General features: G+C 40.3%; 78 protein-coding genes and 2 pseudogenes (2 of these 80 only partly in view). 71 read left to right on the top strand and 9 right to left on the bottom strand.

Going from position 1 to position 53,942, the window contains the following annotated elements:
* The 23 genes from J2Z20_RS07085 to J2Z20_RS06975 all read left to right on the top strand — a co-directional run.
* Positions 1–498, top strand: the 3' portion of a protein-coding gene (locus J2Z20_RS07085; protein ID WP_209847037.1) for an alpha/beta fold hydrolase. 300 nt of this gene lie to the left of the window's left edge; the window shows 498 of its 798 coding nt (coding positions 301–798); its start codon lies off the left edge, out of view; it ends in the stop codon at positions 496–498.
* Between the two features lie 124 nt (positions 499–622).
* On the top strand, positions 623–991 hold the full coding sequence (locus J2Z20_RS07080; protein WP_342454276.1) for an SdpI family protein: 369 nt from the start codon (positions 623–625) through the stop codon (positions 989–991).
* Positions 992–1,022: 31 nt separating this feature from the next.
* Positions 1,023–1,520 carry a GNAT family N-acetyltransferase gene (locus J2Z20_RS07075; RefSeq protein WP_209847416.1) on the top strand — a complete coding sequence of 166 codons (498 nt, stop codon included), beginning with the start codon at positions 1,023–1,025 and terminating at the stop codon, positions 1,518–1,520.
* Positions 1,521–1,555: 35 nt separating this feature from the next.
* Positions 1,556–2,623 (top strand): undecaprenyldiphospho-muramoylpentapeptide beta-N-acetylglucosaminyltransferase, encoded by a 1,068-nt coding sequence (locus J2Z20_RS07070; RefSeq protein WP_209847034.1) that lies wholly within the window; start codon positions 1,556–1,558, stop codon positions 2,621–2,623.
* 29 nt (positions 2,624–2,652) lie between these two features.
* Positions 2,653–3,165, top strand: a complete 513-nt coding sequence (locus J2Z20_RS07065; RefSeq protein ID WP_209847030.1) for a DNA topology modulation protein — start codon at positions 2,653–2,655, stop codon at positions 3,163–3,165.
* Positions 3,166–3,186: 21 nt separating this feature from the next.
* On the top strand, positions 3,187–3,681 hold the full coding sequence (locus tag J2Z20_RS07060; RefSeq protein WP_209847413.1) for a GNAT family N-acetyltransferase: 495 nt from the start codon (positions 3,187–3,189) through the stop codon (positions 3,679–3,681).
* 117 nt (positions 3,682–3,798) lie between these two features.
* The gene (locus J2Z20_RS07055; RefSeq protein WP_209847027.1) at positions 3,799–4,149 is read left to right on the top strand and encodes a VOC family protein; all 351 of its coding nucleotides are present in this window, start codon (positions 3,799–3,801) and stop codon (positions 4,147–4,149) included.
* An 85-nt stretch (positions 4,150–4,234) separates the two neighbouring features.
* On the top strand, positions 4,235–4,555 hold the full coding sequence (locus tag J2Z20_RS07050) for a hypothetical protein (protein WP_209847024.1): 321 nt from the start codon (positions 4,235–4,237) through the stop codon (positions 4,553–4,555).
* Between the two features lie 4 nt (positions 4,556–4,559).
* Positions 4,560–5,084 (top strand): RDD family protein, encoded by a 525-nt coding sequence (locus J2Z20_RS07045; protein WP_209847022.1) that lies wholly within the window; start codon positions 4,560–4,562, stop codon positions 5,082–5,084.
* Positions 5,085–5,135: 51 nt separating this feature from the next.
* Positions 5,136–5,603 (top strand): DinB family protein, encoded by a 468-nt coding sequence (locus tag J2Z20_RS07040; RefSeq protein ID WP_209847018.1) that lies wholly within the window; start codon positions 5,136–5,138, stop codon positions 5,601–5,603.
* 70 nt (positions 5,604–5,673) lie between these two features.
* Entirely contained in the window at positions 5,674–6,030 is a 357-nt protein-coding gene (locus J2Z20_RS07035; protein ID WP_209847014.1) for a hypothetical protein, read from the top strand.
* Between the two features lie 33 nt (positions 6,031–6,063).
* The gene (locus tag J2Z20_RS07030; RefSeq protein WP_209847011.1) at positions 6,064–6,876 is read left to right on the top strand and encodes a class I SAM-dependent methyltransferase; all 813 of its coding nucleotides are present in this window, start codon (positions 6,064–6,066) and stop codon (positions 6,874–6,876) included.
* Positions 6,877–7,136: 260 nt separating this feature from the next.
* Entirely contained in the window at positions 7,137–7,868 is a 732-nt protein-coding gene (locus J2Z20_RS07025) for a class I SAM-dependent DNA methyltransferase (protein WP_245251901.1), read from the top strand.
* 23 nt (positions 7,869–7,891) lie between these two features.
* A complete protein-coding gene (locus J2Z20_RS07020) occupies positions 7,892–8,797 on the top strand; it encodes an alpha/beta fold hydrolase (RefSeq protein ID WP_209847008.1) in 906 nt (301 codons plus the stop codon).
* 59 nt (positions 8,798–8,856) lie between these two features.
* The gene (locus tag J2Z20_RS17940) at positions 8,857–8,994 is read left to right on the top strand and encodes a hypothetical protein (RefSeq protein ID WP_245251899.1); all 138 of its coding nucleotides are present in this window, start codon (positions 8,857–8,859) and stop codon (positions 8,992–8,994) included.
* A gap of 27 nt (positions 8,995–9,021) precedes the next feature.
* Positions 9,022–9,516: a GNAT family N-acetyltransferase gene (locus J2Z20_RS07010; protein WP_209847005.1), complete on the top strand. Its 495-nt coding sequence runs from the start codon at positions 9,022–9,024 to the stop codon at positions 9,514–9,516.
* Entirely contained in the window at positions 9,503–10,069 is a 567-nt protein-coding gene (locus tag J2Z20_RS07005) for a histidine phosphatase family protein (protein WP_209847002.1), read from the top strand. The genes J2Z20_RS07010 and J2Z20_RS07005 overlap by 14 nt, the downstream gene beginning before the upstream one ends.
* A gap of 95 nt (positions 10,070–10,164) precedes the next feature.
* A complete protein-coding gene (locus tag J2Z20_RS07000) occupies positions 10,165–10,569 on the top strand; it encodes a DUF2500 domain-containing protein (RefSeq protein ID WP_209846999.1) in 405 nt (134 codons plus the stop codon).
* A 73-nt stretch (positions 10,570–10,642) separates the two neighbouring features.
* Complete coding sequence (locus tag J2Z20_RS06995) at positions 10,643–11,110, top strand: GNAT family N-acetyltransferase (RefSeq protein WP_342454274.1); 468 nt, start codon at positions 10,643–10,645, stop codon at positions 11,108–11,110.
* Positions 11,111–11,207: 97 nt separating this feature from the next.
* Complete coding sequence (gene cysK / locus J2Z20_RS06990) at positions 11,208–12,143, top strand: cysteine synthase A (RefSeq protein WP_209846996.1); 936 nt, start codon at positions 11,208–11,210, stop codon at positions 12,141–12,143.
* A gap of 85 nt (positions 12,144–12,228) precedes the next feature.
* The gene (locus tag J2Z20_RS06985; RefSeq protein WP_209846992.1) at positions 12,229–13,203 is read left to right on the top strand and encodes a quinone oxidoreductase family protein; all 975 of its coding nucleotides are present in this window, start codon (positions 12,229–12,231) and stop codon (positions 13,201–13,203) included.
* A gap of 42 nt (positions 13,204–13,245) precedes the next feature.
* Entirely contained in the window at positions 13,246–13,785 is a 540-nt protein-coding gene (locus J2Z20_RS06980) for a DUF4269 domain-containing protein (RefSeq protein ID WP_245251897.1), read from the top strand.
* A complete protein-coding gene (locus J2Z20_RS06975) occupies positions 13,785–14,258 on the top strand; it encodes a DUF4871 domain-containing protein (protein ID WP_209846986.1) in 474 nt (157 codons plus the stop codon). Before J2Z20_RS06980 ends, J2Z20_RS06975 begins: the two co-directional genes overlap by 1 nt.
* 166 nt (positions 14,259–14,424) lie before the next feature.
* Here J2Z20_RS06975 and J2Z20_RS06970 read toward each other — a convergent pair whose 3' ends face one another.
* Entirely contained in the window at positions 14,425–15,408 is a 984-nt protein-coding gene (locus J2Z20_RS06970; protein WP_209846983.1) for an iron-hydroxamate ABC transporter substrate-binding protein, read from the bottom strand.
* Positions 15,409–15,711: 303 nt separating this feature from the next.
* Positions 15,712–15,945 carry a YheC/YheD family protein gene (locus tag J2Z20_RS18235; RefSeq protein WP_342454273.1) on the bottom strand — a complete coding sequence of 78 codons (234 nt, stop codon included), beginning with the start codon at positions 15,943–15,945 and terminating at the stop codon, positions 15,712–15,714.
* Here J2Z20_RS18235 and J2Z20_RS06965 point away from each other — a divergent pair.
* The gene (locus J2Z20_RS06965; RefSeq protein WP_209846979.1) at positions 15,925–16,431 is read left to right on the top strand and encodes an IS3 family transposase; all 507 of its coding nucleotides are present in this window, start codon (positions 15,925–15,927) and stop codon (positions 16,429–16,431) included. The genes J2Z20_RS18235 and J2Z20_RS06965 overlap by 21 nt on opposite strands.
* A 95-nt stretch (positions 16,432–16,526) precedes the next feature.
* On the opposite strand, the gene J2Z20_RS06960 is transcribed toward J2Z20_RS06965, so the two are convergent.
* From J2Z20_RS06960 to J2Z20_RS06950, 3 genes are read right to left on the bottom strand one after another with little or no spacing between them, the layout of a single operon-like run.
* Entirely contained in the window at positions 16,527–17,195 is a 669-nt protein-coding gene (locus J2Z20_RS06960; RefSeq protein ID WP_209846977.1) for a TetR/AcrR family transcriptional regulator, read from the bottom strand.
* Between the two features lie 28 nt (positions 17,196–17,223).
* Positions 17,224–18,252, bottom strand: a complete 1,029-nt coding sequence (locus tag J2Z20_RS06955) for an ABC transporter permease (RefSeq protein ID WP_209846975.1) — start codon at positions 18,250–18,252, stop codon at positions 17,224–17,226.
* Entirely contained in the window at positions 18,249–18,977 is a 729-nt protein-coding gene (locus J2Z20_RS06950; protein WP_209846973.1) for an ABC transporter ATP-binding protein, read from the bottom strand. Before J2Z20_RS06950 ends, J2Z20_RS06955 begins: the two co-directional genes overlap by 4 nt.
* A 158-nt stretch (positions 18,978–19,135) precedes the next feature.
* On the opposite strand from J2Z20_RS06950, the gene J2Z20_RS06945 reads away from it, so the two are divergent.
* The 30 genes and pseudogenes from J2Z20_RS06945 to J2Z20_RS06810 all read left to right on the top strand — a co-directional run bounded on the left by J2Z20_RS06945 (position 19,136) and on the right by J2Z20_RS06810 (position 39,149).
* The gene (locus J2Z20_RS06945; RefSeq protein ID WP_209846970.1) at positions 19,136–19,681 is read left to right on the top strand and encodes a DJ-1/PfpI family protein; all 546 of its coding nucleotides are present in this window, start codon (positions 19,136–19,138) and stop codon (positions 19,679–19,681) included.
* Between the two features lie 27 nt (positions 19,682–19,708).
* Positions 19,709–20,491 (top strand): class I SAM-dependent methyltransferase, encoded by a 783-nt coding sequence (locus J2Z20_RS06940; RefSeq protein ID WP_209846968.1) that lies wholly within the window; start codon positions 19,709–19,711, stop codon positions 20,489–20,491.
* Positions 20,492–20,635: 144 nt separating this feature from the next.
* Positions 20,636–21,385, top strand: coding sequence for an MBL fold metallo-hydrolase (locus J2Z20_RS06935; protein WP_209846966.1), 750 nt, complete (start codon positions 20,636–20,638; stop codon positions 21,383–21,385).
* A gap of 85 nt (positions 21,386–21,470) precedes the next feature.
* The gene (locus tag J2Z20_RS06930) at positions 21,471–21,935 is read left to right on the top strand and encodes a hypothetical protein (protein WP_209846964.1); all 465 of its coding nucleotides are present in this window, start codon (positions 21,471–21,473) and stop codon (positions 21,933–21,935) included.
* A gap of 146 nt (positions 21,936–22,081) precedes the next feature.
* Positions 22,082–22,594 carry a GNAT family N-acetyltransferase gene (locus J2Z20_RS06925; protein WP_209846961.1) on the top strand — a complete coding sequence of 171 codons (513 nt, stop codon included), beginning with the start codon at positions 22,082–22,084 and terminating at the stop codon, positions 22,592–22,594.
* A gap of 68 nt (positions 22,595–22,662) precedes the next feature.
* The gene (locus J2Z20_RS06920; protein WP_209846958.1) at positions 22,663–22,953 is read left to right on the top strand and encodes a GNAT family N-acetyltransferase; all 291 of its coding nucleotides are present in this window, start codon (positions 22,663–22,665) and stop codon (positions 22,951–22,953) included.
* Between the two features lie 26 nt (positions 22,954–22,979).
* Complete coding sequence (locus tag J2Z20_RS06915) at positions 22,980–23,120, top strand: hypothetical protein (protein WP_209846955.1); 141 nt, start codon at positions 22,980–22,982, stop codon at positions 23,118–23,120.
* Positions 23,121–23,343: 223 nt separating this feature from the next.
* Positions 23,344–23,943, top strand: coding sequence for a hypothetical protein (locus J2Z20_RS06910; protein ID WP_209846941.1), 600 nt, complete (start codon positions 23,344–23,346; stop codon positions 23,941–23,943).
* 234 nt (positions 23,944–24,177) lie between these two features.
* Complete coding sequence (gene fosB, locus J2Z20_RS06905) at positions 24,178–24,585, top strand: metallothiol transferase FosB (protein ID WP_245252063.1); 408 nt, start codon at positions 24,178–24,180, stop codon at positions 24,583–24,585.
* Positions 24,586–24,697: 112 nt separating this feature from the next.
* Positions 24,698–24,781 carry a putative holin-like toxin gene (locus J2Z20_RS18335; protein WP_415640005.1) on the top strand — a complete coding sequence of 28 codons (84 nt, stop codon included), beginning with the start codon at positions 24,698–24,700 and terminating at the stop codon, positions 24,779–24,781.
* Positions 24,782–25,006: 225 nt separating this feature from the next.
* On the top strand, positions 25,007–25,495 hold the full coding sequence (locus J2Z20_RS06900; protein ID WP_209846935.1) for a GNAT family N-acetyltransferase: 489 nt from the start codon (positions 25,007–25,009) through the stop codon (positions 25,493–25,495).
* Complete coding sequence (locus J2Z20_RS06895) at positions 25,492–25,716, top strand: hypothetical protein (protein WP_209846932.1); 225 nt, start codon at positions 25,492–25,494, stop codon at positions 25,714–25,716. The genes J2Z20_RS06900 and J2Z20_RS06895 overlap by 4 nt, the downstream gene beginning before the upstream one ends.
* 35 nt (positions 25,717–25,751) lie before the next feature.
* The gene (locus J2Z20_RS06890; RefSeq protein WP_209846929.1) at positions 25,752–26,591 is read left to right on the top strand and encodes an aminoglycoside adenylyltransferase domain-containing protein; all 840 of its coding nucleotides are present in this window, start codon (positions 25,752–25,754) and stop codon (positions 26,589–26,591) included.
* Positions 26,588–27,337 carry a (S)-benzoin forming benzil reductase gene (locus J2Z20_RS06885; protein ID WP_209846926.1) on the top strand — a complete coding sequence of 250 codons (750 nt, stop codon included), beginning with the start codon at positions 26,588–26,590 and terminating at the stop codon, positions 27,335–27,337. Before J2Z20_RS06890 ends, J2Z20_RS06885 begins: the two co-directional genes overlap by 4 nt.
* 15 nt (positions 27,338–27,352) lie before the next feature.
* The gene (locus tag J2Z20_RS06880) at positions 27,353–27,874 is read left to right on the top strand and encodes a GNAT family N-acetyltransferase (protein WP_342454272.1); all 522 of its coding nucleotides are present in this window, start codon (positions 27,353–27,355) and stop codon (positions 27,872–27,874) included.
* 367 nt (positions 27,875–28,241) lie between these two features.
* Positions 28,242–29,147 (top strand): aminoglycoside phosphotransferase family protein, encoded by a 906-nt coding sequence (locus J2Z20_RS06875; RefSeq protein ID WP_209846923.1) that lies wholly within the window; start codon positions 28,242–28,244, stop codon positions 29,145–29,147.
* 182 nt (positions 29,148–29,329) lie between these two features.
* Positions 29,330–30,328, top strand: a complete 999-nt coding sequence (locus J2Z20_RS06870) for a LacI family DNA-binding transcriptional regulator (RefSeq protein WP_209846920.1) — start codon at positions 29,330–29,332, stop codon at positions 30,326–30,328.
* 1 nt (position 30,329) lies between these two features.
* Positions 30,330–30,455: a hypothetical protein gene (locus tag J2Z20_RS18120; RefSeq protein WP_280921741.1), complete on the top strand. Its 126-nt coding sequence runs from the start codon at positions 30,330–30,332 to the stop codon at positions 30,453–30,455.
* 14 nt (positions 30,456–30,469) lie between these two features.
* Positions 30,470–30,673: a PfkB family carbohydrate kinase gene (locus J2Z20_RS06865; protein ID WP_342454271.1), complete on the top strand. Its 204-nt coding sequence runs from the start codon at positions 30,470–30,472 to the stop codon at positions 30,671–30,673.
* A 3-nt stretch (positions 30,674–30,676) separates the two neighbouring features.
* Positions 30,677–31,072: a D-ribose pyranase gene (rbsD, locus tag J2Z20_RS06860; protein WP_209846917.1), complete on the top strand. Its 396-nt coding sequence runs from the start codon at positions 30,677–30,679 to the stop codon at positions 31,070–31,072.
* A 38-nt stretch (positions 31,073–31,110) separates the two neighbouring features.
* Positions 31,111–32,619, top strand: a complete 1,509-nt coding sequence (locus tag J2Z20_RS06855; RefSeq protein WP_209846915.1) for a sugar ABC transporter ATP-binding protein — start codon at positions 31,111–31,113, stop codon at positions 32,617–32,619.
* Positions 32,609–33,565: an ABC transporter permease gene (locus J2Z20_RS06850; protein WP_209846912.1), complete on the top strand. Its 957-nt coding sequence runs from the start codon at positions 32,609–32,611 to the stop codon at positions 33,563–33,565. Before J2Z20_RS06855 ends, J2Z20_RS06850 begins: the two co-directional genes overlap by 11 nt.
* A 32-nt stretch (positions 33,566–33,597) precedes the next feature.
* Entirely contained in the window at positions 33,598–34,527 is a 930-nt protein-coding gene (gene rbsB, locus J2Z20_RS06845) for a ribose ABC transporter substrate-binding protein RbsB (RefSeq protein ID WP_209846910.1), read from the top strand.
* Between the two features lie 142 nt (positions 34,528–34,669).
* Positions 34,670–35,293, top strand: coding sequence for a sporulation-specific diadenylate cyclase CdaS (gene cdaS / locus J2Z20_RS06840; protein WP_209846908.1), 624 nt, complete (start codon positions 34,670–34,672; stop codon positions 35,291–35,293).
* A gap of 209 nt (positions 35,294–35,502) precedes the next feature.
* The gene (locus tag J2Z20_RS06835) at positions 35,503–36,090 is read left to right on the top strand and encodes a hypothetical protein (RefSeq protein WP_209846906.1); all 588 of its coding nucleotides are present in this window, start codon (positions 35,503–35,505) and stop codon (positions 36,088–36,090) included.
* A gap of 30 nt (positions 36,091–36,120) precedes the next feature.
* Positions 36,121–36,306, top strand: a complete 186-nt coding sequence (locus J2Z20_RS06830) for a PhzF family phenazine biosynthesis protein (RefSeq protein ID WP_209846903.1) — start codon at positions 36,121–36,123, stop codon at positions 36,304–36,306.
* Between the two features lie 134 nt (positions 36,307–36,440).
* The gene (locus J2Z20_RS06825) at positions 36,441–37,433 is read left to right on the top strand and encodes an N-acetylglucosamine kinase (RefSeq protein WP_209846900.1); all 993 of its coding nucleotides are present in this window, start codon (positions 36,441–36,443) and stop codon (positions 37,431–37,433) included.
* Positions 37,434–37,481: 48 nt separating this feature from the next.
* Positions 37,482–38,219, top strand: coding sequence for a metallophosphoesterase family protein (locus J2Z20_RS06820; RefSeq protein ID WP_209846897.1), 738 nt, complete (start codon positions 37,482–37,484; stop codon positions 38,217–38,219).
* 24 nt (positions 38,220–38,243) lie between these two features.
* Positions 38,244–38,690 (top strand): annotated as a pseudogene (locus J2Z20_RS18230) (GNAT family N-acetyltransferase); the annotation flags it as partial.
* A 93-nt stretch (positions 38,691–38,783) separates the two neighbouring features.
* Positions 38,784–39,149: a YybH family protein gene (locus J2Z20_RS06810; RefSeq protein WP_209847400.1), complete on the top strand. Its 366-nt coding sequence runs from the start codon at positions 38,784–38,786 to the stop codon at positions 39,147–39,149.
* Positions 39,150–39,244: 95 nt separating this feature from the next.
* Here J2Z20_RS06810 and J2Z20_RS06805 read toward each other — a convergent pair whose 3' ends face one another.
* Positions 39,245–39,454: a hypothetical protein gene (locus tag J2Z20_RS06805; protein ID WP_209846894.1), complete on the bottom strand. Its 210-nt coding sequence runs from the start codon at positions 39,452–39,454 to the stop codon at positions 39,245–39,247.
* Between the two features lie 162 nt (positions 39,455–39,616).
* Here J2Z20_RS06805 and J2Z20_RS06800 point away from each other — a divergent pair, with 162 nt between their 5' ends.
* The 7 genes and pseudogenes from J2Z20_RS06800 to J2Z20_RS06770 all read left to right on the top strand — a co-directional run.
* On the top strand, positions 39,617–40,123 hold the full coding sequence (locus tag J2Z20_RS06800) for a DUF6141 family protein (RefSeq protein WP_209846891.1): 507 nt from the start codon (positions 39,617–39,619) through the stop codon (positions 40,121–40,123).
* Positions 40,124–40,409: 286 nt separating this feature from the next.
* Positions 40,410–40,772: a VOC family protein gene (locus J2Z20_RS06795; protein WP_209846888.1), complete on the top strand. Its 363-nt coding sequence runs from the start codon at positions 40,410–40,412 to the stop codon at positions 40,770–40,772.
* 218 nt (positions 40,773–40,990) lie between these two features.
* Positions 40,991–41,470 (top strand): GNAT family N-acetyltransferase, encoded by a 480-nt coding sequence (locus tag J2Z20_RS06790; protein ID WP_209846885.1) that lies wholly within the window; start codon positions 40,991–40,993, stop codon positions 41,468–41,470.
* 60 nt (positions 41,471–41,530) lie between these two features.
* Positions 41,531–42,376 (top strand): ChbG/HpnK family deacetylase, encoded by an 846-nt coding sequence (locus J2Z20_RS06785; RefSeq protein ID WP_209846884.1) that lies wholly within the window; start codon positions 41,531–41,533, stop codon positions 42,374–42,376.
* A gap of 316 nt (positions 42,377–42,692) precedes the next feature.
* Positions 42,693–42,932, top strand: a complete 240-nt coding sequence (locus J2Z20_RS06780; RefSeq protein ID WP_209846882.1) for a hypothetical protein — start codon at positions 42,693–42,695, stop codon at positions 42,930–42,932.
* 26 nt (positions 42,933–42,958) lie between these two features.
* Positions 42,959–43,474 (top strand): GNAT family N-acetyltransferase, encoded by a 516-nt coding sequence (locus J2Z20_RS06775; RefSeq protein WP_209846880.1) that lies wholly within the window; start codon positions 42,959–42,961, stop codon positions 43,472–43,474.
* A 359-nt stretch (positions 43,475–43,833) separates the two neighbouring features.
* Positions 43,834–44,043: pseudogene (locus J2Z20_RS06770) on the top strand (GNAT family N-acetyltransferase); the annotation flags it as partial.
* Positions 44,044–44,054: 11 nt separating this feature from the next.
* Here the strand turns inward: J2Z20_RS06770 and J2Z20_RS06765 are convergent.
* Positions 44,055–44,255 (bottom strand): hypothetical protein, encoded by a 201-nt coding sequence (locus tag J2Z20_RS06765; protein ID WP_209846878.1) that lies wholly within the window; start codon positions 44,253–44,255, stop codon positions 44,055–44,057.
* Positions 44,256–44,356: 101 nt separating this feature from the next.
* Between J2Z20_RS06765 and rpiA the strand changes: the two genes are divergently transcribed.
* The gene (gene rpiA / locus J2Z20_RS06760; RefSeq protein WP_209846876.1) at positions 44,357–45,031 is read left to right on the top strand and encodes a ribose-5-phosphate isomerase RpiA; all 675 of its coding nucleotides are present in this window, start codon (positions 44,357–44,359) and stop codon (positions 45,029–45,031) included.
* A 27-nt stretch (positions 45,032–45,058) separates the two neighbouring features.
* Positions 45,059–45,514, top strand: coding sequence for a VanZ family protein (locus tag J2Z20_RS06755; protein ID WP_209846873.1), 456 nt, complete (start codon positions 45,059–45,061; stop codon positions 45,512–45,514).
* 26 nt (positions 45,515–45,540) lie between these two features.
* Here J2Z20_RS06755 and J2Z20_RS06750 read toward each other — a convergent pair whose 3' ends face one another.
* Positions 45,541–45,840, bottom strand: a complete 300-nt coding sequence (locus J2Z20_RS06750; protein WP_209846870.1) for a hypothetical protein — start codon at positions 45,838–45,840, stop codon at positions 45,541–45,543.
* A gap of 142 nt (positions 45,841–45,982) precedes the next feature.
* On the opposite strand from J2Z20_RS06750, the gene J2Z20_RS06745 reads away from it, so the two are divergent.
* The 5 genes from J2Z20_RS06745 (at position 45,983) to J2Z20_RS06725 (ending at position 49,349) form a co-directional block, all read left to right on the top strand.
* The gene (locus J2Z20_RS06745; protein ID WP_209846867.1) at positions 45,983–46,555 is read left to right on the top strand and encodes a GNAT family N-acetyltransferase; all 573 of its coding nucleotides are present in this window, start codon (positions 45,983–45,985) and stop codon (positions 46,553–46,555) included.
* Between the two features lie 117 nt (positions 46,556–46,672).
* Positions 46,673–47,125, top strand: a complete 453-nt coding sequence (locus tag J2Z20_RS06740; protein ID WP_209846864.1) for a MarR family winged helix-turn-helix transcriptional regulator — start codon at positions 46,673–46,675, stop codon at positions 47,123–47,125.
* 61 nt (positions 47,126–47,186) lie between these two features.
* Positions 47,187–47,618, top strand: coding sequence for a GNAT family N-acetyltransferase (locus J2Z20_RS06735; protein WP_209846861.1), 432 nt, complete (start codon positions 47,187–47,189; stop codon positions 47,616–47,618).
* 141 nt (positions 47,619–47,759) lie between these two features.
* Positions 47,760–48,713: an XdhC family protein gene (locus J2Z20_RS06730; protein WP_245252062.1), complete on the top strand. Its 954-nt coding sequence runs from the start codon at positions 47,760–47,762 to the stop codon at positions 48,711–48,713.
* Between the two features lie 15 nt (positions 48,714–48,728).
* A complete protein-coding gene (locus J2Z20_RS06725) occupies positions 48,729–49,349 on the top strand; it encodes a nucleotidyltransferase family protein (RefSeq protein WP_209846854.1) in 621 nt (206 codons plus the stop codon).
* Positions 49,350–49,384: 35 nt separating this feature from the next.
* On the opposite strand, the gene J2Z20_RS17930 is transcribed toward J2Z20_RS06725, so the two are convergent.
* The gene (locus tag J2Z20_RS17930; RefSeq protein WP_245251893.1) at positions 49,385–49,495 is read right to left on the bottom strand and encodes a DUF6254 family protein; all 111 of its coding nucleotides are present in this window, start codon (positions 49,493–49,495) and stop codon (positions 49,385–49,387) included.
* 253 nt (positions 49,496–49,748) lie between these two features.
* Here J2Z20_RS17930 and J2Z20_RS06720 point away from each other — a divergent pair, with 253 nt between their 5' ends.
* The 3 genes from J2Z20_RS06720 to J2Z20_RS06710 all read left to right on the top strand — a co-directional run.
* Positions 49,749–50,057 (top strand): MmcQ/YjbR family DNA-binding protein, encoded by a 309-nt coding sequence (locus J2Z20_RS06720; RefSeq protein WP_209847397.1) that lies wholly within the window; start codon positions 49,749–49,751, stop codon positions 50,055–50,057.
* Between the two features lie 151 nt (positions 50,058–50,208).
* Positions 50,209–53,370 (top strand): MMPL family transporter, encoded by a 3,162-nt coding sequence (locus tag J2Z20_RS06715; RefSeq protein ID WP_209846851.1) that lies wholly within the window; start codon positions 50,209–50,211, stop codon positions 53,368–53,370.
* Between the two features lie 111 nt (positions 53,371–53,481).
* Positions 53,482–53,942, top strand: partial view of a GDSL-type esterase/lipase family protein gene (locus J2Z20_RS06710; protein WP_342454281.1) — the 5' portion only. Its footprint extends 163 nt past the window's final position; 461 of the gene's 624 nt are visible here — the first part of the coding sequence; the start codon lies at positions 53,482–53,484; its stop codon lies beyond the right edge, outside the window.

Here is a 53,942-nt window from a genome sequence, read left to right as displayed (position 1 = left end):
GCGCTTGATTTTCCGGAGTATGTAGACGCTATCGTCTTATCAAATTCATATTTGGAAGGTTACATCTCAAAAGAATTAAATACAAATCTAGAGAACATCTATAAAGAACTCAAATTGCTTCTAAAAGATAATAATCTAGAGAAGGCAAGAGAACTATGGTTAACATCGCCTTATTTCACTCATGCAATTAACCAAGAATCGCTTAGAGAAAAATTAATTGAAATGTTAAGTACATATACATTTTGGAATTTTGCCAATCATAACCCGATTATTAGTCCTAAAGTCAAAGCTAGAAACAGACTTGGTGAATTAAAAATAAAGTGCATGGTTTTGACAAGCGAATTTGATTTGCCTAATTTCATAGAAATGGCCAACATTCTATCAAGTGAAATAGAAGGGTGCCAGCTATTCAAAATTCCAAATATAGGACATATGTCAAATATGGAGAACCCACGCACCTTTAATAAATTATTGCACGATTTTGTGAGGAATCTATAGTGTAACGACACTTGAAGATCGTAATTCACTATATAACGAGTCAAAGGAGCAGTATTCGGTATTCATTTATTAATGGTGAAGATATCAGCTAGGCAATTTAGAAATCAACAGGGAGGAAATCACAGTGGAAAACAGTCAAATTGCAAATTTAATTTTGAGCTTTTTAATTGGTACGATCTTCTTTTTGTCAGGAATCATTCTTAAGAAAAAGTCGCCCAAAGAGATTAATGGATTCTATGGATATAGAACTATTAGGTCCATGAAAAATAAGCAATTGTGGGAAGCGGGAAACAAATACAGCGCACAATTAATGAGCATGTATGGGATCTTTCTTTTCATAATTGGAGTCATCATTAGCCTTCTGATCAAAGGAATTGTCACGACGTTTGTAATCATTGGGCTAATGATTTTTTTTATAGTTATCATGTTTGTGAAAGTTGAACAAAAGTTAAAATCGTTAGAACAAGAAAGCAGCAACTGTAACATTATCTAGTTGAAAGGATGTACAATAAGTGAAAAATAATATGGCTATATTAAAACTCAAATCTATGGAACCTGCAATGCTTAACGAATTATCTGAAATGCTGATTAACGTTGTGGAGGATGGAGCCTCTGTTGGTTTTTTGGCACCTTTAAGGATGAAAGAAGCAGTGGAATATTGGGAGCAAGTGATTTCACCAGGAGTTATGCTTTGGATCGCTGTAATGGAAGAAAAGATTGTTGGAACGATCCAACTTCATCTAGCGATGAAAGCAAATGGATCCCATAGAGCAGAAGTCGCTAAGTTAATGGTACATCCAAGCTATCGTAGAAACGGTATCGCACGCTTACTCATGCAGACAGTAGAGAGTGCAGCGAAGGCAGAGGGCAGATCTTTATTAATATTAGATACTAGATTAGGCGATCCATCTAATGAGCTGTACAAGTCACTTGGATACATAGAAGCGGGTCAAATACCTAATTACGCAAAGTCATCCAATGGACATTTAGATGCGACGGTTTTTTATTATAAACAGATTTAATTTCATTTCAATTATGAGAAAATAAGGTGAGCCAGATGTCAAAAAGGATTATTTTTACCGGCGGCGGATCAGCTGGACACGTAACAGTCAATATGGCTTTGATTCCTCAATTTCAGGATATGGGTTGGGATGTAAAATATATCGGATCTGAGAATGGAATTGAAGCTCAGTTAATTCAAAAATTATCCAATGTCGAATATATTCCTATTTCTACTGGGAAGCTTCGAAGATATTTTGATAAAGAAAACTTCAAAGACCCATTTCGGATCATAAAAGGTGTACATCAAGCCTATCAAATCATCAGAAGGGAAAAACCGAATGTTGTTTTCTCCAAGGGAGGCTTTGTTTCGGTCCCTGTAGTATTAGGCGCATGGCTTAACAGAGTCCCAGTTGTGATCCATGAGTCTGATATAAGTCCTGGACTCGCTAACAAGCTCTCCATTCCTTTTGCAGCTAAAGTATGTTTAACTTTTACAGAAACTAAAGAATACATAAACAGCAACAAATCTACTCATATTGGACCGATTATCCGTAAGGAGTTAAGACAAGGAAATGCAAACAAAGGCTATTCCTTGTGTGATTTCACGAAAAGTAAGCCAGTCATTCTTATTATGGGCGGAAGCTTAGGATCTAAGCGTATCAACGAAACCGTCAGAAAAAATTTAAATCATTTACTTAGTCATTATCAAATTGTACATATCTGCGGGAAAGGCCAGTTAGATGAATCTATCAAATTATATGGATATAAGCAATTTGAATATGTTCATGAGGAACTTCCAGATCTATTGGCTATGGCTGATTTTGTCATTTCACGGGCAGGTTCGAATTCGATTTTTGAATTTCTAGCTCTTCATAAACCGATGCTGTTAATTCCGCTTTCTCTAGGAGCGAGTAGGGGAGATCAAATATTAAATGCAAAATCTTTTAAGAAATCTGGCTATTGCGAAGTGTTATTTGAGGAACAGTTGAATGATGATTCCTTCATGACGGCAATTTCTACCCTTGTTGCCAATCGGCAAACCATCGTTGACACGATGATTCATAACGTTCAAGGAAAAGGCACTGAAGAGCTCGTGCATATAATAGAGAGTGTTTCAAAGTAAGGAAATTTGAGTGAGTCAGGAGACTGCACATGAACCGAATATTAGTTATCGGCTCAGCTGGAGCGGGAAAATCGACCTTATCCCAAAAGCTTAGTCAAATACTCGATCTTCCAGTCATTCATTTGGATAAATATTTTTGGCATCCGAATTGGATACCGACACCGGATGATGAATGGGACAAGACCGTTGAACAATTTTCTAAGCAAGAAAAGTGGATTATGGATGGAAATTATTCGAGAACGATAGATATTAGAATGAAGAGAGCAGATACAATCATCTTTTTAGATATGCCTATGCTGCTTTGTATTTATCGAGTAATTAAAAGAAGAATTAAATATAACAACAGAACGAGACCTGATATGAATGAAGGCTGCCCTGAGAAACTAGATTGGGAATTTCTTAAATGGGTATGGAATTATAAGAAGAGAAGCAGATCCAAGATTATGAATAAATTAGACCAGGCAAAGGATCAGAAGCGAGTGATCATCGTGAAGACAAGAAAACAGGTGAATGAATTACTTGGACAGATAAATAAAGCTTGAATCAGGGGAGATCTAATGATGATGATTAGAAATATTAAAGTTGATGATGCAGAACGATTTTTGAATTTAAGTAAACAACTCGACGAAGAGACGAAATTTATGCTTTACGAACCAGGAGAAAGAAAAACAACACTTGAAGCGCAGACAGAGAGAATTTCATCCATACTTAGCAGTAATAACTCAATGATTTTTGTGGCGGAAGCAGATGGCGAAATTGTCGGCTATCTGGGGGCGTTTGGATCTGATTTAAACAGAATTAAGCATTCAGTACATATCGTAGTTGGAATATTACAGAAGTATACGGGTCAAGGTATTGGATCAAAGTTATTTCAGGAGCTGGAAGATTGGGCTAGAAAACAACATATTCATCGATTAGAACTTACAGTGATGTCACATAATCAAGCTGCGTTCGCTCTTTACAAGAAGGTTGGATTTGAAGTTGAGGGCATAAAGAAACATTCACTTATCGTTGATGACGAATATGTAGACGAATATTATATGGCTAAACTACTATAAGTAATCTATTAAATATGATCAACCGATGTGAGCAAAAATTTCTGATTCGAATTGACATAAGAACATACATTCCGTATCATTGAAATTGATAATATTACCAATTATGGAGGTGTTTTTATGTCTCGGGTTGTTTTATTTGAAATTAACAGTCAGGATCCTGAAAAGGCAGCTCATTTCTATTCAACTGTTTTTGGCTGGGAGGTAGCTGAGCCCAATTGGGGTTATCATCCTGTAACAACCGGAACTGAAGATAAAGCAGGCATAAATGGGGGTATATCAAAGGGCCCGAGTGATTTTCCACAGGGTACTCGAATCCAAATCGAAGTGGATGATATTGAGGATTCCATCAAGAAGACCGCCCAAAACGGAGGACAAATTGTAAGGGATAAGATGGAGTTCGACGATTTTTATTTAGCATATTTAGTCGATCCTACAGGTATTGGGTTTGGATTAATTCAGTACAAATAGAGATATCAATGATAGCTTGTTCTTCATCCCTAGAATTATGAATGAAAGCGATATCAACTATTAATTTACGAAGGAGGAGATCACAATGGAAAATAAAGAACCAATCTCGGTATACAACGATATCGAAGAAGAAATGATTAAAGCTCATCACGTTGAGCGAGGTCAATTGTTTGGAAAGAAATGCTTGAAGTATGAAGGAAGAGCGTTTGCTGCTTTTTTTCAGGACGATATGGTATTTAAATTGAAGGGTCATGTCCATAAACAAGCATTAAAGCTGGAGGAGTCCAAGTTATGGGATCCATCAGGCAAAAATATACCGATGAAAGATTGGATTCAAGTAGGAAATAAGCATATGTCTGATTGGAGACAACTGGCTAATTATGCGATTCAGGCTTTAGGGGAATAGTGGTATGGTTGGGCCTGCAACCTTTACGGAGCGTCTGACAGCTTTTCTTATTGATTATTTGTTGATTTTATTGTATCTAATAATGCTATTTGTGTTCGGCTTTTTTCTATTTCCTTCTATTCAGCAATTGTTCACAGGTTCTCTGTATAGAGCACAATTTTTTGGTTTTTTATTTGTGACACTACCTGTATCTGTCTATTACATCATTATGGATTCAAACATCGTAAAGTGTTCTGTAGGCAAGAGATTAAGAAAGATTCGGGTTGTTAATCAGTTTGGCCAATCACCGAACCTGCTTCAATCGGCTGCTCGTACTTTTCTTAAATTTATTCCTTGGGAAATGTCTCATTTTCTAGTCTATCGACTTGTTTCCATTGGCGAGAATGTGGTTCCGATTCGTTATTATGTCATAGGCGGATACATATATTTATTAATATTTATTTACATTTTCACAGCGATATTTTCAAAAAGAAAAAGATCTTTGTACGACATGCTTTCTAATACATATGTCATTCGACGATTAGATTAAGTGATCATGTGTATTCGAAAAATAGATTGGATGATCAAGGAGGTAGTACATATGAAAGATCAAATCATTCGGACTTTCGATCATGTTCATTGGGCAAATGTCAGAATTTTAAGTGCACTGCAAGCGATTGAAGAACTACCAGAAAGAACAGTTCGTTTATTTGCGCACGTACTCTCTTCTGAGAAAGTGTGGTTAACACGTTTGAACGAAAGAGACAGTTCACATATCCCGTTGTGGCCAAGTTATTATATTGAAGATTGTGAGCAATTAGTTATTGAAAATAAGGAAGGTTATAAGCTATTTATTGATGGGCTAACGGAAACTGACTGGTTAAAATATATATCCTACCGCAACAGCAGCGGAACCGAGTTTAATACGACAATACTAGATATTTTGACACATGTATCTTTACATGGAAGCTATCATCGTGGACAAATTTCAACTTATCTTCGGCAAGATGGGTTTGAGCCTGTAAGTACAGATTATATTAACTTCGTTAGACAGATAGAGACACCTTGAGATGACCCAGTCGTAACCAAAAGGCTGGGTCGTTGTATATTTTAAAAGAGTTGTAAAGGATTGTGGTCGTATGGGCATGAAATCTATTGTCGTTGTTTTAGGCTTGATCGTGGCTTGTACCATCGCCATTGTAATTTTCGTAAATTTTACATCTTCTAGAAATATTGACAAAACAAGCTCAAACGCGACATGCAATATCCCGCAAACGTTAACGTGGGTAAATAAAGAATATGTACTAGAATCAAAAAATACAGATTTAGAACCAGGAATGAAATTCGGTTATTTAGAATGCAAAAATGGTCAGCTCGTCGTTGGCGATGATACATACAATGCTATAACCGTGTATAGTGTTGGCAATCCCAGTATTAATAAGGGAATTATTTTAATAGGAACTTGGGGTAGAGTTTTATATTTGCCGAAAGAATAACTGATAAGGTGAGCTGAAGGTGAGGTTCTGTATGTGGAGAAGGTTATAGAATACTACAATACGTTTGATGAATGGGGACGTCTTGATCGTGAGCCTATCGAATTTCTTGTAAATTGCCACTATATTAAAAGCAATCTTCCTGCTAAAGCTCAAATATTAGATAACGGAGCCGGCCCAGGAAAGTACGCCATTGAATTAGCTAAATTAGGTCATCATGTAACATTAACCGATTTGACGCCAAGACTCGTAGAAATAGCCAAGGAAAAAGCAATAGAACAACATCTAGAGAGGCAGTTTGACGGATTTTATTACTTGGATGCGAGGGATTTGAGCAAGTTTACAGACGAGCAGTTCGATGCTTCCTTGATGCTTGGGCCAATGTATCATCTGCAATCTGAAGAAGATCGTATACAGGCAGTTAAAGAATTAGGGAGGGTTACTAAGAAAGGCGGACTTGTCTTTGTCGCTTTCATGTCAAGAATACGGCATTTAACGACATCTCTAATGTTCCCGGAGCATTGGAAACCAAATCATACTATTGAAGGAATATCCGACTTTCTAGAATCAGGAATATTCAATCATAGTGATGATGGAAGATTCACTGGGGCATATTATTTCGACATTGAACACATTAAAACGTTTATGGAGTCGCATGGATTTGAAAGCGTTAAGCTTATTGGCTCAGAAAGTATCGCAGGTGCCATGAACCGAGAACAATGGGATTATTGGCGGCACAGGGGAGATGAGGAATTTCAAAGAGTGATGCAGATCATTATAGATGCTGCGGGAAGTCCTTATATATTAGGAACGTCATCTCACCTATTGTATATCGGAAGAAAACTTTAACAGCAGTTCTGAAAGGAAACTTAAATGGCGGATCCAATCATTATCGTTTTGTAAGGAGTACGCTGAGACGAAATATAAATGGTTGGAATTATACAGCGATGATCGTGAACATTATGTGCTAGAGAAGGAACCCATAATATGGGAAATCATGAGAAAGGCAAGTAAATGGAGTCAGCAGACAGGCTGGAAACCAGGAAAAACAGATTTATAACTGGTTCTAAATCTTTTCTTATATTCTCCCTTTAAAGAGGTGCGTTACGATGGATCGAGGATCCCAGTTTTACGATCAGGAACATGTCTTTAATAATTACATGGAAAGAAGAAAATGGAACGAGAATGCAAATGATACGATCGAAAAACCGATATTTATGGACCTCGTTGCTGATGTAACAGATTATCATATTTTGGATTTAGGATGTGGAACTGCATCATTTGGTAATGAATTATTAGATTCTGGTGCTCGCTCATATACCGGAATTGAAGGCTCTAGAAATATGGTTGAGTTATCGAAGGAAGTGATGAACCGTTCCAATGGCACAGTTATACATACGACTATGGAGGAATGGGAATATCCTAATGCTTGTTATAACATGGTCATTTCAAGGCTGGCCATCCATTACATCAATGATATTGGAGTTCTTTTTGAACAAGTGTATAGATCACTATTACCTGGGGGATCATTTATTTTCTCAGTAGAGCATCCAGTTCTGACATCTTCTTATGGGAATACCAAGACTGAAGGATGGAAACAAGATTGGGTTGTCGATCATTATTTCCACAATGGAGCGCGTAAGCAAGAATGGCTTGGGGGTACCGTCACGAAATACCATAGGACGATCGAAGATTATTTTACGGCTATGCAGCAGAGTAGGTTCATCATTGAAAGTTTGAAAGAGTCGAGACCGCGAGAAGAACATTTTCATAATGAGGAAACTTATAAACGGAGAATGAGAATTCCTCTGTTTTTATTTATGAAAGGTAAAAAGCTCTAGAGAACTTGAGAGGAATGATTTCCATGAGTGGATTCATATCGATACAAGATCACAAAATTTATTATGAAATAGTTGGAGAAGAGAATTTACCGGTTTATTTGTATTTGCATGGTGGTCCTGGGACAGGATCCTATGATTTTATGCTGCTTCAAGCCAAACGGTTGTCACCGTTTATGAGAATTATTGCAATCGATCAAAGTGGTGTACTTAGGTCTGACATAATAAATGACGAAGACCATTTTACATTTCAGCAATTAATTGACGATTGTGAGTTTATACGTGAGTATTTTGAGTTGAAAGAATGGGGGTTAATCGCTCATTCATTTGGCGGATATTTAGCAGCGCATTATCAATTGCAACATCCAGACAAGATTACACAGATTATTTTTGAGTGTCCAACATTTGATTTGGGAAGTTCCTCACGTTCACTTTTACTAGGTGCAGCTAACGAATATAAGAGGCTTGGCAAATATAGAGATGCTGATGAATGCTTAAGAGCAGCGGAAATTAAAGATTCGGCCGCATTATGGAGTGTATTTACGGACTTAACGAATAATTTGGGAGAGCATCGAGACAACTTATACGTTCACGGTGAGAATAAGCAATTTTTTAATGAAATCGTAAGGAATTCAGGAATACCAAATGAACAATGGGGAAGATCGGGTACTCACCAAAGAAAGCTATTCCAGGAAGGTAAAGTTTTTGAATCTGTTCTTGAACGTCTAGAGTCTATCCAATGTCCGATGTTCTTAATAAAAGGAAAATATGACTGGGTTGCGAGTGAAGACCAAATTTCAGTATTTTCGAATGGCCAAATGAATAGGAAAGTATCAATATTAAATCATAGCGGACATTTTCCAAGATTTGAAGAACCTGACTTGTACGCTGATGTTATCCGTGAATTTGTATGTCCTGCAGAACAGAATTAATATTACGAATAAATAAAATCACTAATTATTGAGAAAAGGGCAGGAGAGTAAAGTGGACCATGGATAATCCAGCTAGTGGGCTTGAAGGCCGAGATCGACCACATAATGAGGATTACGGTGGGAACATATATGGAATGGATCAATTTATTGGTGAAACAGAATATTGGAATAAAGGTATTGGAACAGACCTTATTTAATCACTCGTAACAATGGGGAGACCTGGCATGGATATATCCATTAGAAACGCGGTTTATGAAGATTTTGCGGCAGTTTTAGATTTGGTGAAGCAAATTCAGGAAATGCATGCCAATGCTAGGCCTGACATATATAAACATACAGATACGCCGATTGAAATAACTGCTTTTAAAGAGATGCTAAAAAGTGAAGATCATCTCATTTTTGTTGCGGAAAATGCTCACACTGGTAAGATTTGTGCTTATGCAATCCTAAGAATTGTATCGATCTTTAACAGTCCCATCCTGCAAGAAAGAAAAATGTTATTTATGAATGAAATTGCCGTTGATAAAGCTGTTCGAAGACAAGGAATTGGAAAGAGGCTTTTTCAATACATTATAGATATTGGAAAAGAATTGAAGGCAGACAGCATAGATTTGTCAGTAGCCAATTTTAATATAGAAGCGACAACGTTCTACACACAATTAGGTATGAACATCAGAAGTACAAGAATGGAGTATATTGTGAGGGATGACGAAAAATAAGAACTTTATTTACTTTATAAGACATGCTGAATCGCTTTATGTCGAAGGAGCCGAACGGTCTAGAGGATTAACGGATAATGGGAAGCTAGATGCCATAGTCGTTAAAGAACTGTTAATTAATGAAGGTATTGACTTGTTCTATTCAAGTCCTTACTCAAGAACAATTAACACAATAATGGTTCTAGCGAATGAACTGTCCAAGGAAATCATAATCGAAGAGGATTTGAGAGAAAGAGAAATAGGAGATTTCTCCAAATGTCATTTTAAAGAAGCAAAAAGAAAAGTGTACGAAGATTTTCGATTTTCATTTACTAACGGAGAATCTAGTGAACAGGCTCAGAGACGAGCAGTTAAAGTTGTAGAAAAAATACTAGAGGAGCACGATGATAAGCGAATAGTTATAGGTACTCACGGTGATATTATGTCATTGATGTTGAACTATTTTGATAAAAATTATGGGTTCAGTTTCTGGGAATCAACCTCTATGCCAGATATTTATCAATTGTATTTTGAAGGATTAGAGTTAAAGCGAGTTATCAGATTATGGAAATAATCTAAAGTTACTGTAACCCAATGGTGATTTGATTCGTTGATATACATATAGCCGAATGTTCTCGTGAACGCCAGAAAGGGATGAGATGAAATTTAATGAATAATTTTGATGCACCTAATGGTTTTTTGGATTTTTTAAGCGAAATCCCATTGTTTTTCAAGATATTCGGAGGACTCGTTTTCACTTTAGTCGTTGGTGGATTTTTATTTGTTATTATTAGAGGATTGAAAATATGGTTATCAAACAATGCTTCCGAAATAATCACTCAAAAATGTAAAGTTGTTGATAAAAGGACAGAAGTTTGGGGAGGATCTGGCGATTCTAGCGCCAATACAAATTACTATATTACTTTTGAGTTTGAGGATCACACGCGAAAGGAACTATATGTGAGTGCAAAGCATTTTGGTCTTATTGTAATTGGAGATCAAGGGGAACTTACATATCAAGGAACAAGATTTAAGGAATTCAGTAGATTAGCGGACTCTTTACGATTAAAGTAGTTCTCAATGAAGCAGATCATCGTAATGAGTGGCGGAAGGAACTTCTATCACAATGAAGGTGGATCTATAAACGATGATGAACATGACTAATCAATTTGAAGTGAGACAAGCAACGATAGATGATTTAGATGGGCTGGCTGAAATTTTTAATGATTACCGAGTATTTTATGGACAGACGCCTAATTTGGAACAAGCCCGATTGTTCCTTTTTGAACGGTTTGAACACCTGGAATCGATTGTGTTCATTGCGAAGGATCAGAATACGGATCGAATTGTTGGATTTACTCAGCTATATCCAGTCTTTTCGTCCATATCGATGCGAAGATCACTCATTCTAAATGATTTGTATGTAAACGAACAATATAGAAAACAAGGCATTGCAAGTATGTTGTTAGATGAGGCTCAGAGCTATGCGAAATCAATAAAAGCAAAAGGGTTAGAATTATCGACAGCCATCACTAATGAACAGGCCCAACGGCTTTATGAACGTTACGGGTACGTAAAGGATGAGGAGTTTTATCATTATTATCTAAACATTTAAAAGCATTTAACAGCAATATTGTATTTTATTTCCATGGGTGTTAGAGTATAATTGCCGACTGATCGAATCGGAATTCATTTATAGTGGGGGCAAATATATGACTAACATTGCAAAAAACCTTACAGAACTCATTGGTAACACACCCTTATTGGAACTATCCAACTTTAGTGAGAAAAACAATGTACATGCAAAAATAATTGCTAAATTAGAATACTTCAACCCTGCGGGCAGTGTCAAAGATCGAATCGGTTACGCGATGATTAAAGATGCGGAAGACAAAGGTCTTATTAATAAAGATACGGTTATTATTGAGCCGACTAGCGGTAATACGGGAGTTGGTTTGGCATTCGCAGCCGCTGCTCTTGGGTATAGACTGATCATCACTCTTCCTGAGAGCTTTAGTATTGAGCGAAGAAAATTACTTGTCGCTTTAGGAGCTGAACTCGTGCTTACACCGGCGACAGAAGGAATGTCTGGTGCAATCAAGAAAGCGGAGGAGATTGCACAGGCAACTCCAAATTCATTTATTCCGCAGCAATTTAAGAACCCTGCAAACCCTGAAATCCATAGAAAAACGACAGCTGAAGAAATTTGGCGCGACACTGACGGAGAAGTAGATATTTTCATTGCCGGTGTTGGAACTGGGGGAACCATTACGGGTGTAGGAGAAGTTTTAAAGCAGAGAAAAAGTTCTGTTCAGATCATTGCAGTTGAACCTTTTGATTCACCTGTACTTTCAGGCGGTACCAAAGGTGCTCATAAAATTCAAGGTATTGGAGCAGGTTTTGTGCCAGATAACTTTAATCGGGACATCGCCCACGAGATCGTTAAAGTGAAAAATGAAGAAGCTTTCGAAACAGCTCGGACGCTTGCCAAGAGCGAAGGGTTGCTTGTCGGAATTTCCTCAGGCGCAGCAGTATCTGCGGCAGTTCAGATCGCGAAGAGACCTGAAAATAGCGGCAAAACAATCGTCGTATTGCTTCCGGATACTGGAGAGAGATATCTATCGACGGATTTGTTTGCAGAAGAATAACCCGGATAGTTGAATGAGGCAGCTACGAAATAGCTGTCTTTATTTTTGAACAATTATGAGACTACATAATAAAGGAGATCACAATATGAGAGCTATTGTCGTAACTCGATTTGGCGGTCCTGAAGTGCTAGAACTTAGAGAAATGGAGATGCCAGTTGTAGGACCAAATCAGATATTAATAAAAGTGGCTGCTACAAGTGTTAATTTCGCTGATATTAAAGCGCGGTATGGGAATAAAGGACAAAAACAACCGCCTTTTATACCTGGTTTGGACGTATCTGGGACGATTGTTCAGGTAGGGTCTGATGTTAGGGAGTTTGAAGCTGGTCAGCGAGTGATCGCTTTTCCTTCAGACGGTTCCTATGCACAATATGTGGTTGCAGATTCGATTCTTACCTATAGATTGCCGGATCAGATTGATTTGGAAATGGCGGCAGCGATTCCGATCGTATCGTTTACATCTTATAAATTGTTAACTGACATAGGAAGGCTCATACCCGGGGAGAGTGTGCTCATTCATGCGGCTGCTGGCGGAGTTGGAACTACAGCTATACAGCTCGCGAAAATATTGGGCGCATCTCAAATAATCGGGACCGTCAGTAATGATGAAAAGGCTGAAACAGCTCTTCGAGCGGGCGCAGATCACGTCATTAACACTGCAAAAGATGATTTTGTTACACGTGTTCTCGAATTTACAGATGGACGCGGCGTAAATGTTATATTAGACTCCATCGCAGGTCAAGTCACGGAGCAGAGTCTGCAATGCTTGGCATTATACGGCAGGCTAGTCCATTTCGGAAATTCCAGTGGACAAGTCGGGAACATCCAGACTAAAGATTTACATTCAAGCTGTCGTTCTGTCCTCGGATTCAGTCTAGGAACAACTAGATTACACCATCCACAACTTCTTCGTGATACGGCTGATAAGGTGCTTGAATATATAGAAAATGGGTCATTAAACATAGTGATTGGCAATAAGTTTTCATTAGAAGATGCGAGTTCTGCACATGAGTTAGTTGAGAACAGAAGGAGTAAAGGGAAAGTTCTATTGATTCCTTAAAATAAATTCATGATGAAATCACCATTTATAGGTTTGGAATACTTGTCACGGGGAACTCAAAGGCAAAAGGATGCTTATCTTGCACTGCAAGAAATTCAAATCTTTAATCTTCTACAAGAGTATGCTCCTATTCTTGCAGGAACTGTACCGATTGATATTGACCTGCCTAAGAGCGACTTGGATATTATTTGCGAAGTATATTATTTTGAACGATTCAAGAGAGTTGTCACGGAGTATTTTGGATCGATGGAAGGCTTCAAATGCTCGGTGAAGACCGTAAATCATATTGATCGAATTGTATTGAACTTTACGTATAAAGATTGGCCGATTGAAATATTCGGTCAACCCATCAATACATTGCAGCAGAACGGCTACAAACATATGGTCATTGAAGACCGAATGTTATCGATCATTGGTGAAGAAGGTAAAGAGCAAATTCGAAGACTGAAACAATCAGGGTTAAAAACAGAGCCTGCATTTGGACAGTTATTAGGTATTATAGGTGATCCATACGAGAAACTATTAGAAATGGTTGAATGGGAGGAAACTAGATTAATAGAATTTATAAGGGGGAACATTTAATGAAAAAATATTTTTTGTTAATGGTAATTTTGCTATTTATTCTCCTTTGTAGTGGATGTGGTAAGACAGATAGACAAGATACTCAAGCTAGTCCTACTTTTAAAGCAGGATCTTTCACTTTATACGGCATTGATGGGAAAATAGGCATTTTAGCTCCAAGTGGATTTAAAGCTAATGTAGGAAATAAGTATATGTGGCACTTTTGGGGGAGTACAGAGCAATTATCTCGTTCCCCATTCAGGGTTGAAGGTATAGAGCTTTCAACAAATAAAAAATATCCTGTGTTATTATCAGATGCAGGCACTTCAAATGAAAAAGATGTATGGGAATACAATGCCAAACTTGGTGGACCGAATAATGGCGCAGATGCGCATCTGCCAACGAGCATGAAGATCAAATCGGCTGGATTATGGAGGCTCGATGCATACCTTGGCGGAGAACTATTCGGGAGCATTATTGTCGATGCGAAGTAAATTAACATTTGCAGGCTTGTTCTCTGGTTTGAACGATGAAGTGGATCAACTATGTCTCTGGTCTAACGTTATTAGCATTTGGAGTATATATCTTTTCGCGAGTCATGTAAAAGGGAACAGATCCATAGATGATCCGTTCCCTTTCTATAATTTATTTGTCTATAATTTATTTAACTAGCGCTTTTAGCACATCGTCGATCGTTTTCTCGCTGGCAATAAGACCATTGTTAGTCCAATAACCAGAATCTTCTACTTCGTATACATGACCTTGTTTCACAGCAGGAATGCCTTTCCAGATTGGGCTGTCGAGGAATTCTTTTCCTTCGCCTAGACCCGATTTTTTGACAAGGAAAATATGATCTGCATCTAGCTCTGACAGCTTCTCAAGCGTGATTGGATCCCATGTTGCTGAAGATTTGGGAAGACTTGCTACAAGCTTAGGTGCTTTTATACCCAAATCTCCGTACAATACTTTTCCACTGAAGCGATCTTCTTCGTATAAGTACAATTGTTTGTTGATGACCCAAATGATGGCCGCGGTTTGGTCGCCGATTGCTTGATGAACTTTCTGTTTAGCATCAGCTACTTTTTTGTCGTAGTCTTCCAGCGCTTTCTTGGCTACATCCGTTTTACCCGTCAAATCAGCGATTTTAAGAAGCTGAGCGCGCCAATCTTTGCTAAGTTCATCTCCTAGAACATAAGTAGGTGCAATTTTTGAATATTTATCATAAAGACCGTTCTGCACTTGTGCAGGAGAACCGACAATGATTAGATCTGGGTTGAAGCTTGCTACCGCTTCTGGAGGCAGGTCCCAGCTAATTTTAGGAACATCTTTCAGCTCGGGCTGCAGGTAATCCTGAACAGTATCTCCAATAGACCATTGTGCCGCGGGTTTGATGCCTAGAACGGTTAAATAATCTTCCAAATAGGATGCGATAATACGCTGCGGATTTGCCGGAATTGTCACATCATGGCCCATACTATCCTTAACGGTACGCTCCGCCCCTGTTGTTGTAGATGGAGCTGTCTGCGAATTGCTGTCTGCAGAGGAGCTGCTAGAATTTTCACCTTTGCCGCTGCATGCAGATAAGACTGCTGCCAACACAAAAATACTAATAAATACGATGAGACTCTTTCTTACGTTAAACATGTTTTTCCTCCCTGAACTCATTTGACATTTCATATGATAATAATTCTCATTCTCATTGTCAACAAGATTTTATTCATATTTTTAATAGGCGCGCAGGGACCCGCCATTTACGGTGCATTCAGCACCCATCACAAAGGACGACTGCTCAGAAGCAAGCAAAATCGCCGGGCTTGTCCCACAGCGCCGTTCTAGTGGGGTCTGGAGAAAACGAGAGAAGATGCCTACGGGCATGACACTTTCGGCTGAGTGCTCAATGCTCATTTTTGCCAAAGATATAATAGCTTATCATGCCCGTTCTTGATTTCAGCGTCTTTTTTGTGCAGCTAAATAAATTGCATAACGAATCAAGTTCCTTGCCACATCGATTTCATAGTAAAAAGAAGGCGGGACCCCGGGACGCCAATTCACTTCATACAGTTGAATCTGTCGATTGCTATCGAGGCCGACGTCAATCCCAAGTTCATCAAAAGATTTGCCATAGATTTTATCAAGATGCTGAGCTAAGGATAGTGCAAATTGCTCAAGATATCTTTTCATGCGAAAGCGCCGAATGAGAAATGGGTAACCGATGTAACGGAATTCAAATACGGTAGTGGTCAGAAGGCTTATTTAAGCGCCATTCTGGATCTTCATGATAACACGATTATCTCTTATATTTTAGGGCATTCCAACAACAATAGTCTTGTATTCCAAACGGTGAAATTGGCCTTGCAAGCGGCACAAGGAAGCAAGCCCATGCTTCATAGTGATCGAGGTTTTCAGTATACCTCTTTAAGGTTCAAAAAGTTGTTTGCCAGCAAAGTGAACCAGAGCATGTCCCGAGTTGGCAGGTATATTGATAATGGTCCAATGGAAGCCTTCTGGGGAACCCTTAAATGCGAGAGGTATTATTTGCATACATACAGTACTTTTGAGGAACTCAAAAAAGACATTGATGACTACATCAGTTTTTACAATAACGAGCGATTACAGGCAAAACTAAACGGCCTCAGTCCCATGGAATTCAGGATCAAGGCCGCTTAACCGATTTTTATTTTTTGTACTGTCTACTTGACGGGGTGCAGTTCACTATAGGAAGGAGGCAGTCTTTGTAATGCTATTTTGTATTATAGTATGGACTATTCGTATCGCGGTGACAGACCGTGCATAATGAAATCAATCGTTAATTCTGTTTCCAGTTCTTCGTCCCAATCGAGTTCCGGGAACAAAATAAATCGTGCCAAAAAGAAACCGATGATCGTCGATACTGACAATCGAATGACGGATAGAGGAGGGATTGAAATGATCGTGCCTTCCTTCTGATACCGCTCAACGACTTTGGTGATACGCTCTAATACTTGCTTGCCAATCGATTGTTTGAAATTTTCTCTTAGATCTGGTTGGAACGGAATTTCTTGTATTAATATCTTTAATATTTGTAAATTATTTCTTGCGAATTCCATCCGATTTTTAATGACCGCTCGTAAAAAATCCTCATACTTCGGATAAGGCGCTTCGAGCACTTTATTAAAATCTTTCAACACGAACGGAGCAATCAACTTAGAAACGGTTGGTGCGACGATGGATATTAATAGATCTTTTTTTGTCTTATAGTGGCGGAAAATCGTACCCTCAGCGACACCGGCTTTCTGGGCAATTTCACTTGTAGAAGAAGCCGCATAACCTTTTTCGGAAAAAATTTCGACTGCTGCTTTAAGAATCTTTATTTGTTTTTCCGTCATTTTCGCTTCTTCTTTGTCGTTAACATTTAGAAGCTCGGTTAACCACTGCTCCATCATTTCCGACATGGCTGCACCTCCTGTACAAGCTACTTTACTATATTTTTCTATGCTTTCGCAACGCAAACACATTAGCGATTATAATGGCGACAGAAATGCCGATCAGCACATATACGTTGAAGGCGATGTCGGACCAGCCTTTTCCTCGGATCATAACATCTCTCAGTGCATCCGCACCATAGCTGAGCGGCGCAATCTTCCCAAGCCAGCGTAGCCAGTCTGCTACGTTATCCAGGCTGAATAGACCGGAGAAGAATACTTGCGGCACGACAACAAGCGGAATGAACTGGAACATTTGAAGTTCGTTGTTAGCAAAGGAAGACAGGAATGTCCCAAGCGTCAATGCAGTCATCGAGAGTAAGAGTGTAATGAGCAGAACGTACCAGAACGAGCCGGCCATCATAATACCTAATATATGAATGGCGAACCAGGCGATTAGGCTGGCTTGGAACATGGTGAAAATGCCGTAACCGAGCACATACCCGATGACGATTTCCCAGCGGCGCAGCGGGGAAGCGAGTAATCGCTCTAATGTACCGCCAGTACGTTCTCTAAGGAAGCTTACTCCTGAAATGAGAAAAACAAAGAAGAAGGAGAAGAAGCCAATTAACACAGGACCGAAATTATCGAATGAAGCCATATTTTCTGAACCATGCAGGTAAGTGATGTTCAGTGCTGGCGCCTGACCTGCCGCAGGATTTTGCTGCTGCATTACCTTTTGCAATAGAAGGAGAATCATTTTGTTTTTAGAGGGATCGCTGCCTTCTAGTTTCACCTGCGGGGCACCATTGTCAAATCGGATAATCGCATCAATCTTCTCATCCCAAAGTGCTTGCTCGGCCGCATTAGCATCATAGACAGTAACAATTGCACCTTGATCCTTTAACTTCTGATTTAGTTCTGTTGGAACATTCACGGTACCTATCTTCGGTTCATAAGTACTGCCATTAAACACAAGCGACATCATCCATAATATAATCATCGGGGCGACGATCATAAGCGCTAGCGTTCGTTTGTCATGGAAAAACTGCTTCAATATACGTATAACTAAGGCACGGACTCTCATGCTTGAACACCTCCGAAATGCAAGAATGCTTGCTCAATCGTCTCCGATCCCGTTTCTTGCTTCAACGCCTCAGGTGTTCCGGTAGCAATGAGTTTACCGCCGCGAATCATGCCAAGTCGATGGCACTTGTCGGCTTCGTCCATAACGTGGGTCGTTACTAATATCGCTGTACCGCTTTGGCTGAGCTGTTCGAATTCTTTCCAGATCGACTGGCGTAATACGGGATCAATACCAACCGTAGGCTCATCAAGAATGAGAATTTCCGGCTCGTGAAGCAGAGCAATAGCTAAAGACAGCCTCCGTTTCATCCCGCCAGAGTAAGTCGATACTTGCTTTTTCAAAAAAGAACTAAGTCCTACAATGTCCATAACTGCTTCGATTCTTTGCCGCATTTTACTTCCGCGAAGGCCATATAGAGATGCGAAGAATTGTAAATTTTCTTGAGCGGTAAGCTCCATGTACAGAGCATCCGATTGGGCCATGTAGCCGATTTTACTGAACATACCTAGCTTTGGCATTTTTTGATCGAGCACATACACTTGACCCGAGGTTGCGGTATCAATGCCGGCAATCATTTTGACCAACGTTGTTTTCCCCGCACCTGATGGACCGAGCAACCCGAATATTTCAGACCGCTGTACACTCATCGTAATTTCTTTCAATACTTCGGTGTTTCCAAAGCGCCGCCCGACATTTTCGAGACGAACACACTGTTCCATAGCCATAGGATTCACTCCCTGATATTAATTAGTGAGTACTCACTCACTAATATACACACATTACCGTTTTCTGTAAAGTGAGTAATCACTCATTTTAAATAAATATTCGAACCATCAACTATTTATGGTACAATATGGAATAAACGTTTGGAGGAAGAATAGAAATGGGCGTAACTGGAGTCATACTATACCCTTTATTTAGTGAATATGAATTAACAGTGGCACTGTCCATATTAAAGCAGGGAGGTAAGCCCATTACAACGATAGGCATCACGTCAGATCCGATTAAAGGCGAGTCAGATTTGACTTGTGTAACGGATACGACGATTTATGATGCAGACATCTCTGCACTAGATAGCATTGTATTTCCCGGTTGTATGGATATATCAACTCTATTTGGCAATGAGGATCTGATTCATTTTATTCAGAAATGCGCGCAAAAAGAAGATTTTTTGTTCGCGGCTATATCAAGCTCCCCTTACCTATTAGCGAAGTCTGGTTTACTAGAAAATAAAAAGTATACTATAGGTATGTTACCTGAACACCGAACGGAGTTAGGGTTGTTTAATGAAGATAATTACAGCAATGATCTAGTTGTGAAGGACGGGCATATCATCACTGCTCGGGGAAGAGGGTTTATTGATTTTGGAATCCAACTAGGTAAAGCGCTGAAACTAGACTTTGACCCAAGATGGTATGTTTCTGAATAAAAGAAATAGAAGAAGCGGAGGTTCGATATGAACCCACTTTATGATCAAATTGGACTGAATTATGATATTACCCGTAAAGCTGATCCGGAAATTGCCAGAAGATTATATGAGCATTTACAAGTATTCGATGTGCGGCCTATTGTAGATATCGCATGCGGGACAGGCAATTATACGATAGCTTTACAACGACTTGGGCTTAACGTCACCGGTGTAGACATTTCACTAGAGATGCTTAAGTCAGCACAGGGTAAATCCAATTCTATCGACTGGGTTCAATCGAATGTGGAGAATCTTCCGTTTGAGAATGATTATTTTAGCGGTGCAACTTGTATTTTAGCAATTCATCATTTTAGAGACTTGAAGAGCAGTTTCGAGGAAATTTATCGAGTCATTAAACGTGGGAGTCGGTTAGTTATTTTTACGGCTACAGCTGAACAGATGAATCACTATTGGCTAAATGTATACTTTCCTAATATGATGCGAAATTCTATTCAGCAAATGCCAACCGAAGATCAGATTAAAATTTCACTGCAAGATGCAGGGTTTACACTGCTTGGATTTGAGACGTTTCTGGTCGAACCGAATCTAGAGGACTTTTTCTTATATAGCGGTAAGTTTCGTCCTGAGATGTATTTGAATGAGAAGGTGCGCAGCGGAATATCGTCATTTACTTCATTAGCTGACCCAGCCGAAATCAATACTGGATTGCACCAACTTACACAAGATCTACAAACAGGTGAAATTATGAGAAAAATAAAAGATTATCCGAGTATCAAAGGCGATTATATGTACGTTATCGTAGAGAAGTAGAGGCTCTAGTCCGCACACATAATTTTAATATTGACAAACACTAAAATATATGATATAATAAATATTTTTATTGACTTTGTTGAACGATGTTATTAATATATGCAATGCAGTATCAATAACATTTAATTAATGGAGGAATGAACAATGCGAGTAACGAACGGAGTAGAAATGCTTGAGATTTCATCTGAAACGATGGGGAGAGTCAGTTTTATTCACCCCACGTTAATTTGGGATAACGAAATGGCGATCTTGATCGATACGGGCTATTCCCGTCAACTACCCAAATTTCGTGAAGCGTTCGAGAATGCGAATGTTCCATTTGGAAAGCTAAGTAAAATCATTATTACTCACCAAGATTTAGATCATATTGGAAGTTTATCTGATATCGTAAGTGAATCGTCTCGAGAAATAGAGGTACTGGCGAATGAAGTAGAGAAACCATACATCGAGGGTGACAAAAGAATACTTAGATTAACGCCAGAAGCAGTTGCCAAAGCAGAAGCCTCCATTCCGTCTGATGTGCCTGCAGAGTGGCGCAAAGCATTCTTAAGTGTACTTGAAAATCCACCAAAAGGTAGAGTGGACCGAATAATTACAGACGGGGAAGAGTTGCCGTATGGCGGCGGAATTGTTGTCATCAACACTCCAGGTCATACCCCAGGTCATATTAGTCTCTACCACAAACCAAGCAAGACGCTTATTGCTGGAGACGCTATGGTTGTACGAGATAATGAGCTTCAGGGGCCAGATCCGCAGTTTGCTCTAGATAAGGAATTGGCAATCGAATCGTTGAAAAAGTTCACACAGTATGATATCGAAGCAGTCATTTGCTATCATGGCGGTCTGTATAAAGGCGACGCTAACCGGCGTATTGCAGAAATAATAAACGGATAACAGCGAGTTAATATGTTATGTTTTTGATGAAATTGTTCTAATCTTGTGAGGCTTGCTATTGTTTCTTATTGTGGAGGTGAGCGGGTTGAGGCTGATGCCTTGTATACTTCTGTTTATAATAGTTATTTCATTCGGAACGGCTTGCACTGGAATTATGCATAAAGAACTTCCTGACAGTCCGATTAAACCTACCATATCAGTAGGTGATTCTCGTATATCCTATCATATGGGTGCATATTGCTGGACGGGTACGAATTCAAATAGTGGCATTTGCTCAGATCCTCCACATACAGAAACTTTTAATAAAATAATAGAAGGCGATGCCTCGGAAGCTCGTCCAAAGCAAATATTAAACATCAATTTTCCGATTATACCCGACAATTACACCTTATATTTAGAGAATAAAGATGGTACCAGAGAGCAAGTGCAATACAATATTCTGAAGGGCCGTTATAGCTTGCCAAAAGAAAACGGGTACTACCTTTACGTACTGTCAGCCAAATGGGGAGAAAATGACGTTACCTATTACTTTGGCGTAAATGTACGTTAAGGAAGCAGAAGACTCGTTAATCGAAACTAACCACGAAAGGGTTAATATGATGTCTTTACAAATTCGAGAAGCGATCCATAGTGACACTGTGTGAAGGGTATTCACGTTATTCTTTGCCGATATCTATGTGGAAGAGGAGTAGGAGTATGCAAGATACGATCATGAAATCGTCAAGATTACGGTTTAGACCCGCTGCTGAACAAGATTTGGACTTTATTATTGATGCTGAAAATGATGCTGAAAATAGAAATTTCATAAGCCAATGGCCAAGAGAGCAGCATTATAGCAAGATGAATGAGAAGGATTCTTTACATCTAGTGATTGAAGAAATCAGCAGCGGGGAGTCTATTGGTTACATAATCATAAATGGGCTAGATTCACCAAGCAGAAGTATAGAATTAAAAAGGCTCGTCATTACGAAGAAAGAATCAGGCTATGGAAGAGAGGCATTAAAACAGATTAATCAGTGGGCATTTACGGAGCAGAAGGCGCATCGTCTCTGGCTCGATGTACTAAGTAACAATCCAAGAGCAAAGTATTTATATGAATCAGAAGGCTTTGTAGTAGAAGGTACTCAGCGAGAGTGCGTCCTGAAGAATGGCGAGTATTTATCGTTGATGATGATGTCGATACTTGAGAATGAATATAAAGGACTATGAAGCTCATAAGGAGTTTTGCAAATGGTGGTCAGACAATATGATCGAAGGATCTTCATCAGTCAGTTCGTTTGTATTGCTCCGTCTTCAATAGTGAGCCGTGGAACGATCAATGGGATTACGAGTTAGCGAAAGATTTTATTATGGATATCGTTAATACGCCCGGGTTTAAAGGTTATGTTACTGAAGATGACAGTCAAATCGTTGGCCTTGTCCTTGGTCATAGAAAACGTTGGTGGCGGGGAGACATTTATTATTTGAATGAAATGTGCGTCAGCTTGAACCGTCAAGGTGAAGGGATCGGCACGGCTATGATGAAGTTTGTGAAAGAAGATGTGCAGACAAAAAATATAATAACCTAATAAATCAGGGTCAGGAGATGAAGTTTGTGAAAGAAGATGTGCAGACCCAAGGGATGAGAAATATAAGTTTAGTGACAGAACGAAATTTCATGGCCTATGAATTTTACAAAACACTCGGTTTTAAAGAGGCGAAGAATACAAGATTGATGTACATGTTTTTAAAATAGCAGGAAGTGTCCCTTTATTAGGGGCATTTTTTGTTTTTCAATACATTATTTGTAACTTCAAACTTCCTTTCACGTTATACATATATAAAAGATCAATTCGGGGAAGCAAAGCTCTCGTTTTTTCTATTCAGTCGTGCAGCTGTGCTGTTCGTTGAATTTTTCCTGCTAATGATGTTCATTGATTTATTTCGTTGAGATGCCGAGCGATAAGTGGGAGGTGCATATGAAAAAGTTAATAATTCTTTTGTTTACTTTTCTTGTGATAACGGGTTGTGAGGATACGAAAAGCAAAGAATTAACGGTTATTGAAGAGGGAGTCCAAGATCCAAAGGGTATTCATATTGAACCATTAGATTTGAAGGGTGAAGAATATGCCATTGTAAAAGCTACTGGCGTATTAAATTCAATGATTTTTACGATTGATCATGATGATGCCGCTAAACAATCCGTGAAGTTATGGATAGACCATTATAAGGATGGGGAATTCAAGGGAACAATGACCGAGCTTGAATCGATGGTATCACCCGAAGCTCAAACTTCAAAAATATACTTAAGCATTATGGATATTGATTCCAAACAAGAAATATGGACACTAGCGTTAAGAGAAGGTGGAAATGTTACCAGCAGTAAAATGTTACAAAATAGGGGTGATATGATGATTACAGTGACTCGTACTCTACAATCCATAACGATTCAAAATGGTGAGGCTGCAAGTATAGGTGTTTTTGTACGAGGTAAGAATTCCACGATTTCCAGTGATGATTTTGAAGGAATGATTAAGCAAAATGATGAAGTTTTTGTGCTGAACTGTGGTTTTAAATAAGAAAGGGGATAGTGGATTGAACAGGTCATGGTATAGGTAAAAAATTATAGATTGAGTGCGAACAATGGGCCAAGAGCATAGGGGCGATTGCCATCGCAGTAAATAGTGGAAACCGTGAAGAACGAAGAGACGCGCATCAATTTTACATGAGATCAGGGTATGAACATCGATCTTTAGGGTTTGCGAAAACATTAGTGTGAAAGAGAAGAGGGGCTTCGTGTGCAAATTCAAGGTATGAATCATATATGTTTTTCTGTTTCTGATTTAGAGCGATCGATATCGTTCTATGAACAAGTGTTTGGAGCAAGGCTTCTTGTCAAAGGCAGAAAGCTGGCTTATTTCGATTTGGCGGGCATGTGGATTGCACTTAATGTGGAAGAAGATATTCCTAGAAATGAAATTCAGTATTCGTACACCCATATTGCATTTTCGGTCAGTGATGAAGAATTTGATCTTTTCAAAGAAAATCTGATGAGGCTCAGGGTTCACATTTTACCAGGAAGGGAGCGGGATTTGCGGGATAAGAAATCGATCTATTTTACCGACCCAGATGGGCATAAATTCGAATTTCATACCGGGAACTTACAAGACCGAGTGGATTATTACCGAAGTGAGAAAGATCATATGATTTTCTTGGATTAAAGCGAAGTGCGAAAATATGTTCGCTAAAAACAGTAAATATATGGTATGATATGAACGCAATAGAATAGGCTCTCAAGGGTGGTTGGCCCATCTCCTGAATGGAGGTGATGCCATGACAGTGTATGAGGCACTAAGTCTGATGATAGCTTTCGGAATTTTAGTGATTGCGTTACTGTCCTTCCATAAAAAAAAGTAGACCCCCTTGAGCTTTGAAGAGCAGGGAGGTCTACTTCTTGTCCTTTAAATAGCCGATCGCCCTTGAAGGCAATCTGTTGCAAGACTGTAGATGTAAGCGCATCTGCGGTCTTTTATCAGTTTATTCGAAATAAATGATGATATACGCTGTTTCTACAAAAACTTTACCACAATTAATAACAAATTGGAAGTTATAACCTGGCTTTGGTAGAATCGAGGAAATGACATGAAACGAATCCGAGAATTACAAGAAGCAGAAGAGAAGCCGCTTGATCTTTGGCTACTCGCTGATCCTGAATTGCAAGTGGTTCAAAGCTATATGGACCGCAGTTTATGTTATGTATTAGAGCTGGACGGTTCCGCTGTGGGACAGTATTTGCTTTTGCCGACTAGACCGATGACGGTGGAGCTTGTGAACGTTGCTGTTGCAGAGTCCATGCATGGAAGAGGGTATGGCAAAGAGCTTGTACAGCATGCAGTCGAAACTGCCAAACGATTAGGTTATCACACGATTGAAGTGGGGACAGGGAATTCAAGTATTGGTCAACTGGCTCTTTATCAAAAATGCGGGTTTCGAATATGCGGGGTAGATCAAGACTTTTTCATTAGACATTATTCAGAGCCTATATATGAGAATGGTATACAATGCCGGGATATGATCCGATTACAACAAGATCTGACTTCATATACATGTGAAAAGGGTGAACGGAAATGATTGAGATACGCGAACTGAACGCAAATGACGTAACGGAAGCAGAATGTGCTGATTTATATGAAATGATCTTGGAAATAGGACGAGGGCAGAACGGCTTTGTAAATAGTTTATACGCTGATGAGTTCATCTGTTTTCAAGTAGAGCGTAACGTGCATGTATCCAAAGGTATTGATCTTCCGTCTGGACAAGCGATGGGCATTGCAAGTATTGGGTTGCGCTAGACCAACATAACAGTATATGAAGGATGGAGAGAGCGATGGAAGTCAATTTGCATCCCCGAATTAATCATATAATTGATACCTATTTGTCTAAGGTTAATCAAGTGAAGCCAGGGCTCATTAAAGGTTTCTATTTGTACGGCTCTATCGCATTAGGGGATTATTCACTAGAGCTTAGTGATATTGATTTCATTACGGTTACCGATGAAAGGTTACATGAAGAAGATTTGGTCATCCTAGAAGGCATCCATCAAGAGATTGAGCGTACGCATAAGAAACCCAATATGAATGGAATTTATTTGACTTGGAGTGAGTTGGGGAAATTGTCTGATTCGATCCAACCATTCCCGTATTATATGGACGGTGTTATGCACCGAGCAGGTTATTTTGAACTCAATTTAGTGACTTGGTATGAGTTAAAGCATCATGGAATCCGATTTGTTGGGCCTGAAATTGAACAATTAGATCTGAATGTAGATATGGAATTGTTCTATGCCAATATGCATGAGAACTTAAATGCGTACTGGGCGGGTTGGATCGATAGAGCATCTAGAGTGTTGTCACCGTATTCGTACTCCGCCTATTTTCGTAGGCAAGATATGGAATGGGGAGTTCTTGGGATTACTAGATTGTTCTATACTTTTCGGGAGAGGAAGATTACGAGTAAACGGCTGGCAGGTGAATATGCATTAACAGTTGTCCCTGAGCGCTGGCACAAAATTATTCAAGAATCGATAAATGTAAGAAGAGGTGTGAGGCGATCGCTATACGTTTCCCGTATGAAGCGCAAGTCAGATGCTTTAGGATATATGCGATATATATTAGAACAATGCAATCAAACGATACATAAGCAGCAAGAGGAGGACACAAGAAAATGAATTATTATATAGTTACTGGAACATCACAGGGTCTTGGTGAGGCGATTGCTAGACAACTGTTATCGAAGGGGAATCACGTCTTCTGTATTTCGCGAAGTGAGAATAAAGATTTAATGGAAGCGGCGCAAGGAGAAGGGGTGGAACTTGAATATTACAATTTTGATCTATCTAACGTAGATCGTATTGATGCACTGATGAATAATATTTTTGGCAAAATTAGCAAGGAATATATCGAATCAATTGCACTCATTAACAATGCAGGTGTTGTTACGCCGATGAAACCGATCGAGCTATGCAATAGCGAGGAAATAATTCAGAACATTCAGGTCAATCTAACCGCTCCAATGCTGCTTACTTCGGCTTTTGTGTCTCATCTGGATCATGTGAAAGCGGATAAGAGAGTGATTAATATTTCATCTGGAGCCGGCAAGAAGCCGTATTTTGGCTGGAGTAACTATTGCAGTGCCAAAGCGGGTATCGATATGTTTACTAGAACAGTTGCTCTAGAACAGGAACACAAGGAATATCCGGTCAAAATCATTTCTTTCGCGCCAGGAGTCGTCGATACAGCGATGCAAGGCAAGATCCGTAAGTCATCAAAAGACAACTTCAAAGATTTAGATCGTTTCATCAAGATGAAGGATGATGGCGCTTTATACACTCCACAATATGTGGCTGAATATGTACTGCAGCTGCTAACACAAGATCTGGTCGGAGGGGAAATACTCGATATTAGAAATATGTAGCGGGGTGAATGGTGTATGGAAATGCAAATACGAACCGAACAGCCTAAGGATTATGCTGCAGTATACGAAATAAATAGAGCAGCATTCGGAAATCGGGATGACGAGGCAGAGTTAGTTGAGAGAATTAGATTATCAGAAGGGTTTATTCCAGAGTTGTCTATTATTGCGGAGGTGGATGGGGAAATTGTAGGTCATCTGCTTCTTAGTAAGGCAACCGTTGTCGGGGAGACAATGGAGAAAGAGGTTATCGTTCTAGCACCGATTGCAGTAAAGCCGGAATATCAGAAACAAGGGGTTGGCAGCAAGCTGATCGCTGAGGGCTTGTCAAGATGCAAAGCGCTGGGCTACGGTCTTGTACTGCTCATTGGTCACCCAAGCTATTATCCTAAGTTTGGATTTAAGCCTGCCAGAGCATATGGTCTCGAATTGAAGAAATTCCAAGTGCCTGATGATGTGTTTATGGTGTGTGAGTTAATAGAGGGAACGCTAAGTCATACGGAGGGTGAACTTTTTTATCCAAAAGCATTTTTTGTATGAAAAAAAAGATGAGGTAATCGCATATGAATCACTTATTACTGCTTGCTCAGCAAAAAGCAGAGGAATCACCCTGAAATTCAGCTCAGAAAAATACAGTATTACAGCAAACGAAGGAACTTCTCAGGTTGTGCGAACTAAACAGCCTTTAAAGTTGTTAATTAGAGTAGTTGATTAATTTAGTACGGTGACAACTTTTAAAAAGGGATGATCATTTTGATACGTTTTGACTTTATTGGTATTTTTATGGTTTTACTTCATTTTTCCCTTATGTTCTTAGGTGTTTTTGGTTTAGTTGTACTTATTAAACTGATGCTGCGAGGCATCAAAGCTCTTGATATCTACATAGACAAGAACTCGCATACACATCATGAATAACTTAATGAAAGACATCCCTCGGCTCAATGGAAGCAGAATCACCCCTATTGAGAAGGGCTACTCAACTGACAAAAAATATCTTGTTGAGTATAGTGATGGCCGAAAAGAGCTGCTAAAACTGTTTGACATTAGTGAGCTAGATGCGAAGAAGCAAGAGTACTCTATATTGGAGCAGATGATTGGGCTTGATGTTAAATGCTCACTACCCATTGATATTGGCGAATTGGAGTCATCTCCATTAGGCTATATGCTGCTTAGCTATGTGGATGGGCAAGACGCATTAGAGGTACTTCCTGCATACTCGGAATCGGTGCAATATATGATTGGACTGGAAGCGGGTCAGCAACTGCGGAAAATACACCAATTAGAAGCTCCTCAGGAAATACCCTCTTGGTATGAGCGAAAAATAGCGAAGCATCGACGTTATGTCGATAGATATTATCAATGTGGAATACGCGTAATTCATGATAATAAGCTGCTTTCTTTCATTGACAGGCATGCTGACCTTATGAAAGATCGGCCGAATTTATTCCAGCATGACGATTTTCATGTAGGTAACCTGATTGTTAAAGATGAAGTGCTATCCGGAGTTATTGATTTTAATCGCTATGATTGGGGAGACCCGATACATGAATTCCTTAAAGTCGGCATGTTCAGCAGCGAGGTAAGCGTCCCTTTCGCGAATGGACAAATTGCAGGGTATTTCAATGGGGAAGAGCCGGGCGAGGAGTTTTGGGTGCTGTATTCCTTGTACATGGCTATGAGTGTATTATCATCTGTCGTGTGGATTCAGAAGGTCAGTCCGGATGAGCTGGATTTCATGCTTGATCGATTAAACCGAGTGATTCAAGATCATAATGATTTTGATTCGGTTAGACCGAAGTGGTTTGGTAATTAATTATTACATAACTTACAAAGTTGCTTTCTCCTAGAGGGATAGCGGCTTTTTTTGATTATGGAAATCTTATCATAAAATCATCTTGTGAACTGGAAAATTTTGCGATATATTCAGTGTGGAACCGGTACCATAACTGGGTTTTACTCATAGTAAGCACACACGTGCACGAAGGGATTAATTTCATGGCGACGATTCGCGATGTGGCTAAGTTGGCTGGCGTATCCGTATCTACGATTTCACGTTATTTGAACAAAAGCGGGTATGTGAACTCGGAAACAGAACAGAACATTAAAGCTGCAATTGACAAATTAAAGTACGAACCGAGTGTAGTCGCTAGAGGGCTCGCCGGTAAGCAAACTAATACGATAGCACTTATTCTTCCTGATATTTCGAACTTGTTCTTTTCGGATTTGGCAAGAGCGGTTGAGGATGTCGCATCCACATATGGCTATACCGTTATTTTTTGTAATACGGATGACCAAGGGGGGAAGGAAAGAAATTATATTGAAGTGCTGAAGAAGAAATACATAGATGGCTTTATTTTTGCTTCGAATACACTCACTCATGAAGATACAGAAGCATTGCACAAGCGAAGTATTCCTTATGTATGCTTAGACCGGGGACCAAGCGATGAGCTGTCTAGTGTTGTTCGATCCAAAAACTTGGAAGGCGCTAAGATGGCAGTGCTGCATTTGTTAGAAATGGGGTATACCAAAATTGCACATATTCATGGACCTCAACATTCAATTACGGCAAAAGATAGATTGGCCGGCTATGAAGAGTCTGTGCGAGGATTTGCATGGTATTCACCAACGCTAATGGAAGCAGGCGACTTCCGAATGGCTAGCGGGATGAAAGCTGCTGAAGAACTGCTTAGACGCCATCCTGATATTGATGCTATCTTTGCCGGCAATGACCTGATGGCGATTGGAGCACTGAAGGTGCTGCACCGAATGGGAATTAAGGTAGGCGAACAAGTCGGTGTTTGCGGGTTCGACGGCATACAAACGACAGAAATAACAGAACCCGAATTAACGACGATCGCTCAGCCTATCTATGACATGGGGGCACTAATCACCAGAATTCTTATTAAAAAGATTGAAGGTTCATTAGTTGAAGATCAGATTTATGAACTGGACGTTTCATTAATGGCTAGAGCATCTACATACAGAAGGAGATAATATGAAAAATCCGTACAAACAATTCAGGAAAACGGTTGTTTTCAACCCGGCCCCAGCGCAGAAATTGCCTGATGAGATTTGTGGATATATCGACTATATTACGCCAAACCGTACAGAACTAAGCTGATACCTGGATATAAGGTGCCTGTAGTAGATACGACTGGAGCGGGTGATTGTTATAATGCGGCTTTAGCCTTTTCGATTGCAAGCAGCGAAGAACTAGAGGAGTCGGCCCTATTTGCAGCCCAAGTATCCGCACTTGCAGTAACCAAATTTGGTGCACAGACCGGGATGCCTACAATGGAGGAAGTCATCAGTTTCAGGGCAGCACTCAGGGGGAATTGAAGCATGAAAAAAATTGGGATCATTAACAGTGAATTGCCCAGGCTCATCAGTGAGCTTGGACACACAGATACGATTGTAATCGCAGACAGCGGCTTGCCGATTCCAAGCGATGTGAAGCGCATTGATCCTGCCTTAAACAAGGGCGTGCCTGGGTTTATCGAAACACTTGAAACGAATTTGGAAGAGATGCAAGTAGAGCAGTTTATCGTTGCTGAAGAAATGAAGGAGGTCAGCGTAGAACTCTTCCGTGAGACGAAGCAAACTTTGCAAGGAGTGCCTATTAGAATTATGAATCATGAACAGTTCAAACAATTAACGCATCAAGCAAAGGCGATTATTCGTACAGGGGAATTCACTCCGTATGCCAATATCATTTTACAGGCGGGGGTCACTTTTTAGTAAGTTAAAATGAATGCGCTTTCGAAAGAGGGTAGAACATGACAGCACAACTGTTAGAGATGAGAGACATTAGCAAGAGTTTCTCCGCCGTCAAAGTCTTGGATCAAGTGCAATTCGATTTAGAAGCCGGTGAAGTGCACGCACTCATGGGTGAGAATGGTGCTGGCAAATCTACATTGATGAAAATATTAAATGGTGTTTATACGAAGGACAGCGGCACCGTCACGGTAAAAGGTAAAGTCCAGGACATGAACTCACCATCAGAAGCTCAGAACTTAAAAATTGCAATGATCCATCAAGAGCTTAACTTGATTCCGCATCTGACGGTGATGGAGAACATTTTTCTAGGACGCGAGTTTACGTATGGCTCAACTGGACTCATTCACTGGAAGAAGATGAAGCAAGAGGCGGATCGTTATTTATCTCAGCTCGGTCTTCAAATTGACCCAACGACATTAACGAGTGAACTGTCCGTCGGACAGCAGCAAATGGTTGAGATTGCTAAGGCTCTCTCGATGAATACGGAAATACTCGTGCTTGATGAGCCAACGGCAGCTTTAACAAATCGAGAAATAGATGCGCTATTTGATGTAATCGCTTCCCTGAAGGTGAAGGGAGTCGGCATGATCTATATTTCCCACCGAATGGAAGAGATATTCCGCATTTGTGATCGGGTTACTGTAATGCGAGATGGCAAATATGTAGGGACCAAGCGTGTCAGTGAGACGAGTATGGATGAAATCGTAAAAATGATGGTCGGCCGTGAAATTACAGATCGTTTTCCGAAAATCGATATTGAGTTTGGAGCCGAAAAATTAAAAGTAGAAGGCCTCACACTGAAAGGCAAGCTGCACAACATCTTCTTCTCTATCCGTGCTGGTGAAATCGTTGCTTTAGCTGGACTCATGGGAGCCGGAAGAACTGAACTCGCCAAAGTGTTGTTCGGGGTTACGCCCGCTGATCAAGGTGTCATTACTGTAAGCAGCAAACAAGTCAACATTCGAAAACCTATTGAAGCCATTCAGGCAGGTATTGCTCTCGTTACAGAAGACCGTAAAGATGAAGGACTACTGCTTCCAATGTCGGTTTCGCATAACATCGCGCTGCCAAATTTGCTGGCCGTTTCGAAGTTTGGATTTATGAGTAAAGCTCGGAATGAAGAATTGACTGACAAAATGATGAAGCAGCTGCATATTAAAGCATTGAGTGCGAACCAATCTGTGGGGTCCTTAAGCGGAGGCAATCAACAAAAAGTAGTCATAGGAAAATGGCTTGCCACAAATCCAGAACTGCTTATCTTGGATGAACCAACTAGGGGCGTTGACATCGGGGCGAAAAAAGAAATTTATGACTTGATGAACCAACTCGCGAGACAAGGTGTAGCTATTTTGATGATATCGTCAGAGCTTCCAGAAGTCATGGGAATGAGTGACCGCATCCTTGTTATGCACGAGGGACGGATCACAGGACATTTTACAAGAGAAGAAGCCACTCAAGAGAAAATCATGTTTGCTGCAACCGGGGGAGGGAATCGTGATGCAAGCTGAAGTCAAAGCGAACCATAAAATGAAATTCGTCAAATTTCAAAGCCTTGGCACCTTAGTCGGGTTGCTGCTATTATTCATTGTTCTGTCATTTGCCTCAGATAACTTCCTCACAGTGAATAACTTACTTAATGTGTTTCGCCAAATTTCAATTAATGCTTTCATCGCATTTGGGATGACTTTTGTGATTCTGACGGGGGGAATTGACCTTTCAGTTGGATCAATTCTCGCGTTATCGAGTGCGGTTACTGCAGGTCTAATGGCAGGTGGAATGGATACTTGGCTGTCCGTTCTTATTGGGCTGATCACTGGCGGGCTGATGGGTGCTTTGAATGGTGTGCTCATAGCAAAAGGAAGATTAGCTCCGTTTATCGTTACACTTGGTACGATGACCGTATTTCGCGGATTAACCCTGGTGTATACCGACGGTAAACCGATTACAGGTCTAAATGACAATTTTGCTATTTTCGGAAAAGGGTATTTCCTGCAAATACCGATGCCAATCATTTGGATGGTCGTTGCATTTGCAGTGTTATACATTATTTTGAAACATACTACTTTCGGCAGACGCGTATACGCGATCGGCAGTAATGAGGAGGCGACGTGGCTCTCAGGAATTAGTACGACAAAGGTTAAAATTTTCGTGTACTCGATCAGTGGTTTACTCGCCGCGATGAGCGGCATGATTCTAACCTCTCGTTTGGATTCTGCTCAGCCGACTGCAGGGACAGCTTATGAGATGGACGCGATTGCGTCCGTTGTGCTTGGCGGTACGAGTTTATCCGGAGGCAGAGGTTGGATTGTGGGTACGCTGATTGGGGCAATCATCATCGGAGTGCTTAACAACGGGCTTAATCTATTAAATGTTTCTTCGTTCTATCAACAGGTGGTAAAGGGGATTGTCATATTAATTGCAGTGTTGCTGGACCGTTCTAAAAAGAGTAATTAACGATTTTAAATCTATATTAAGGAGGATTTTATATGAAAAAATGGTCTATCGTTTCGGTGTTGCTTGCGTTATTCCTAATCCTTTCGGCATGTTCGACTGAAAAGGATTCCGGTACAGCTAAAAGCGCCGGTTCTTCAGGTGGCAAGATTAAAATCGGTCTAGCGATCTCAACACAAAATAATCCATTCTTTGTTACCTTGAAAGAAGGTGCACAGGCAGCTGCAGATAAAGCTGGCGCTGAGCTCATCGTACTTGATGCACAAGATGATACGGCTAAACAAATTAGCAATGTTGAAGATTTGATTGAGCAAAAAGTTAATGTCATCCTAATTAACCCAACGGATAGTGATGCGGTTGTGACAGCTGTTGAATCTGCGAATAAAGCGAATATTCCGGTCATTACCGTTGACCGTGCTGCAAATGGCGGTAAAGTTGTGTCTCATATTGCTTCCGATAATGTTAAAGGCGGGCAAATGGCGGGTGACTACATTCTCGAGCTTCTAGGCGGCAAAGGAAACATAACCGAGCTTCAAGGTATCGCAGGAACGTCTGCTGCACGCGATCGTGGAGATGGCTTTCACAAAGCTGTAGATAATAAAGACGGAGTTAAAGTTGTAGCATCTCAGCCTGCTGACTTTGACCGAGCGAAAGGTTTGACGGTTATGGAGAACATTTTGCAAAGTAACTCCGATATTCAGGCTGTCTTTGCGCACAATGACGAAATGGCTTTAGGTGCATTACAAGCGCTTGATTCCTTTGGTAAAAAAGATGTTATTGTGGTGGGCTTTGATGCGACTGATGATGCTGTCAAAGCGGTTAACGAAGGTAAACTAGCAGGTACAATCGCACAAAAACCTAAATTGATCGGTGAAAAAGCAGTAGAAACAGCTATTAAAGTGGCTAATGGTGAAACGGTAGAAAGCAGCATTCCAGTTGAATTGGAACTTATAAAGAAACAATAAATCATACTGGATAAAATAAGCGACTAGGTTTCCGGTAAAATATCGGAATGACTTAGTCGCTTTGTTGTAACTGCATATCTTTTACACAATGAGGAGAAAGTAATATGGGAAATGATTCATGCCGCAGGGAGGTGCAATCGTTATGAAGATTGAAGACATTGGACTATCTTCGTCTATGAAAACTCAATTGAAGGTGTACCTCCAAAGAATTTCCAGTGAGATCGGGAATATACTTGATACGATTGATGAAAAAGAATGCTGTATACTTTCCGAATTTGAGCAAGTCCATAAAATATTCTCGGATCTGCAGATGACTGCGGCTTCATATTATTTAAACTCGTACCTCTCACCGTACAGTGATTGCTATCAAGATTTATCCACTGCCGTTCAGCATTTTTCGGAACGGAAACACGGGGCGATCATCGCCGTTCAGCGTGAAAATTCACTTCGTCCATATATGCATTCAGGCATTCCTGTAGGCGCCAAAGTAACTTATTCCCTTCTTGAGTCTATTTTTTATCCGGGAGGACCGCTCCATGACGGAGCTGTACTTATAGAAAGAAATGAGATCGTATCGGCAGGCAACGTCCTTCCTTTATCTCAGTCAAGCACACTGAGCAGGAAACTGGGCACAAGACATCGTGCAGCCTTAGGTCTATCCGAAGTCAGTGACGCGCTGATTCTTGTTGTGTCTGAAGAAACGGGTAAAGTTTCTTTTGCCATTGACGGCAATCTGTACCCCATTCGTCCAGGAGGATACGAATAATTCTCTTTGAACGATCAACTTGTTTTATGGTATAACTAATTATACACCCAGAATTTACCTCACTGTTCATTTGGCTTCTGTTTATCGCCACGCTCTCAATTATTCATTACATTCGCAAATCCCAATTCCACACATCAATTACTCCATTCATACAAGTTGGCTCTCATTCTAGAGGCTTGATCGCCTCAAGCTTACAAAGGGGAAGTTAGATGAAAGGGACAATGCTAGTATTGAAATCTACCATAATTATTGCGCTTATATTTATTTTATTGTTTGGGCATTCAACTTACACGTCTGCTTGTTCATGTGCCGTATCACCTTCTGTCTCAGGCGAGTTTCAGATGCAAACAGCTGTTTTTTCAGGAAAAGTGGTATCCATAGCCCTGCCCAACACGGTGATGAAATCCACTGCGGATCCTATTCAAGTGAATTTTGAAGTTTTCGAAGTGTGGAAAGGCGATGTCGGGCGGAAAATTTCCATCACGACTGCTCGGGACAGCGCTAGCTGTGGATTCGATTTCGTAGAAGGACAGCAATATCTCGTCTATGCTGGCGGTGAACCAAATCATCCGCAAGTTTTACTTTGCGGTAGAACGATCGAGCTTTCTGCGGCTGAAGAGGATTTACATATACTAGGCAAAGGTATGGCACCATCCGAAAATGGTTCTGCTGTGTCTGATACTATAGAATCCTCTCCCTTGCATCATATACTTACAATTGTCCTTAACTCCATTTTGGGATTAGGTATATTGGGGTTAGCGCTCTATGTTGCTTTAAAAGTTAGAAAATATCATTAGTCGAAAACTATACTTAGGAGTGAATGAACGATGAAGAAAGTTGAAGTTCTCCATTATGATGCTTTCTCGTCGATTCCAAATCAGGGCAATCGAGCGGGTGTTGTTTTAAAGGGTAATGAGCTCAGTTTGGGAGATATGCAGGAGATTGCTGCGAAAGTAGGGTTTAATGAGCGTTTCCCAAGTCTATTAGCGGAAAATACGAAATCGTCTAAGTAAATTTGCTGAAATGAAGCCAATAAATGAGCGTTATCGATTCGAGGTTGAATATAGCCAGTAGTTGTTTCAAAAATGATGAGGCAGGGTCTAATGACACCTGCCTTGAATACTTCTAGAGAGATTGAGGTGACATCATGATTAAGCAGTCTCCGGTCATTATGGGAATCGACGGCGGCGGAAGCCACACTCGGGCCATGATTGTTGATGGAGCAGGTCAAGTTCTTGCTTATGCAGAAGCTGGCGGCGCAAATCCTTATCGAAATATGGATGCCAAAGCGAATTTGCAGCAAGTGGTTGATACAACGCTAGATATAGCGGGGTTAAAGCGGGAAGACCTTGCACATTTCGTTGCAGGAATAGCGGGCATTGATAAAGAAGATGATTACAAATGGGCGCGTGATTTTGTTCAATTAGAAGGGCTTGCATGTACACCCAAGGTAGTGACCGATGCGTTAATTGCACAAATAGGTGCATTTCATGGCGAACCAGGCATTATTGCAATCTCTGGAACAGGCTCCATCATATTTGGTGTAAATGAGGCAGGAGAGCAGCTTTCAAACTACGATTTTATTCATTATGCGGCGTCAGGCGCCCGTTCTCTTGCATATAAGACAGTACACCGAATTATTGCAGGGCAATATTCAGAAACAGATTTGCCGCTCGTTCAAAGTATTTTACAATATTGGGAAGTCGATGATATTCAACAACTAGCTAGATTAGGGGCTTCCGGTTTTATAGAAGACCCACATGAGCGTAACCGAAAATTTGGATCGATGGCTCCCTTAATTACAAGTGCAGCGGACAATCAAATTCCTCTAGCGGAACAAGTCTGTCATTCAGCGCTGGACGAAATAACGACTGGCATTATGATGCTAGGCGCCTGTTACGAGAGAACAAATATTGAGATTGCTCTTATTGGAAGTGTCTTACGGAGTCCGTATATGCTTCAAATGATGGAGAAAAATCTTAGCAGCACTCATTTTACGGAAGGGAAGAAATATTTTCTTACACATCCCCTCTGCTCGCCAGTAGCTGGTGCCGTATTGCTAGGTTATAAGGAATTAGGATTGGAAGTCGGAGACACGGTTCTTCAAAAATTGTTAAGCCATCCTCATGCAAAATTTTAATGATATACAGACGAAAACTTATTACTTGAACATACAGGAGGAATTACGATGGACCGTATCGCAATTATTTCGGATATTCATGGAAATATTCCGGCTTTACAATCAGTGCTTGCCGATATCGAGTCGCGTGACATTAAATCAATTTATTGCCTAGGGGACCTCGTCGGGAAAGGACCGCATTCTGAACAAGCAGTCGATATTACGCGGGAGAGATGTGAAGTTATCGTACGGGGGAATTGGGATGAAGGGATTGGAGAGCCAACCGATTATACAACGATTCAGTGGCACCAACAGCGTCTAGGGAAAGAACGATTGGATTATTTAAAAATGTTGCCATTCTCTCACGACTTCTACATGAGCGGTCGGTTCATTCGATTGGTGCACGCCTCACCGCAAAGTGTACACTACCGAGTCCAGCCTTGGGATCCGATTGAAAAGCGGCTAGCCATGTTTGAAAATACGGAAGCTGTTGGAAGTAAGAGCGGCAAACAGCCTGACGTCGTCGGATACGGAGATATTCACAATGCTTACTTGCAGCATATTCATGGTAAAGTACTCTTTAATGTAGGCAGTGTAGGGAATCCATTAGATGTTACACAAGCCTCCTATGTCATTTTAGAAGGAGTACTGGATAGTGCGTCTATTCGTCCTTTTTCGATTCAGTTCATGAGAGTTGCATATGATATTGAATTTGCCATCCGACAAGCAATGGACGAAGGTATGCCTGACCTAGAGCCATATATTAAAGAGCTTAGAACAGGAAGATATCGAGGATTGCCTGATTGAAATCACAATAAACAGGAGGAACAAATGTCTAATTCGTTAATCGTTAGAAAAATGAGTCCAGATGAAGCGCACTTGATTCGTCAGATTGATCGTTCTGAAACGATTGAGCAAGTGTATACCTATGAAAATGGAGTACTCAAAGGGACAATAGCGGGTCATGAGTGTGGTAACTGGGATGAGCCGCATCTGACCGAGCTAATGAATCGATTTGTGCATGAATTGAATCAAGGAGGGACTGCCTACGGTGTGTTTGACGGCGAGCGACTTGCTGGGTTCGGAGTACTCGCGCACCAATTTCGAGGTAACAATCAAGATCAACTTCAAGTAGATCTCATGTATGTGTCGAGGGAGTATCGCAGACGCGGAATCGGCTCGCAAATTATGGGGGAATTGAAGCGTGAAGCAATAAGCAGGGGAGCAAAGTATTTATATGTATCATCAACTGAAACCCAGTCTGCCGTTCATTTCTATAAGAGTCAAGGCAGTGAACTCACGAAGGAAGTTGATCCAGAGCTCTTTGCTTTAGAGCCGGAAGACATCCATATGATCGTACCGCTTTACGAAATGGATTATAAAAAAGCGTTAGAAGAATATATTGCAGCAACCAACTCACATCAATTCAGCAATGTTCAAAAGATTGTCGATGAAAATGCTGTATATTGGTTTTCGAATAAAACGTGTACAACAATCAATGAGATTCGAGAGTACTTCGAGAACGCGTGGAATACCGTACAAAATGAAGTCTATACTGCAACAAACGTGGAATGGATTGCTGTAGATAATAATTGTGCCACTTGCATCTACACCTACAACTGGGAAGGTTATCATGAGGGTAAATTTGTGTCAGGCAGTGGACGTGCAACGAATGTCTTTGTAAAGAAAAGCGATGGAAATTGGAAAATAGTACACGAACATCTTAGCCCAAAATAAAAAACACCGAATCGTCTAAGTCTGACACCCGACGCTTTCGCATCGTAGTCGCTTATACGTCGGGTTCAGATCGCCTGTGATAGTATTCTGTTATTCTAATTATTGCCTCTCAGTTTGTCCTTAGCTGCTAATGAGAGGCCAATATAATAAATGCCATACGTAAATGGTGCAACCAATAGAAGGCCCCAAGAAAGCATGAGATAAAAATTAGTGATATGCAAGCCATCTCGAATCCCAAAGAAAACGCTTCCAACGAATCCTAAAATCAATTCAATCCATGCTCCTAAATATAACACTTTTCCCATAGTCTTCATCTCCTTCTGATCTAATTATAATCCAATGTTCACCAAATGTTCAAGATTTATTCTTACTTTTGTCAAAAATAGTGCGTTTATATATCAAATCGGAGTTGAAAATGTGTGGAAAAGAATTTTGATAAGGATAAATGAGTCAGGAGCTGATGACCAATGAACGAATTGCAATTACCTAATACATATGAAGAAGATAGATATTTGCCCATTTGGATTTTGGTACTAATTGCGCCGATTACCATTCTAATGTGGGCAGCAGTATACATTCAGCTCATTGAAGGGAAACCATTTGGTGCAAAACCGGCAAGTGATACTGTGCTAATCATTCTGTGGATTATATTTGGAATTTTGCTGCCTTCTTTATTTTATTTTATTAAATATAGAATCCGATTAAATAATGAACAGTTAGTCTTAGAGTTGATCCCCTTCTACAAGAATAAAATTAGAATAGCAGATATTCAAACCATTAATTTGATAACAGTAAGGCCTCTCATCGATTTTGGAGGCTGGGGACTGAGATTTAATGGGAAAAAGACTGGACTCATTATTGAAGGGAAAGTTGGCATCGAAGTCAAATTAAAAAGTAATGAAATAATTGTAATTGCAAGTAAAAGAAGTGAACAATTATATAAGCAACTGAGCTTAATAGAAAAGAAAATGTAGTGGGGGCAAGAACGATTCTGATCTTAAATTATGGAACGAAGCCGGAAGAAACGGCTGAAGCTATCGTTCATTCATTCCGCTTGCTGCGGCATTTAATAAATTGATAACCAGCTCATAATCAGGGATTGTATGCGTTTTAAAATGTGCTCTGCCCCTCATTATACAGTCAATATTGGATTTCTATGCATGAGCAGTCCTCCACGAATGATTTTCCACACTTTAAACTTATTTTACATGTAAAATTTAAGAAACTCTATTAAATCTTGAATATTAAAGGAGAATAACGATGATTAAAGGATTTCATCACGCTCAAATCACCATTCCGAAAGGAAAAGAAGATGAAGCAAGAGAGTTTTATTGTACTGTGTTAGGCCTAGAGGAAGTTCCAAAACCAGAGTCACTAAGAGGCAGAGGCGGCTTTTGGGTTCAGGTAGGTCATCAGCAGTTGCATGTAGGTACTGAAGATGGGGTTGACCGATTACAGACAAAAGCCCATCTGGCTTATGAAGTAGAAAATATTAAGGAAATTGCAGAGCTATTAGAGAGACATGGAGTCACTATTTTAGAATCCGTCCCAATCGAAGGTTATGAGAGATTCGAATTTAGAGACCCATTTGGAAATAGAGTAGAGTGTATTAAAGCAATTTAGGTGGAATCTCTTGAACAAAATATAAATATGAACACGTGTTCTCGTTAATTAATGGTATAAAATAGTATAAATAAGCAGGTACAATTTTTTGGGCGGGCATGGTTTCCCTTCGAAAGTAGGTGAAGCCATGGAAGTAATAGATGCAACTGAATATTTGCAATTTAACAAGAGGATCAATCATCACGCGAAAAGAAATGATAAGATAAGGGTGTGAAATGATGGATTTACAAATTATAAAAGCTGGCGTCAATCAGAAAGAGATTATTAAGAACATGATGCAATTTTATTTCTATGATTTTTCACAGTTTGTTGAAGCGCATGTTGGAGAAACAGGCCTTTTTGGGGAGTACCCTTATCTGGATTATTATTGGACCGAAGAAAATGTCCGTTTTCCATATCTGGTCAAGCTGAATGACAAGAATGCAGGGTTCGTATTCGTTCGATTCATTCAATCGGAACATAAGAATTACTTTTCCATCGCAGAGTTTTTTATTATGAAGAAATATCGGATGACAGGGCTAGGAAGACAAGTTGCTGAAAGCATATTTGATTTACATAGAGGACAATGGGAAGTGTTCCAGCTTGAACAGAATACGCCGGCACAAGCTTTTTGGAATAAAGTCATCGATCGTTATACGAAGGGGCAATTTACGGAACGGTTTGAAGAAGGAAGAAGAATACAAGAGTTTGTAAACTGAAAACTAGGATGAAGCGGAGCCAGTATGGTTCTGCTTTATTTTATAGGAGGAAGTATAGAGATGTTAAGGGCACTTGGTTTTTCAAATTACGATCGTTTACTCATCATCAATGCAGATGACTTCGGAATTACCAGACAGGCGAATAGAGCTATTATTGATTTATTAGAAAAGAAATATATCACTTCGGCTTCACTTATCGCTGCAGCTGAATTCACTGAAGAGGCAATTTCTTTATGTAATCAGAGTGAACATGCAAACGTTGGAGTTCATCTTACTCTCACGGATGGATATAAGCCAGTTAGTTCTGAAGATGAAGTTAAAACACTTCTGGATGAAAATGGCCGATTCTTTGGCGATCCTTATTTCGTTGAAACGAAGGCTGATCGTGACCATGTTAAAAAAGAACTGAGTAAGCAGATTGAGAAATTAATTTCTTTAGGAATTGATCCGACACATCTAGATAGTCATCAGGGTAGTTTGCTTGGTCTTCATACTGGACATGATTTCATGGATATCGTGTTTGATTTATGTGAAATGTTCGGATTGCCCTTTCTTTTCCCAAAAAACATTGTAAACCAACCCTTTTTCTCAAAAAAACAGAAAGAAAGCTTTGTTCACATCATAGGTCGTGCTGAGGACAGAAAATTACCGCTTATCGATGATATGATATCCTCACCCTATGAACTTAAGGAAGGCGAGTCATATTTGAAATATAAGTCGAAAATGATTCGTGCAATAGAAGGATTGACACCAGGCATAACTCAGCTTGTGGTTCATCCAGAAGTTATAGATGGCGGAAAGTCAACAACAGCTTTTCCAATAAAAAGAGAAATGGAATATATGTTGCTGCAAGATCCTGATGTTCTTGAGACGATTAGACAAGAAGGTATTATTACTATTTCGTGAGGGCAATTAAGAGATTTGTATAGAAGGAACATAATGTAATTTATTATAAGTTAAAAAATGGAATTTATATTATAATAGGTAAAAGTGTGAGAACAATTTTAGGGGGATGTTGCATGAATAAGCTATCCAAAGATAAATATTTGAAAGCAAGGGATTTTCTCATTCGCAACGCAATCCAGATGAAGGGTTTGGTAAAGCGTTAGAGCCGCTGGGAAATCATTCCGAAGGAAGCGGATCATTACCCAAGAGCAATATGGTGGAATTATTCTGGCATATTGCCGTTATGGGGCAACCCTAAGATTTAAATGAACTCAAAATGTCTATTACCAACGCTGCGGTATCCTATTTAAAAGAACATTGTGAACTTACTGAAATGCACGAGATGCTTTGTTACATTCGATTGTTTGAGCGGCTTCCGAATCATTTGCGTCTTGAGATCACTGAGAAATTAAACATATTCATTGAAAATTGTGTTGTAAAAAATCCTGAAGACCGTAATGGATATTGTGCAGTCCCTCTGCAAATCATGGATTATGAAGAGCATTTAATCGAATAGAAATAGAATAGGGAAAGGACAAGTAAATGGTACAATACCCTGTCATTCATACAGAGAGATTGTTGATTAGAGAACTAGCTTTAGATGATGCAGCTGTTGTTCATAAACACTTCTCTGATCCAGAAGTAACGCGTTTTATGGATATCGAACCATGCAGAAGCGACAAGGAAGCAGAAGAAATTATCAAATTTCACATCAATGATACAGGGTGCAGATATGGATTGTTTAGTAAGAAGGACGGAAATTTAGTTGGAACATGCGGGTTCCATTGTTGGGTCAACGATGAGCCTGCTAGAGCCGAAATTGGTTTTGATTTATCTAAGGCCTATTGGGGTCAGGGATTAATGCAGGAAGCTCTATCTGAAGTTATAAAGGTTGGGTTTGACATTATGAAGCTTGATTTTATCGAAGCAACCGTTGATACCAATAATGTGCGCTCTCAAAAGCTGCTAGAAAAAATGAATTTTATTAGACAAGAAGAGCTGAGAGATAACCTGTATTATTATATTTTACAATTCCCTTCTAGAAAGAGTTACTTATGAACATGAAGCATACTCATCTAATCAAATTGCGGGGCGGCACATCTAGGTCTTATTTCTTGAATACATATGATCATTTAAAAGTATTACCTAAACTAAAATATGTGTCCCGGGCATCGAAGAAGCGGTAAGAGTAGCAATTGATGCGCTGCGCGAAGAGGAGTTTGATATTCCCGGTATCATTGGTAACCCAGTACCAGCGAATGCATTTGCACAAGTATGGAAAGAGCACTGTCAAGGGGATGTGCAGATTGCGATGAATCAGCGGATTTATCAGTTAAATAAGGTGCATAACATCTCCCTAAGCAAAGGCAAATTGCGGACTGCAACGATGGATGAAGTGGATATGATCAGCAAGTGGATATACTCCGCCTGAATACCGTAAACAAGGGTATGCTTCATCTTGTGTAGCTGGGCTTAGTCAGCTTTTATTAGATGAAGGCTATCAATTTTGCGCTCTATATACCGATCTTACCAATTCTACATCTAATAAAATCTACATGAACATCGGATATGAGCCTATCGCAGATTCCATCATGTATCAGTTTGACAAACCAAAAGTGGACATTTAAGTCCACTTTTTTTACGCGTGATATTTGCCCGTCGGTTCGTTCAGTACCCATTCGAGCATGATGATCATATCTTCTAAACGAGCAATTTGCATTTGGAGTGATGCCGCCGCTGCGCTCTGTTCTTGGGGAGTGGTTGCAATACGATTTTCCAGCATCTTTTTTTGCATTGTAAGCTCGTTAATTTTTGATTTCACTTGATTTTCGGTCCTCATAATATTTCCTCCTGACCTTTATTATTATATTTGATAAAATCAATATTTGGAACAGAAAGTCATTTTGGATTACAATGGAGTCATAGAAGGAGTGGATTTAAATGAATTTGAAACAAATTGCAGCAGAAAAAGCTGTTGAATGGATAAAAGATGGGATGACCATCGGACTTGGGACAGGCTCTACTGCTTTTTTTGCAATTCAAAAAATTGGTGAGCTCGTTAAAGCAGGTCTGCAGGTGAAGGCTGTTCCTACTTCTGGAAGTACAGAACAATTAGCACGTGAGTTTGGAATTCCGCTTACAACCTTTGCAGAAGCAGGTAAACTCGATATTACCATCGATGGCGCAGATGAAGTGGATTCACAATTTAACCTTATAAAAGGCGGCGGCGGCGCACTTCTCCGTGAGAAAATTGTAGCAGCTCACAGTAAAACGTTTATTGTCGTCGTAGACGAAAGCAAGCTTGTCCCAACTTTAGGTACTTTTCCGCTTCCTGTTGAAGTTATTCCGTTTGCTTATGAATGGACGATGGAAGAGATCAACGAGCGGCTTCAGGCTGATTTCAAACCAAGAATGAAAGATGGGCAAAAATTTGTGACAGATAACGGAAATTACATATTGGATTACTCGTTTGGGACTATTCCTTCGCCAACTGATGTACAGGAGAAGTTAAATTGCTTGACTGGGGTAGTTGAGCACGGACTATTTATTGATATGGCTGATATTGTTATCGTTGGACGTGCAGATGGTACGGTCGACGTTCTGGAAAGATCCTAATAAAAAGCAGTAGGAGGCGGAAGAATAATGCGGCGAGGTGCTAGTCATTTTGTAACTTGGCTTATATTTCTAAGCTATACTTCTGTCCTCCTCTATTTGATGTTTTTCGGCTTTCATCGAACGGCTCTATCGACTGACCACATGAGGTATAACCTTGTCCCATTTAAGACGATTGCAAACTATATTTTTCATTATGAAGCTTTCGGTTTTAAGACTTGGGTTATTAATTTGTTTGGTAATGTAGTGGTTTTTACACCGTTTGGGTTCCTGGTGCCATCTTTGTTCATTAGGGCGCGCAAGGGGCTTCTTTTTTATTCATCCTTTGTGTTCGTTCTCATTTTGGCAGAAATTTTGCAAAGCGTATTAAGGCTTGGAAGCTTTGACGTCGATGATTTGATTTTAAACACATTGGGAGCTGCCATAGGTTTTAGGATCTATAATAAAAAGAAACAAGCCTATGCCAGTGGCATCGACTTGCCTTGATCCTTTGATAGTGAATTTTTTTGCAATTATCTTTTGGATCTTGATTTGGATCTGCTGGATACTCCAACAGGACCTCCGAAAGGACCACCATAAGGACCGCCATAAGGACCACCATATGGACCGCCTGCATGACCAACAGGTCCAACACCGACATCCTTCGACGTATAAGTGTACACGTGATGAGGTACTGGAACACAATGATGTTTGTTTACAATTTCGATGGGATGAACAATCTGTTGAATTTGCGGGTGGAAGAAGTCTTGAACAATTACTGTAGGCCGCAGCACAACAGGGTCAAGCGGTGGACAACAAGGATCATATGTCATAACCATCAACAACTCCTCTCTTGTGTTTATACAGCTTATGGCTATCGGCGAGTGTATGTTTGTATAATTGTCCGTTAAGCTGTTGCCCTTTTACATGATGGCTTGGACCTAAAGATGAATAAGGAAGGATCGGTATGGAGCGATGAGCAGCAATAGTGCCATTGAACGAATAACGACAGACCGTCTTGTATTGAAAGTACTGAACGAACAGGATCATGAGATGATTGTACGTTACTTGAATAGAAATAAACATTTTTTAAAAGAATGGGAGCCTATTCGTAAGCCTGAGTACTTTACTGCTTCTTTTCAATCCAAGCTGTTAGCTGATGAATATAACCAAATCATAAACGGTCAGTTATTTAAAGTATGGATATTTTTAAAAGATGACGAAGAAGAAGTGATTGGCTCTGTCTCACTTAACAATATTGTCAGAGGCGCTTTTCAATCCTGCCATGTAGGCTACCGCTTAGACCATCAGCACCTTAACAAAGGTTATATGACGGAAGCACTTAAAGCAGTAATTGAGCATGCATTCGTGCAAATGAACCTGCACAGGCTGGAAGCGAACATCATGCCAAGGAATTTGGCCTCTTTACAAGTAGTTCAAAAGCTAGGGTTTCAGCATGAGGGATTGGCGAAGCAGTATTTGAACATTAACGGTGTATGGGAGGATCATATTCATATGGTACTTCTAAACGAATCATATCGTGACTAGCATTTTCTCATAAATATATTCTAGCCATTGTTTAATATCTTAAAATGTAATATTCTTAATTTAAAAGTAATTGATTAAAAACAGCCTCAATACTTAAATGAAATGGAGGGGTGCATGATGTCACAACTTATCGATGATAAACAATTGTCATTACATTTGATGATTGTTCTTTCACGTGCATACAACTCAGTTACAGATGTTACAAATCGCAACATTCATAGTTATAATTTAAATCCAACCGAATTTGGCGTTCTTGATCTTCTTTACCATAAAGGCGACCAACCTCTGCAAAAAATCGGTGAGAAAGTGTTAATCTCAAGCGGAAATATTACTTATGTTGTGGATAAGCTGCAGAAAAAGAATTTGGTGCAGCGCAGAGCTTGTGAGGAAGACCGCAGGGTCATCTATGCGGAACTTACAGAACAAGGGAGAAAGTTTTTCGAGGAGATTTTCCCGCAGCATGAACTCGCTATACAACGGGCAGTCAGCGCGCTTAATGAGGAAGAGAAGAAAACGGCTATTGAACTGCTTAAGAAGTTAGGATTAGGTGCTGCAAATTTGAAATCATAACAAAACTGTTGATATTTATAAGATGCGAAAAGCAGTTTGATGAAAAGGAGGTTTAAGACCTTTGCTTGAAAATGTTAAAGCCAAAATACACGACGCTGTGATTAAGGAGCTGTTATCGTATTCGGTGTTCCCTGATCCAGATCGCGTAGACGATATTATTAAGGAATACGAGAAAAACCCTGATCTTGAGTTATATGGTTACATGGATGATGGAATATGTGTAGGCGTTGTCGGCTCAGTCATGCGCGAGAATAATGTGCTGGAAATTAAACATATTGCTGTACTTCCAGAGAACCGCTTAAAGGGGTATGGTCGTGGTATGATTGTGGAACTTATTTTACAACGTAAACCCGACCTTGTGATCGCAGAGACTGACGAAGACGCCGTAGACTTCTACCGAAATATCGGCTTTATTATTTCGAGTCTTGGCGAGAAGTACCCAGGATTTGAACGATTCCGCTGTGAGTACAATGTTAATGAAGCCGAAGAATAACAGATATATGAGTATACAACAAATCGCTTATTTAATAATAAGCGATTTTTTTATTGATCTGAACGAAGAACCTCTTTTTATCTGCATATGATATATACCATGATCTGAGATTGTCTCAAAGGAGTGTGGAGACGATTGGAAATGATTGAAATTTGTTCGGTGATTGCAAACTCCCAAAGACGTGCTATTTTAGCTACGGTGGTGCATGTTGAAGGGCATAGCTATCGTAAAAAAGGCGTTTCCATGCTTCTGATGGACGATGGTACGATACATGGGAGTATTAGTCCTGGTTGTATTGAAAACGATCTGGCCGCTAGAGTACAGAGTCTTCTGAATAACGGCTTACCCGAACTGGTCGTATACGACATGCGTCCGGTGGATGATTTGTCATGGGGTGAAAATATCGGTTGCGGCGGTTTACTGCATATATTACTTGAGCCGGTTGCTGGGGCTTTTCGTGAACTGCTGCTTCAAATGTATCGATTACTAGAAGCGGGGAGAAGGGTTGTGCTTAGTCGCAGCTATCCCTCATCAGGAATGGCTATTCAATATCATATGTCTGCTCCAGATGACTCTATCGTTTTTATCGAAGAGAAGCGGCAATGGGAAGAAAACCTGATTACCGTCTCCATCGTTTATGAGCCTAAACCTCGGTTAATTATGATCGGAGCTGGAAATGATGCCATTCCTGTAGCTAGGCTGGCAACTTCGGTTGGCTTCGATGTTACTGTCGCAGATTGGAGAGAAGAACTGTGCAATCAAGAACGGTTCCCTACTGCCAATCTTGTTGTTGGTTTCCCTAGAGAAGTCATTCCACTTCTACAGTTAAAAAAGTCTGATTACATACTCATCATGAGTCACCAGTTTCAGAGGGAACGTGAATTCATACAATTGCTTCCTGAGAAGTTGTACAGCTACATCGGTATTATGGGGTCGCAAGACAGGACAAAGCGATTGCTGGATGGTTTACATCTGCATTATGTGGTTCATTCTCCTGTTGGTCTGCAAATTGGCGCAGACGGACCAACAGAAATTGCGATCAGTATTGTAGCAGAGCTAATTGAAGTGAAGCGAAATGGAGGACTGCTCGAATAAGAAGGGATGAGCCGAGTGAAGAAGATCAACGTTGCGGGCCTTATTTTAGCAGCGGGTAAAAGCAGCCGGATGGGCAAAGATAAACTATCCATTAGACTATCAAACGGCCGTTGTATCGGAGAGTATGCAGTGCGGGAAGCCCTTCGTTCGAGTCTGGATCATATTTATGTCGTCACGAAAGGGATTGAACATCCAATATGGTTGATTTCATTACATAATGATATGGAAGATGCCAGTAAGTTGACCATTGTTCCTTGTGCGGAGGCTGAGCGGGGAATGGCGTTCTCTATTAGAGGTGGTATGAAGCGAGTTCTATCTGAGCAAGCAGATGCAGTGATGATTATACTTGCCGATCAGCCGCACATTAACGCGCAGATGATTGACCAAATCATACAATCCTATATGAGGGACTCGAAGTTGGATTTTGTTGCAGCTTCAGATAACGATGTTGCTAAACCACCGGTGCTGTTCCCAAAGCATATGTATAAATCACTAATGGTGCTGGAGGGTGACCAAGGAGCACGTAAGCTGCTTCAATCGAGCCATTTTCACGGCAGGTTGATAAACTTTCCCGCACATTATTTTGTTGATGTAGACGTCCCTGGGGATATTGATCTGATTGAAAGACGAGGGTGATTTTAATTCCCCCGTCTTTCTTGGCTGCTACTTTATCATTCCATATCCTCAGCAAGTTCTTTAAACGATTTGATCTTACCTGGGTAGTGTGGGGTTTGCTTGCGAATTTTATCTAGGTTTTCGCGGCGATTCTTCGATTGAGTCATCGGTTAACGCTCCCTTCACAATATGGAATGATGGGCTCGACAAGTTCAATTACGGCAGCTAAATTCGGACCCAAATATAGAATGAAGCATATCCTTCCTGTTTATTCAAAAATATATAATTCACTGGAAATCATACGAAAACAATCGACATTTCCAGGCAGGTAATCATTTATGCTACAATGAAAAAGGAAAATTTAAGGAGATTTTATAAAAGGAAAGAGTGATTATTGTGCAGCAATTTATAGATTATTGTATGGGGAAAATAGGAGCATCCGCAGATTATCCGTTTGGGCCAGAACCTCTCGTCATGAAAGTCGGCGGGAAAATGTTCGCGCTGATCTCGAACTCCTCGATCTCCCTTAAATGCGACCCAGTGATTGCAGAAAATTTACGACAGCAACACAGTTCCGTAAAACCCGGATATCATCTAAACAAAAAACATTGGAACTCCATCGAGATCGACGGCTCCTTAACCGTTCAAGATATCAACGACATGATCGATCATTCCTACACCTTAGTCGTTAAATCCCTGCCCAAAGCAAAAAGAGAGGCGCTTGTATAGCGGAGCGGCTCGGAAGAAGCATGAGAAGAAGTAATAGAAGAAGTAACTCAATGCACTAAAGAGCAATCATGGGGTAGTCAAAAGTTGCGTTATCCCGCAACATTACATCCTTTCGCCTAACTTTTAGGAGGGTAAATACAGGAGGTTCACTATGAAAATCATACTTAAAGCTAGATGGTGGATTGTCTCACTATGGCTGGTTGCAGCGGTTCTACTGGTCATACTAGCACCGAATCTAAGCGAACTCGTACAGAAGAACGGCACAATTACTGTACCTGATGGATACTCGTCAACTGAAGCACAGGCCATTTTACATAAGGTTGCTGAGGCAAATGGTACCGCAGGAGAAACGTCAATCGTTTTAGTATTTCACAATGCTGAAGGGTTGACTGTTGATAATAAACAAGAAATAAATCAATCCATTCAACATCTAAACAACGATAAAAATAAACTTCACATTGATTCAATTCTAGAGCCGTTTTCCCAGCCAGCATTGGAGAAGGAGCTTGTGTCCAAAGATGGCAAAACGATTCTGACAAGCATTAAGCTAAATGTCGGTGACAGCAAAGTGACCAAGATTCAAGATGATTTGAAGCAAGAGCTGTCATCTGTCAAGGTCGAACATTACATAACAGGTCAGGATAGTATTAACCAAGATACGATTTCAAGTTCACAAGAAGGACTCAAAAAATCCGAATACATTACCGTTGTATTTATACTTCTCATTCTAATACTTGTCTTTAGATCCATCATTGCACCATTTATCCCATTGTTAGCAGTAGGAATCAGCTACGTCATTTCACAAACCATTGTCGCCTTCTTAGCGGACTCATACCATTTTCCTTTATCTACGTTTACTCAAATTTTCATGGTAGCGGTGCTGTTCGGAGTAGGAACAGACTATTGCATTTTGCTCATTAGCCGGTTTAAGGAACAATTGTCACAAGATGACGACAGATGGGAAGCGATTATGAAGACGTACCGAACAGCAGGGAAGACAGTTCTGTTCTCAGGACTCGCGGTATTAGTCGGATTTGCTGTTATCGGCTTTTCTCAGTTTATTTTGTTTCGATCCGCAGTAGCTGTAGCTATCGGCATTGCAGTAATGTTGCTTGCGCTTTTTACAATTGTGCCGTTTTTCATGGCCGTACTAGGCGACAAATTGTTCTGGCCATCTAAAGATTGGGCCGAACATAAAGATAGCAAACTGTGGGGAACAGTTGGCAATTTCGCATTAAAGCGCTCTGGGGCAGCTCTTCTTATCGTCATCGCGATTGTAGCGCCTTTGCTTCTTACATATGATGGTGATTTGTCGTATAACAGTTTGGATGAAATTAGCGATAAATATGATTCCGTAAAAGCTTTTAACATCATATCAGACAGCTTTGAGCCGGGTGAATCTCTTCCGACGAAGATTGTCATTCAAAGTGATCAGGCAGTAGACGAGAGGGATTCAGTCATTGTAGCTGAAAAAATTAGCCGTGAGCTTGAAAGGGTAGATGGAGTATCGACAGTTCGCAGCTTAAGCCGGCCTACAGGCGATGAGATTGAACATTTCAAAATCGCTTCTCAGGTTGGAACTGTATCTGATGGGGTAAGCAGAAGTAATGATGGTTTATATAAAATTAAAACCGGACTTGCGGAAGCCAGCAGTTCATTAACGAAGAATGAACCTCAGATGAAAGAGGCTGCATCGAGTACAGCTCAATTAAGCAAAGGAACTGAATCACTTAAACAAGGCGTGAATGAACTTGGCAAAGGACTGTCCAAAATTGAACAAGGAATGAATGACGGCTCTACAGGCGCAGCCCAACTAGAAAATGCTCTTCAGCAAGTAAAAGCGAGCGCAGAGCAGATATCTAATGCAAATAAACAGCTTTTAACCACGTATCAAACAATTGGAAAAGGACTGGGCGGACTTGATCAGGGGTTAGGGCAAATGAAAAGCCAGTTAAATAATGTATTCCTGGCATTAACAGGGCTAAGCCGCAATTTTTCTAATTTAGAAACTAAATATCCAGAGCTTATGCAGGATGAAGATTATTTGAAGATTAAAGGCGTCGTTTCCCAAAGCAGCAGCGGCACTGACCAATTGGCTAAATCATTAGAACAGATCAATACGCAATTGAGTACAGCAGCTGTTGGTTTACAGCAAGCGAATCATGGGTACAGTCAAGCGGCGTCAGGCTTAACCGCACTGTCCAGCGGTCTAGATAAAATCATTCAAGGGATATCTAGTTTAGAAACAGGACTCTCTCAAGCGGCTGCAGGTCAGAGTCAAATCGTTGCGAAAGTTCCTAGTATTGTGAAGGGACTGGATCAGCTCGAGGGCGGACAGAAGCAACTGCAAACCGGCTTCGAGCAGCTTACAGGTCAAATCAGCCAGCTCACCACAGGTTTAGATCAAAGCGTCGATGGCATCTCGCAAATCTCAGGCGGATTGAACTCCGTTAATGATTATTTGACTCAAGTAAGAACGTCTTCGGATCAACAACTAGGCGGTTGGTTTGTGCCTGATGAAGTGCTCAAGAACGAAGATTTCAAAGCAGCTTTTGATGAATATATGTCAGCAGATCGAACGGTAATGACACTGAACGTAATTTTCTCTAACAATCCATATGGAAAAGCTGCAATTGACGAAATTCCGACTGTGAAAGAAGCGGTACATCGGGCGGTTAAAGGAACTGAATTCGGAAAAGCTAAGGTAGCTGTAAGCGGCATAACAAGTACGTTTGCAGATTTGAAGCAGATTTCTAACGAGGATTATTCAAGAACGGTTATATTCATGCTTGCAGGCATCTTTATAATTCTAATCATCCTTCTCAGATCGATTGTGATGCCCATCTATTTGGTCGCATCCTTAATATTAACCTACTATACATCTCTTGCTGTAACTGAAATTGTCTTCGTAAACGTGATGGGTTATTCAGGAATTACTTGGACGACTCCATTTTTCGGATTTGTGATGCTTATTGCGCTAGGTGTTGATTACAGCATTTTCTTAATGGATCGGTTCAATGAAAATCAGCACATGGATGTCCGAGAAGCGATTCTTCATGCGATGCGCAAAATGGGTACTGTTATTTTGTCGGCCGTTATTATTCTAGGCGGTACATTCGCTTCCTTCTACCCATCAGGTGTACTGTCCATGTTGCAAATTGCAACCGTGGTGCTCAGCGGATTAATACTATATGCGCTTCTGTTCTTGCCATTCTTTGTGCCGGTTATGGTTAAAATATTCGGGAAGAACAACTGGTGGCCTTTCCAAACGAAACAGAGTGCTCATATAGAAGGTACTAGACAGGTACTATAAGCCGTTTCTCTGCAGTCCCCCCTTTCATATACTACTAACGAACATCTATTCATAGAAGGCAGAAAGCACGCTTTTATCGTTTCCTGCCCGATTAGGAGGGTGAATCCGTTGGTGTATTATTATAATGCCATAGGGGATTCGTTAACTGCTGGATATGGAGCGTTGCCGGGAAATGGATTCGTCCCTATCTACCGCAGGCTTGCAGAACGACATTTAAACAGGCCTATTGTTTCCACTAATTTTGGGATAAACGGAGCAACTTCTGCAGATCTATTGGATTTGGTTACTCATAGTCCGGTCGTAAGAGAATCGATTCGTGAAGCACATATCATTACGATCTCTATTGGAGGAAATGACTTAATTAGATTAGCGAAGCAATCGCTTCATCAGCAAACGGAGTTTATGGCCGCTTTGTCCATGTGCAGACAAAATGTAGTACGCATTGTAAGGACGATTCAAGAACTGCAATACAGGAGTGCATCGTCTTACATTATCCGATTCGTAGATTTATATAATCCGTTTCCGCAGATCGCAGAGGCAGCATTTTGGGTACAGCAGTATAATCAATTTCT

Origin of the sequence: Paenibacillus sediminis (assembly GCF_017873765.1) — a bacterium.
Classification (GTDB): domain Bacteria; phylum Bacillota; class Bacilli; order Paenibacillales; family Paenibacillaceae; genus Paenibacillus_AG; species Paenibacillus_AG sediminis.
This window is presented reverse-complemented; position numbering and strand designations above follow the sequence as displayed.

Coding starts and splice junctions, on each gene's coding strand:
- J2Z20_RS07075 (WP_209847416.1), top strand. CDS start 1,023: ATGGCTATATTAAAACTCAAATCTATGGAACCTGCAATGCTTAACGAA.
- J2Z20_RS07070 (WP_209847034.1), top strand. CDS start 1,556: ATGTCAAAAAGGATTATTTTTACCGGCGGCGGATCAGCTGGACACGTA.
- J2Z20_RS07065 (WP_209847030.1), top strand. CDS start 2,653: ATGAACCGAATATTAGTTATCGGCTCAGCTGGAGCGGGAAAATCGACC.
- J2Z20_RS07060 (WP_209847413.1), top strand. CDS start 3,187: ATGATTAGAAATATTAAAGTTGATGATGCAGAACGATTTTTGAATTTA.
- J2Z20_RS07055 (WP_209847027.1), top strand. CDS start 3,799: ATGTCTCGGGTTGTTTTATTTGAAATTAACAGTCAGGATCCTGAAAAG.
- J2Z20_RS07050 (WP_209847024.1), top strand. CDS start 4,235: ATGGAAAATAAAGAACCAATCTCGGTATACAACGATATCGAAGAAGAA.
- J2Z20_RS07045 (WP_209847022.1), top strand. CDS start 4,560: ATGGTTGGGCCTGCAACCTTTACGGAGCGTCTGACAGCTTTTCTTATT.
- J2Z20_RS07040 (WP_209847018.1), top strand. CDS start 5,136: ATGAAAGATCAAATCATTCGGACTTTCGATCATGTTCATTGGGCAAAT.
- J2Z20_RS07035 (WP_209847014.1), top strand. CDS start 5,674: ATGGGCATGAAATCTATTGTCGTTGTTTTAGGCTTGATCGTGGCTTGT.
- J2Z20_RS07025 (WP_245251901.1), top strand. CDS start 7,137: ATGGATCGAGGATCCCAGTTTTACGATCAGGAACATGTCTTTAATAAT.
- J2Z20_RS07020 (WP_209847008.1), top strand. CDS start 7,892: ATGAGTGGATTCATATCGATACAAGATCACAAAATTTATTATGAAATA.
- J2Z20_RS17940 (WP_245251899.1), top strand. CDS start 8,857: ATGGATAATCCAGCTAGTGGGCTTGAAGGCCGAGATCGACCACATAAT.
- J2Z20_RS07010 (WP_209847005.1), top strand. CDS start 9,022: ATGGATATATCCATTAGAAACGCGGTTTATGAAGATTTTGCGGCAGTT.
- J2Z20_RS07005 (WP_209847002.1), top strand. CDS start 9,503: ATGACGAAAAATAAGAACTTTATTTACTTTATAAGACATGCTGAATCG.
- J2Z20_RS07000 (WP_209846999.1), top strand. CDS start 10,165: ATGAATAATTTTGATGCACCTAATGGTTTTTTGGATTTTTTAAGCGAA.
- J2Z20_RS06995 (WP_342454274.1), top strand. CDS start 10,643: ATGATGAACATGACTAATCAATTTGAAGTGAGACAAGCAACGATAGAT.
- cysK (WP_209846996.1), top strand. CDS start 11,208: ATGACTAACATTGCAAAAAACCTTACAGAACTCATTGGTAACACACCC.
- J2Z20_RS06985 (WP_209846992.1), top strand. CDS start 12,229: ATGAGAGCTATTGTCGTAACTCGATTTGGCGGTCCTGAAGTGCTAGAA.
- J2Z20_RS06975 (WP_209846986.1), top strand. CDS start 13,785: ATGAAAAAATATTTTTTGTTAATGGTAATTTTGCTATTTATTCTCCTT.
- J2Z20_RS06970 (WP_209846983.1), bottom strand. CDS start 15,408: ATGTTTAACGTAAGAAAGAGTCTCATCGTATTTATTAGTATTTTTGTG.
- J2Z20_RS18235 (WP_342454273.1), bottom strand. CDS start 15,945: ATGAAAAGATATCTTGAGCAATTTGCACTATCCTTAGCTCAGCATCTT.
- J2Z20_RS06960 (WP_209846977.1), bottom strand. CDS start 17,195: ATGTCGGAAATGATGGAGCAGTGGTTAACCGAGCTTCTAAATGTTAAC.
- J2Z20_RS06955 (WP_209846975.1), bottom strand. CDS start 18,252: ATGAGAGTCCGTGCCTTAGTTATACGTATATTGAAGCAGTTTTTCCAT.
- J2Z20_RS06950 (WP_209846973.1), bottom strand. CDS start 18,977: ATGGCTATGGAACAGTGTGTTCGTCTCGAAAATGTCGGGCGGCGCTTT.
- J2Z20_RS06945 (WP_209846970.1), top strand. CDS start 19,136: ATGGGCGTAACTGGAGTCATACTATACCCTTTATTTAGTGAATATGAA.
- J2Z20_RS06940 (WP_209846968.1), top strand. CDS start 19,709: ATGAACCCACTTTATGATCAAATTGGACTGAATTATGATATTACCCGT.
- J2Z20_RS06935 (WP_209846966.1), top strand. CDS start 20,636: ATGCGAGTAACGAACGGAGTAGAAATGCTTGAGATTTCATCTGAAACG.
- J2Z20_RS06925 (WP_209846961.1), top strand. CDS start 22,082: ATGCAAGATACGATCATGAAATCGTCAAGATTACGGTTTAGACCCGCT.
- J2Z20_RS06910 (WP_209846941.1), top strand. CDS start 23,344: ATGAAAAAGTTAATAATTCTTTTGTTTACTTTTCTTGTGATAACGGGT.
- fosB (WP_245252063.1), top strand. CDS start 24,178: ATGAATCATATATGTTTTTCTGTTTCTGATTTAGAGCGATCGATATCG.
- J2Z20_RS18335 (WP_415640005.1), top strand. CDS start 24,698: ATGACAGTGTATGAGGCACTAAGTCTGATGATAGCTTTCGGAATTTTA.
- J2Z20_RS06900 (WP_209846935.1), top strand. CDS start 25,007: ATGAAACGAATCCGAGAATTACAAGAAGCAGAAGAGAAGCCGCTTGAT.
- J2Z20_RS06895 (WP_209846932.1), top strand. CDS start 25,492: ATGATTGAGATACGCGAACTGAACGCAAATGACGTAACGGAAGCAGAA.
- J2Z20_RS06890 (WP_209846929.1), top strand. CDS start 25,752: ATGGAAGTCAATTTGCATCCCCGAATTAATCATATAATTGATACCTAT.
- J2Z20_RS06885 (WP_209846926.1), top strand. CDS start 26,588: ATGAATTATTATATAGTTACTGGAACATCACAGGGTCTTGGTGAGGCG.
- J2Z20_RS06880 (WP_342454272.1), top strand. CDS start 27,353: ATGGAAATGCAAATACGAACCGAACAGCCTAAGGATTATGCTGCAGTA.
- J2Z20_RS06875 (WP_209846923.1), top strand. CDS start 28,242: ATGAATAACTTAATGAAAGACATCCCTCGGCTCAATGGAAGCAGAATC.
- J2Z20_RS06870 (WP_209846920.1), top strand. CDS start 29,330: ATGGCGACGATTCGCGATGTGGCTAAGTTGGCTGGCGTATCCGTATCT.
- J2Z20_RS18120 (WP_280921741.1), top strand. CDS start 30,330: ATGAAAAATCCGTACAAACAATTCAGGAAAACGGTTGTTTTCAACCCG.
- rbsD (WP_209846917.1), top strand. CDS start 30,677: ATGAAAAAAATTGGGATCATTAACAGTGAATTGCCCAGGCTCATCAGT.
- J2Z20_RS06855 (WP_209846915.1), top strand. CDS start 31,111: ATGACAGCACAACTGTTAGAGATGAGAGACATTAGCAAGAGTTTCTCC.
- J2Z20_RS06850 (WP_209846912.1), top strand. CDS start 32,609: ATGCAAGCTGAAGTCAAAGCGAACCATAAAATGAAATTCGTCAAATTT.
- rbsB (WP_209846910.1), top strand. CDS start 33,598: ATGAAAAAATGGTCTATCGTTTCGGTGTTGCTTGCGTTATTCCTAATC.
- cdaS (WP_209846908.1), top strand. CDS start 34,670: ATGAAGATTGAAGACATTGGACTATCTTCGTCTATGAAAACTCAATTG.
- J2Z20_RS06835 (WP_209846906.1), top strand. CDS start 35,503: ATGAAAGGGACAATGCTAGTATTGAAATCTACCATAATTATTGCGCTT.
- J2Z20_RS06830 (WP_209846903.1), top strand. CDS start 36,121: ATGAAGAAAGTTGAAGTTCTCCATTATGATGCTTTCTCGTCGATTCCA.
- J2Z20_RS06825 (WP_209846900.1), top strand. CDS start 36,441: ATGATTAAGCAGTCTCCGGTCATTATGGGAATCGACGGCGGCGGAAGC.
- J2Z20_RS06820 (WP_209846897.1), top strand. CDS start 37,482: ATGGACCGTATCGCAATTATTTCGGATATTCATGGAAATATTCCGGCT.
- J2Z20_RS06810 (WP_209847400.1), top strand. CDS start 38,784: ATGGATTATAAAAAAGCGTTAGAAGAATATATTGCAGCAACCAACTCA.
- J2Z20_RS06805 (WP_209846894.1), bottom strand. CDS start 39,454: ATGGGAAAAGTGTTATATTTAGGAGCATGGATTGAATTGATTTTAGGA.
- J2Z20_RS06800 (WP_209846891.1), top strand. CDS start 39,617: ATGAACGAATTGCAATTACCTAATACATATGAAGAAGATAGATATTTG.
- J2Z20_RS06795 (WP_209846888.1), top strand. CDS start 40,410: ATGATTAAAGGATTTCATCACGCTCAAATCACCATTCCGAAAGGAAAA.
- J2Z20_RS06790 (WP_209846885.1), top strand. CDS start 40,991: ATGGATTTACAAATTATAAAAGCTGGCGTCAATCAGAAAGAGATTATT.
- J2Z20_RS06785 (WP_209846884.1), top strand. CDS start 41,531: ATGTTAAGGGCACTTGGTTTTTCAAATTACGATCGTTTACTCATCATC.
- J2Z20_RS06780 (WP_209846882.1), top strand. CDS start 42,693: ATGTCTATTACCAACGCTGCGGTATCCTATTTAAAAGAACATTGTGAA.
- J2Z20_RS06775 (WP_209846880.1), top strand. CDS start 42,959: ATGGTACAATACCCTGTCATTCATACAGAGAGATTGTTGATTAGAGAA.
- J2Z20_RS06765 (WP_209846878.1), bottom strand. CDS start 44,255: ATGAGGACCGAAAATCAAGTGAAATCAAAAATTAACGAGCTTACAATG.
- rpiA (WP_209846876.1), top strand. CDS start 44,357: ATGAATTTGAAACAAATTGCAGCAGAAAAAGCTGTTGAATGGATAAAA.
- J2Z20_RS06755 (WP_209846873.1), top strand. CDS start 45,059: ATGCGGCGAGGTGCTAGTCATTTTGTAACTTGGCTTATATTTCTAAGC.
- J2Z20_RS06750 (WP_209846870.1), bottom strand. CDS start 45,840: ATGACATATGATCCTTGTTGTCCACCGCTTGACCCTGTTGTGCTGCGG.
- J2Z20_RS06745 (WP_209846867.1), top strand. CDS start 45,983: ATGAGCAGCAATAGTGCCATTGAACGAATAACGACAGACCGTCTTGTA.
- J2Z20_RS06740 (WP_209846864.1), top strand. CDS start 46,673: ATGTCACAACTTATCGATGATAAACAATTGTCATTACATTTGATGATT.
- J2Z20_RS06730 (WP_245252062.1), top strand. CDS start 47,760: ATGATTGAAATTTGTTCGGTGATTGCAAACTCCCAAAGACGTGCTATT.
- J2Z20_RS17930 (WP_245251893.1), bottom strand. CDS start 49,495: ATGACTCAATCGAAGAATCGCCGCGAAAACCTAGATAAAATTCGCAAG.
- J2Z20_RS06720 (WP_209847397.1), top strand. CDS start 49,749: ATGGGGAAAATAGGAGCATCCGCAGATTATCCGTTTGGGCCAGAACCT.
- J2Z20_RS06715 (WP_209846851.1), top strand. CDS start 50,209: ATGAAAATCATACTTAAAGCTAGATGGTGGATTGTCTCACTATGGCTG.